This window comes from Pseudomonas sp. Ag1 (assembly GCF_000278565.1).
Lineage (GTDB): Bacteria > Pseudomonadota > Gammaproteobacteria > Pseudomonadales > Pseudomonadaceae > Aquipseudomonas.
Genome location: NZ_AKVH01000092.1, coordinates 57,672 through 109,402, shown reverse-complemented (window position 1 = coordinate 109,402; position 51,731 = coordinate 57,672). Strand labels below are relative to the sequence as shown.

Annotated in this window: 45 protein-coding genes and 2 pseudogenes (1 of these 47 only partly in view); 16 read left to right on the top strand and 31 right to left on the bottom strand. The window is 57.3% G+C overall.

All coding sequences use genetic code 11. The features are described 5' to 3' along the window. Positions 1-113 precede the first annotated feature (113 nt). The 3 genes and pseudogenes from A462_RS35220 to A462_RS20455 form a co-directional block, all read right to left on the bottom strand. Positions 114-977: a methyl-accepting chemotaxis protein gene (locus A462_RS35220; RefSeq protein ID WP_404942412.1), complete on the bottom strand. Its 864-nt coding sequence runs from the start codon at positions 975-977 to the stop codon at positions 114-116. Next, positions 969-1,739 (bottom strand): annotated as a pseudogene (locus A462_RS35215) (MCP four helix bundle domain-containing protein); the annotation flags it as partial. The pseudogene A462_RS35215 and the gene A462_RS35220, both read right to left, overlap by 9 nt. Before the next feature lie 148 nt (positions 1,740-1,887). Then, positions 1,888-2,892: an amidohydrolase family protein gene (locus A462_RS20455; RefSeq protein WP_008434016.1), complete on the bottom strand. Its 1,005-nt coding sequence runs from the start codon at positions 2,890-2,892 to the stop codon at positions 1,888-1,890. 140 nt (positions 2,893-3,032) lie between these two features. On the opposite strand from A462_RS20455, the gene A462_RS20460 reads away from it, so the two are divergent. Both A462_RS20460 and A462_RS20465 read left to right on the top strand, forming a co-directional pair. Next, entirely contained in the window at positions 3,033-3,449 is a 417-nt protein-coding gene (locus A462_RS20460; protein ID WP_003210558.1) for an OsmC family protein, read from the top strand. Between the two features lie 64 nt (positions 3,450-3,513). Then, the gene (locus A462_RS20465) at positions 3,514-4,386 is read left to right on the top strand and encodes a pirin family protein (protein ID WP_008434014.1); all 873 of its coding nucleotides are present in this window, start codon (positions 3,514-3,516) and stop codon (positions 4,384-4,386) included. Positions 4,387-4,521: 135 nt separating this feature from the next. Here A462_RS20465 and A462_RS20470 read toward each other — a convergent pair whose 3' ends face one another. From A462_RS20470 to A462_RS20485, 4 genes are all read right to left on the bottom strand, one after another. Further along, positions 4,522-5,250 carry a dienelactone hydrolase family protein gene (locus A462_RS20470; RefSeq protein WP_008434010.1) on the bottom strand — a complete coding sequence of 243 codons (729 nt, stop codon included), beginning with the start codon at positions 5,248-5,250 and terminating at the stop codon, positions 4,522-4,524. Positions 5,251-5,316: 66 nt separating this feature from the next. Then, positions 5,317-7,221, bottom strand: a complete 1,905-nt coding sequence (gene htpG / locus A462_RS20475) for a molecular chaperone HtpG (RefSeq protein ID WP_003210561.1) — start codon at positions 7,219-7,221, stop codon at positions 5,317-5,319. A gap of 89 nt (positions 7,222-7,310) precedes the next feature. After that, the gene (locus tag A462_RS20480; RefSeq protein WP_008434008.1) at positions 7,311-7,763 is read right to left on the bottom strand and encodes a PaaI family thioesterase; all 453 of its coding nucleotides are present in this window, start codon (positions 7,761-7,763) and stop codon (positions 7,311-7,313) included. Then, a complete protein-coding gene (locus A462_RS20485) occupies positions 7,760-8,236 on the bottom strand; it encodes a PaaI family thioesterase (protein ID WP_003210563.1) in 477 nt (158 codons plus the stop codon). Before A462_RS20485 ends, A462_RS20480 begins: the two co-directional genes overlap by 4 nt. 157 nt (positions 8,237-8,393) lie before the next feature. Here A462_RS20485 and A462_RS20490 point away from each other — a divergent pair, with 157 nt between their 5' ends. Continuing rightward, complete coding sequence (locus tag A462_RS20490) at positions 8,394-8,636, top strand: hypothetical protein (RefSeq protein ID WP_003210564.1); 243 nt, start codon at positions 8,394-8,396, stop codon at positions 8,634-8,636. Between the two features lie 149 nt (positions 8,637-8,785). On the opposite strand, the gene brnQ is transcribed toward A462_RS20490, so the two are convergent. The 10 genes from brnQ to sdhC form a co-directional block, all read right to left on the bottom strand. Continuing rightward, entirely contained in the window at positions 8,786-10,099 is a 1,314-nt protein-coding gene (brnQ, locus tag A462_RS20495; protein WP_003210565.1) for a branched-chain amino acid transport system II carrier protein, read from the bottom strand. A gap of 417 nt (positions 10,100-10,516) precedes the next feature. After that, entirely contained in the window at positions 10,517-11,398 is an 882-nt protein-coding gene (sucD, locus tag A462_RS20500; protein ID WP_003210566.1) for a succinate--CoA ligase subunit alpha, read from the bottom strand. Then, complete coding sequence (sucC, locus tag A462_RS20505; protein ID WP_003210567.1) at positions 11,398-12,564, bottom strand: ADP-forming succinate--CoA ligase subunit beta; 1,167 nt, start codon at positions 12,562-12,564, stop codon at positions 11,398-11,400. The genes sucD and sucC overlap by 1 nt, the downstream gene beginning before the upstream one ends. Before the next feature lie 214 nt (positions 12,565-12,778). Beyond that, positions 12,779-14,215, bottom strand: coding sequence for a dihydrolipoyl dehydrogenase (lpdA, locus tag A462_RS20510; RefSeq protein ID WP_003210568.1), 1,437 nt, complete (start codon positions 14,213-14,215; stop codon positions 12,779-12,781). Between the two features lie 95 nt (positions 14,216-14,310). Next, the gene (gene odhB, locus A462_RS20515) at positions 14,311-15,543 is read right to left on the bottom strand and encodes a 2-oxoglutarate dehydrogenase complex dihydrolipoyllysine-residue succinyltransferase (protein ID WP_008434003.1); all 1,233 of its coding nucleotides are present in this window, start codon (positions 15,541-15,543) and stop codon (positions 14,311-14,313) included. A gap of 44 nt (positions 15,544-15,587) precedes the next feature. Beyond that, entirely contained in the window at positions 15,588-18,419 is a 2,832-nt protein-coding gene (locus A462_RS20520; protein WP_003210570.1) for a 2-oxoglutarate dehydrogenase E1 component, read from the bottom strand. A 262-nt stretch (positions 18,420-18,681) separates the two neighbouring features. After that, the gene (locus A462_RS20525) at positions 18,682-19,386 is read right to left on the bottom strand and encodes a succinate dehydrogenase iron-sulfur subunit (protein ID WP_003210571.1); all 705 of its coding nucleotides are present in this window, start codon (positions 19,384-19,386) and stop codon (positions 18,682-18,684) included. Between the two features lie 11 nt (positions 19,387-19,397). Continuing rightward, positions 19,398-21,173 (bottom strand): succinate dehydrogenase flavoprotein subunit, encoded by a 1,776-nt coding sequence (gene sdhA / locus A462_RS20530; protein WP_008434000.1) that lies wholly within the window; start codon positions 21,171-21,173, stop codon positions 19,398-19,400. A gap of 3 nt (positions 21,174-21,176) precedes the next feature. Continuing rightward, on the bottom strand, positions 21,177-21,545 hold the full coding sequence (gene sdhD, locus A462_RS20535; protein ID WP_003210573.1) for a succinate dehydrogenase, hydrophobic membrane anchor protein: 369 nt from the start codon (positions 21,543-21,545) through the stop codon (positions 21,177-21,179). Then, on the bottom strand, positions 21,539-21,913 hold the full coding sequence (sdhC, locus tag A462_RS0132415; RefSeq protein WP_008433998.1) for a succinate dehydrogenase, cytochrome b556 subunit: 375 nt from the start codon (positions 21,911-21,913) through the stop codon (positions 21,539-21,541). The genes sdhD and sdhC overlap by 7 nt, the downstream gene beginning before the upstream one ends. Positions 21,914-22,276: 363 nt before the next feature. Between sdhC and gltA the strand changes: the two genes are divergently transcribed. Next, entirely contained in the window at positions 22,277-23,566 is a 1,290-nt protein-coding gene (gltA, locus tag A462_RS20540; protein ID WP_003210575.1) for a citrate synthase, read from the top strand. A 161-nt stretch (positions 23,567-23,727) separates the two neighbouring features. Here the strand turns inward: gltA and A462_RS20545 are convergent, their stop codons facing one another. The 3 genes from A462_RS20545 to A462_RS20555 form a co-directional block, all read right to left on the bottom strand. After that, the gene (locus A462_RS20545; RefSeq protein WP_003210576.1) at positions 23,728-25,386 is read right to left on the bottom strand and encodes a cation acetate symporter; all 1,659 of its coding nucleotides are present in this window, start codon (positions 25,384-25,386) and stop codon (positions 23,728-23,730) included. Next, positions 25,383-25,694: a DUF485 domain-containing protein gene (locus A462_RS20550; protein ID WP_003210577.1), complete on the bottom strand. Its 312-nt coding sequence runs from the start codon at positions 25,692-25,694 to the stop codon at positions 25,383-25,385. The genes A462_RS20545 and A462_RS20550 overlap by 4 nt, the downstream gene beginning before the upstream one ends. Before the next feature lie 240 nt (positions 25,695-25,934). Beyond that, on the bottom strand, positions 25,935-26,786 hold the full coding sequence (locus A462_RS20555; protein WP_008433997.1) for a glycine betaine ABC transporter substrate-binding protein: 852 nt from the start codon (positions 26,784-26,786) through the stop codon (positions 25,935-25,937). A 330-nt stretch (positions 26,787-27,116) separates the two neighbouring features. Here A462_RS20555 and A462_RS20560 point away from each other — a divergent pair, with 330 nt between their 5' ends. Next, positions 27,117-28,670, top strand: a complete 1,554-nt coding sequence (locus A462_RS20560; protein ID WP_032899244.1) for a glycoside hydrolase family 17 protein — start codon at positions 27,117-27,119, stop codon at positions 28,668-28,670. Positions 28,671-28,768: 98 nt separating this feature from the next. Here the strand turns inward: A462_RS20560 and A462_RS20565 are convergent, their stop codons facing one another. After that, positions 28,769-29,137 carry a hypothetical protein gene (locus tag A462_RS20565; RefSeq protein ID WP_008433995.1) on the bottom strand — a complete coding sequence of 123 codons (369 nt, stop codon included), beginning with the start codon at positions 29,135-29,137 and terminating at the stop codon, positions 28,769-28,771. Between the two features lie 236 nt (positions 29,138-29,373). Between A462_RS20565 and A462_RS20570 the strand changes: the two genes are divergently transcribed. Further along, positions 29,374-30,672 (top strand): hypothetical protein, encoded by a 1,299-nt coding sequence (locus tag A462_RS20570; RefSeq protein ID WP_003210581.1) that lies wholly within the window; start codon positions 29,374-29,376, stop codon positions 30,670-30,672. Beyond that, positions 30,665-31,453 carry an MlaA family lipoprotein gene (locus A462_RS20575; protein ID WP_003210582.1) on the top strand — a complete coding sequence of 263 codons (789 nt, stop codon included), beginning with the start codon at positions 30,665-30,667 and terminating at the stop codon, positions 31,451-31,453. The genes A462_RS20570 and A462_RS20575 overlap by 8 nt, the downstream gene beginning before the upstream one ends. A gap of 30 nt (positions 31,454-31,483) precedes the next feature. Here A462_RS20575 and A462_RS20580 read toward each other — a convergent pair whose 3' ends face one another. From A462_RS20580 to A462_RS20590, 3 genes and pseudogenes are all read right to left on the bottom strand, one after another. Beyond that, on the bottom strand, positions 31,484-33,475 hold the full coding sequence (locus A462_RS20580) for an FUSC family protein (RefSeq protein WP_008433994.1): 1,992 nt from the start codon (positions 33,473-33,475) through the stop codon (positions 31,484-31,486). A gap of 71 nt (positions 33,476-33,546) precedes the next feature. Then, complete coding sequence (locus A462_RS20585) at positions 33,547-34,530, bottom strand: GlxA family transcriptional regulator (RefSeq protein ID WP_008433993.1); 984 nt, start codon at positions 34,528-34,530, stop codon at positions 33,547-33,549. A gap of 34 nt (positions 34,531-34,564) precedes the next feature. Then, positions 34,565-35,026 (bottom strand): annotated as a pseudogene (locus A462_RS20590) (DUF808 family protein); the annotation flags it as partial. 548 nt (positions 35,027-35,574) lie between these two features. Here A462_RS20590 and A462_RS20595 point away from each other — a divergent pair. Both A462_RS20595 and A462_RS20600 read left to right on the top strand, forming a co-directional pair. Next, positions 35,575-36,036 (top strand): hypothetical protein, encoded by a 462-nt coding sequence (locus tag A462_RS20595; protein WP_008433988.1) that lies wholly within the window; start codon positions 35,575-35,577, stop codon positions 36,034-36,036. Positions 36,037-36,155: 119 nt separating this feature from the next. After that, positions 36,156-36,440: a helix-turn-helix domain-containing protein gene (locus A462_RS20600; RefSeq protein ID WP_008433987.1), complete on the top strand. Its 285-nt coding sequence runs from the start codon at positions 36,156-36,158 to the stop codon at positions 36,438-36,440. Between the two features lie 550 nt (positions 36,441-36,990). On the opposite strand, the gene A462_RS33300 is transcribed toward A462_RS20600, so the two are convergent. Next, positions 36,991-37,314, bottom strand: a complete 324-nt coding sequence (locus A462_RS33300) for a hypothetical protein (protein ID WP_083853200.1) — start codon at positions 37,312-37,314, stop codon at positions 36,991-36,993. Positions 37,315-37,888: 574 nt separating this feature from the next. On the opposite strand from A462_RS33300, the gene A462_RS20605 reads away from it, so the two are divergent. Genes A462_RS20605 through A462_RS20615 form a run of 3 tightly spaced genes read left to right on the top strand, consistent with a single transcriptional unit; the run spans position 37,889 to position 39,932 of the window. Next, a complete protein-coding gene (locus A462_RS20605; RefSeq protein ID WP_008433985.1) occupies positions 37,889-38,737 on the top strand; it encodes a bis-aminopropyl spermidine synthase family protein in 849 nt (282 codons plus the stop codon). Continuing rightward, positions 38,730-39,305, top strand: a complete 576-nt coding sequence (locus tag A462_RS20610; protein ID WP_008433983.1) for a hypothetical protein — start codon at positions 38,730-38,732, stop codon at positions 39,303-39,305. The genes A462_RS20605 and A462_RS20610 overlap by 8 nt, the downstream gene beginning before the upstream one ends. Positions 39,306-39,320: 15 nt before the next feature. Further along, positions 39,321-39,932: an ATP-binding protein gene (locus tag A462_RS20615; protein WP_008433981.1), complete on the top strand. Its 612-nt coding sequence runs from the start codon at positions 39,321-39,323 to the stop codon at positions 39,930-39,932. Here the strand turns inward: A462_RS20615 and A462_RS20620 are convergent. Then, entirely contained in the window at positions 39,915-40,670 is a 756-nt protein-coding gene (locus A462_RS20620) for a hypothetical protein (protein WP_008433979.1), read from the bottom strand. The two genes, A462_RS20615 and A462_RS20620, sit on opposite strands and share 18 nt — an antisense overlap. Before the next feature lie 86 nt (positions 40,671-40,756). Between A462_RS20620 and A462_RS33295 the strand changes: the two genes are divergently transcribed. Genes A462_RS33295 through A462_RS20630 form a run of 3 tightly spaced genes read left to right on the top strand, consistent with a single transcriptional unit; the run spans position 40,757 to position 42,799 of the window. Further along, the gene (locus A462_RS33295; protein WP_202948676.1) at positions 40,757-41,152 is read left to right on the top strand and encodes an AsnC family protein; all 396 of its coding nucleotides are present in this window, start codon (positions 40,757-40,759) and stop codon (positions 41,150-41,152) included. Beyond that, a complete protein-coding gene (locus A462_RS20625) occupies positions 41,133-42,146 on the top strand; it encodes an ImmA/IrrE family metallo-endopeptidase (protein ID WP_008433977.1) in 1,014 nt (337 codons plus the stop codon). The genes A462_RS33295 and A462_RS20625 overlap by 20 nt, the downstream gene beginning before the upstream one ends. An 8-nt stretch (positions 42,147-42,154) precedes the next feature. Then, positions 42,155-42,799 carry a hypothetical protein gene (locus A462_RS20630; RefSeq protein WP_008433975.1) on the top strand — a complete coding sequence of 215 codons (645 nt, stop codon included), beginning with the start codon at positions 42,155-42,157 and terminating at the stop codon, positions 42,797-42,799. A 247-nt stretch (positions 42,800-43,046) separates the two neighbouring features. Here A462_RS20630 and A462_RS34240 read toward each other — a convergent pair whose 3' ends face one another. From A462_RS34240 to A462_RS0132405, 3 genes are all read right to left on the bottom strand, one after another. Continuing rightward, the gene (locus tag A462_RS34240; protein ID WP_157222836.1) at positions 43,047-43,691 is read right to left on the bottom strand and encodes a hypothetical protein; all 645 of its coding nucleotides are present in this window, start codon (positions 43,689-43,691) and stop codon (positions 43,047-43,049) included. 253 nt (positions 43,692-43,944) lie between these two features. Next, on the bottom strand, positions 43,945-45,114 hold the full coding sequence (locus A462_RS0132410; RefSeq protein WP_032899226.1) for a hypothetical protein: 1,170 nt from the start codon (positions 45,112-45,114) through the stop codon (positions 43,945-43,947). Beyond that, entirely contained in the window at positions 45,111-48,881 is a 3,771-nt protein-coding gene (locus tag A462_RS0132405) for an ATP-binding protein (RefSeq protein ID WP_157222835.1), read from the bottom strand. Before A462_RS0132405 ends, A462_RS0132410 begins: the two co-directional genes overlap by 4 nt. A gap of 226 nt (positions 48,882-49,107) precedes the next feature. On the opposite strand from A462_RS0132405, the gene A462_RS20640 reads away from it, so the two are divergent. Next, on the top strand, positions 49,108-49,557 hold the full coding sequence (locus A462_RS20640; protein ID WP_032899223.1) for an antitoxin Xre/MbcA/ParS toxin-binding domain-containing protein: 450 nt from the start codon (positions 49,108-49,110) through the stop codon (positions 49,555-49,557). A gap of 509 nt (positions 49,558-50,066) precedes the next feature. On the opposite strand, the gene A462_RS20645 is transcribed toward A462_RS20640, so the two are convergent. Together A462_RS20645 and A462_RS20650 are read right to left on the bottom strand one after the other, a co-directional pair. Beyond that, positions 50,067-51,485 (bottom strand): efflux transporter outer membrane subunit, encoded by a 1,419-nt coding sequence (locus tag A462_RS20645; protein WP_008433970.1) that lies wholly within the window; start codon positions 51,483-51,485, stop codon positions 50,067-50,069. Continuing rightward, positions 51,485-51,731: the 3' portion of an efflux RND transporter permease subunit gene (locus tag A462_RS20650; RefSeq protein WP_008433968.1), read on the bottom strand. Its footprint extends 2,945 nt past the window's final position; only the last 247 of its 3,192 coding nucleotides appear in the window; the start codon falls outside the window, past its right edge — the gene reads right to left on this strand; it ends in the stop codon at positions 51,485-51,487. The genes A462_RS20645 and A462_RS20650 overlap by 1 nt, the downstream gene beginning before the upstream one ends.

The window sequence follows — 51,731 nt, the reverse complement described above, 5'->3', positions numbered from 1 at the left end:
GCGGGGCAGAGCGCTTTGGTTACTTTGCCGCTTTTTTGCAAAGTGACTCGCTGTAAGAGCGAAACCATAAGCCGCCGTGACCGCAGCAACGGATATGCCCCCCCCCCAACAACCTAAACCGAAAACCGAGCCACCATCGTGTTGAGATCCACCGCCAACCGCGACAACTCCTGGCTCGCCGCACTGGTCTGGTTCGCCCCCGCCGACGTCTGCTGTGCCAAATCGCGAATATTCATCAAATTGCGATCCACCTCCCGCGCCACCGCCGCCTGTTCTTCCGAGGCACTGGCAATCACCAGGTTGCGCTCGTTGATCAGGGTAAACGCCGAAGCAATCTCCTCCAGCGCCGTCCCCGCCGACTTGGCGATATCCAACGTTGACCGCGCCCGAGTATTGCTCTGCTGCATGGAGCTGACAGCCTGATCAGTCCCCTGCTGAATCCCACTGATCATCTGCTCGATTTCCTGGGTCGACTGCTGCGTACGATGGGCCAAGGCACGCACCTCATCCGCCACCACCGCAAACCCACGCCCGGCATCCCCGGCTCGCGCCGCTTCGATGGCGGCATTCAGCGCCAGCAAATTGGTCTGCTCGGCAATCGAACGAATCACATCCAGCACCTTACTGATGCCATACACCTTCTGCGCCAGGTCCTCCACCTGAGTCGCATTGGCCGTCACATCATCCGCCAGGGACTCAATCGACAACACCGTCTGATGCACCTGCTCGCGACCATGCTGGGCAATACGGTCCGACTCACGGGACGCCTGTGAAGTGGCCACCGCATTGCTCGCCACCTCCTCCACCGCCGCCGTCATTTGGTTCACCGCAGTAGCCGCCTGCTCGATTTCCTGACTCTGCTGATGCAACCCACGGGTGGCATCTTCGGTCACGCAACTAAGCTCTTCGGAAGCCGACGCCAACTGGCTGGACGAATCGGAAATACGCCGAATGGTTTCCCGCAGGCTCTCCTGCATGCTTTTCAGCGCCTGCTGCAAACGCGCCGGCTCATCCTGGCCGCTGACAGTAATCACCCCGGTCAGATCGCCACTGGCCACACCCTGGGCGACTTTCAAAGACTGGGATAACGGCAGCACAATACTGCGGGTCAGCAACAATGCCAGGCCGATGGTGATCAGCGCCGTCACGGCAATCATGCCAACCACCCAACTGCGCGATTGCGTGAACACACTTTGCGCCAGGCTCGCCGCCTGATTGGCACTGACCTTGTTCAACGTCACCAGCTCACGCAGGGTGCCGGCCAGTTCGTCGGCCAACTGGTTCATCTCGCCGTTGACCACCTTGATCGCGTCTTCCAACTGATTCGCCCGGGAAAACGCCATCACCTGTTCCTGGCGCTGCAGGTAACGCTCTTCCTCGGTTTTAAAGCGATCGAACAGCACCCGCTCTTCAGGCAGCACGATCAAGCCTTCATAGAGGGACTGAGCCTTGTGCAGGCCGCTTTTCAGCTCGGTGATTTTCTGCTCATTTTGCGTGATCGCCTGCGGGTCGCGGTTAAGCAGCAGCCGCAGCGTCAGGGCCCGCACCCGCAGCAGGTCCTGATTCATCTCGCCGACCGCCATCACGCTGGGCAGCCAGTTGTTTTCCACCTGGTCAGACTGCTGGCGCATATTGCCCATCTGCAACAAGGCGAACCCGCCCAGGGCAAACACCATCAGCGCCAGCAAACCAAACCCCAGGCCGGCGCGAGGGGCGATATTCAGACTTCTGATATTCATGCTCGGAATCCTTCCAAAAGCGCTGCATCCACCTGCAGCGGGCTCTTGAAAGGTATCGGCGAGTTGAGACTTTTGCCTAAGACGAAAACGCGATATCAAAACGCCTTATGATCGCCCCGCCCCGCCTGTAGCGATTCAGCTAAACCCATCACCTGGGCTTGGGCAGAATCGCCAGGAAATTGTCCCGTGCGACCTTTCTGGCCACATCCTCAGGCAACGCATCGAGGAACGGGTCAAAGCTGCGCATTTCCTTACCGAGCTTGTTGAAGCGTCCTACCACGTCTGAGCCAAGCATGAAGCGGTCCGGGAAGCGCTCCACCAGCTTTACCCACTCAGGGCGTGCCTTTCCCGCCTCATCCAGCAAGTAAGGCGTGAGCACGCTCCAGGACAGGTCGACGTAAAGGTTGGGGTAAGCCTCCAGCATGCGCGCCAGGGTCGGCAGCAAAAAATCCATCTGCGTCTGGTGCCGATGGATCTCCATGCTGCTGCCCGCATGGGCCCAGATAAACCGGGTGTGCGGGTGATTACGCAGCGGCTCTTCCATTTCCGCCAGGTACAACGGATTTTTCTCACGCTTGGAGGTGATGTTGGAATGCACCATCACCGGCAGATCATTCTCCGCGGCCAGGTGATAGATGCGGGTCATCGCCTCGTTGTTGGCCCTTGGAGTGTCGCCGGAGGTCAGCGCGGTCAGGTCGTCGTGACGGGTGAAGACTTCGCCGATGCCTTGCCAGAGCCCAGGATTGAGATCGAGCATGCGCTGGATATGGGATGCGGCATTTTTATCGTTGGGATTGAAACCACTGAGGAACGGATGAAAGCGCTGACGTTGCTCCGGGCTCAGTTTATTGACCGCATCGGCGACGAACACGTCGGTGGCGCTGTACCAATAGGCGTCGGCGTCGTCCCCGGCGTAATAGCGCGGCCGCTTGGGTTCGTCCTCATGCCATTTCTTGGCCACCGGTATGCCGGAAATCATCACGTGCTCGATGCGATTATCGGCCATGGCCTTGAGTAATTTATCCATGCCCGCCGACTCCTGGAAGAAATCGACGTAATGCAGGTGTGCATCGCTGTAGGCATAGTCGCGAGCCTGCACCGCAAGGCTTGCGGCGGTCAGCAACAGGGCAATACTCAGGCGGGTCCGGCGCACGGGGGTATCTCAAACAAGGGCTAATGCCGGTAGACCTCGGACCGCGCCTGCGGGTTCAGCGGTAAACAACGGGGAACACCAACGTGCCAGCATGCTCTATAACTGCATGAGCTTCTTCCTGCCACCCTGTGAGGTTTGCCATGCCTGTTACCGTGAACACGCTGAACGCCGAAAACTTCCGCCACAGCGTCAATATCAATAACCACGAGCTGTTTACCGACCTGCCCAAGAGCCTGGGCGGCGACGATTCGGCGCCCTCCCCCCACGATTACTTCGACGCCGCACTGGCGTCCTGCAAGGCCCTGACCGTCAAGCTCTATGCGCAGAAAAAAGACATACCGCTGACCGGCGTGACCGTGGAAGTCACCCATGACAGCACCGAAGAGCAAAAGGGCAAATACAAGCTCAACGTCAAACTGACCCTCAAGGGCGTACTCACTGACGAGCAGCGCGACGAGCTGCACCGCGTGGCGGATCGCTGCCCGGTGCACAAGCTGATGACCACGGCCGAAGTTACCATTGAGACCCGGCTCTCCGAAGGCGCCTTCAGCCAGTAGCGGCAACCTCCCGTCGAGCGGGTTATGCTCAGTACCATCAGACCCGCTCAGACTGGGAAGCACCATGACCACCGTGACCGTGATTCGCCCGCGCGCCGAAGATGTGGAAGGCCAACCGATCCTGCGCCCACTGCCCTCCAGGCAATGCCGCAGCGTCGGGCCTTTCGTGTTTTTCGACCATATGCTGCAAACCCGTTATGCCCCGGGTACCGGCATGAACATTCGCCAACACCCGCACATCGGCCTCTCTACCCTGACCTACCTGTTTGAAGGCGAACTCCTGCACAAGGACAGCCTCGGCTCCGATCAGGTGGTCAAGGCCGGGGACGTCAGCTGGATGACAGCCGGCAGTGCCATTGCCCACGTTGAACGCAGCCCCGAGGCGTTGAAGGCCAGTGGTTTCAGCCTGCACGGGTTGCAAGTGTGGCTGGCCTCCCCCAAGGAACATGAACAAGGGCCTGGGCATTACAGCCATCATCCGGCCGCCAGCTTGCCGGTGAGCGATAACCTCGGCGTGCAGATTCGCCTGATTGCCGGCAATGGCTTTTGCCTCGAATCGCCGGTGCCGGTGTTGTCGCACACCTTGTATGCCGAGGTGCGGATGCAGACGGCTACCACCCTGCTGATCCCGGATGAGCATGAAGAACGGGCGGTGTATGTGCTGGAGGGTGAGGCGCAGTTGGATGGCGAAGCGCTGGAGGTGCATAGCCTGGTGGTGTTGCCGGCAGGCGCAAGCATGGGGCTGTTTGCCGAGACTGATTGCCACCTGGTGGTGTTCGGCGGCGCGGCGCTGGATGGGCCACGGCGGATTAACTGGAATTTTGTCGCGAGTGATCCGGCGTTGATCGAGCAGGCTCGGCAGCGTTGGGCGGCTGGGGATTGGCCGACAGTGCCGGGGGAAAGTGAGCGGATCGAGTTGCCTGGAGGCAAGGCTTAAGCGCTTTATTGCCTGTGAAACAGCCTTCGCGAGCAAGCCCGCTCCCACATTTCGACCGCGTTCCTTCAGGATGTACACGGTTAAAATGTGGGAGCGGGCTTGCTCGCGAAGGGGCCAGCTCAGGCAACCGAACTATCAGCCCTTGAACACTTCATCCAGCAAGTTATGCATCGACTGAAAGGCCCGCGCAGCGGTCTTCGCGTCATACATCATCTTGCCCGGCACATTCGCGTGCGGGTCGGTAAACGAGTGCACCGCACCGCCGTAGCTCAGCAATTGCCAATCCACACCGGCGGCGTTCATTTCGTCTTCAAACGCCGGCAGTTGCTCCTTCGGCACCAACGGGTCGGAAGCACCGTGCAACACCAGCACGGAACCCTTGATGTTTTTTGCATCGGCCGGGTTCGGCGTGTCGAGGCTGCCGTGGAACGAAACGGCAGCTTTCAACGGTGCACCGGTACGTGCCAGCTCCAGGGAGCAGCAACCACCGAAGCAGAAACCAAAGGTCGCCAGCTTCGAGGTATCCACCGCCGCTTCAGTCTGGGTTTTCAGGTGATCAAGCGCGACCTGCATGCGCTTGTTCAACAGCGGCCGGTCATTCTTCAACGGCATCATCGCCGCACCCGCTTCATCGCCGTTCGAAGGGCGGACGGTTTGCCCGTACAGGTCGGCAAGCAGCACCACGTAGCCCTTGCTGGCCACGCTCTTGGCGATCTCTTCAGCGCCGGCACTGACACCCATCCAGTTCGGCGCCATCAACAACCCTGGCAGCGGGCCCTTATGACTGGCATCAAATGCCAGGCGGCTTTCATAAGACTGGCCATCAATCTGATAGACCACGGAACGCACGGTGATTTGGCTCATCATTTACTCCAGGTGAAAGGCTCCAGAACGAAAAAACCCGCCGAAGCGGGTTTTTCTACAACGGTGTTAAACCGACAGTTCAACCAACAGCTTGTTCAGTCGGCGCACATAAGCGGCCGGGTCTTTCAGGCTGTCGCCGGCAGCCAGGGCTGCCTGGTCGAAGAGGATGTGCGACAGGTCGCCAAACCGCTCTTCGCTCTGCTCGCCGTCGAGTTTCTCGATCAGCGGGTGCGCCGGGTTGAATTCGAAGATCGGCTTGGAATCCGGAACCTTCTGACCGCTGGCTTCCAGGATCTGACGCATCTGCATGCCCAGGTCCTGCTCGCCGATGGCCAGGATCGCCGGGGAATCGGTCAGACGGTGGGAAACCCGCACTTCGCTGACGGCATCGCCCAAGGCGGTCTTGATTCGCTCAACCAGACCCTCTTTGGACTTGGCCACTTCTTCAGCGGCTTTCTTGTCTTCTTCGGAATCCAGGTTGCCCAGGTCCAGGTCGCCGCGGGCGACGTCAACAAAGCTCTTGCCGTCGAAGTCGCTGAGGTAGCTCATCAGCCACTCGTCGATGCGGTCGGTCAGCAGCAGCACTTCGATGCCTTTCTTGCGGAAGACTTCCAGGTGCGGGCTGTTCTTGACCTGAGCGTAGGTTTCACCGGTCAGGTAGTAGATCTTGTCCTGACCTTCCTTGGCGCGCGCCAGGTATTCGGCCAGGGAAACGTTCTGCTCGCCGTCGTCACCGTTGGTCGATGCGAAACGCAGCAGGCCGGCGATTTTTTCCTTGTTGGCGAAATCTTCTGCCGGGCCTTCTTTCATGACCTGGCCGAAGTTTTTCCAGAAGCCCTTGTATTGCTCAGGCTCGTTTTTCGCCAGCTTCTCCAGCATGTCGAGGACACGCTTGGTCAGCGCCGACTTCATCGAGTCGATGATCGGGTCTTTCTGCAGGATTTCCCGCGACACGTTCAGCGACAGGTCGTTGGAGTCAACCACACCCTTGATAAAGCGCAGGTACAACGGCAGGAACGATTCCGCCTGGTCCATCACGAATACGCGCTGCACATACAGCTTCAGGCCTTTCGGCGCTTCACGCTGGTACAGGTCGAACGGAGCACGGGCCGGTACGTAGAGCAGCGAGCTGTATTCCAGCTTGCCTTCGACCTTGTTGTGGCTCCAGCTCAGCGGGTTTTCGTAATCGTGGGCAATGTGCTTGTAGAACTCCTGGTATTCCTCGTCCTTGACTTCGGTACGAGGACGGGTCCACAGGGCGCTGGCGCGGTTGACCACTTCCCATTCCTGGGCTGGGGCTTCTTCGCCTTCGGCCGCCGCTTGTTCTTTCGGCAACTCGATCGGCAACGCGATGTGGTCGGAGTACTTCTTGATGATATTGCGCAGACGCCAGCCATCGGCGAACTCGTCTTCACCGGACTTCAGGTGCAGGACGATGCGGGTACCACGATCAGCCTTGTCGACAGTGGCGATTTCAAATTCGCCCTCGCCCTTGGAAGACCAGTGCACGCCTTCGCTGGCGGCAAGGCCGGCACGGCGGCTGAATACTTCAACCTTGTCGGCAACGATGAAGGCCGAGTAGAAGCCCACGCCGAACTGGCCGATCAGGTGCGAATCTTTCTTCTGGTCGCCCGACAGGTTCTTCATGAAATCAGCGGTGCCGGATTTGGCGATGGTCCCCAGGTGGGTGATCGCATCGTCACGGCTCATGCCGATACCGTTGTCTTCGAGGGTGACGGTTTTCGCGTCCTTGTCGAAGCTCACACGGATTTTCAGTTCCGCGCCACCTTCCAGCAACTCAGGCTTGGACAGGGCTTCGAAACGTAATTTGTCGACAGCGTCAGAGGCGTTCGAGATCAATTCGCGAAGGAAAATTTCCTTGTTGGAATACAGCGAATGGATCATGAGGTGCAGCAGTTGCTTCACCTCGGTCTGGAAGCCCAGGGTTTCCTTTTGAGTTTCCACACTCATGGTCATCAAACTCCAATTGGATGGCAGTGGCCGCGCCCTTGAGGGTTGGCGGCGGGTTGTCATCAAAGTTGGGGGCTAAGACCAGGATTTCAAGGGCGGGCCGGTTCCTCAATCTTGAAATGCGCGCGGGCGGTGGCAATCGGTTCGGCCGGGGTGCTTTGCCAGGCGGTAATAGCCACATTGGCCACCCGTCGGCCCTGGCGCCACACCTGGCATTTGGCGTAGGTGTCGCGAAACTGGCCGGCGCGCAGGTAATCCAGGGAGAAATCGATGATCTTGGGAACGCCAGGCGCACCGGTGAATACCAGCAAATGCAAGGCTGCGGACAGCTCCATGAAGCCCGCGATCACCCCGCCGTGGATCGCCGGCAATATCGGGTTACCAATGTTGTCCTTGTTGGCCGGCATGCGAAACAGCAATTCATCCCCCAGCCGCGTGCATTCGATGCCAATCAGCCTGGCGTAGGGAATCAGGTTGAGCAGCGCCTCATAGTTGCCCCGTTCGTGGGCTTGCTGCAGACGGGTCTTGAACTGATGTTTCATGCCTGTTCTCCCTTGATTGCATTGCCCAGGCCCTGGCTGCCCTTGAGGCGCTTGCCCATGCGCATGAACGTGCCCACCACGTGGGCAATCGGTTGCTGCGGATCGTCCTGGTAGGCGAAGCCGCGGGTGAAGATCACGTCGGTGGTCACCCGGTAGCACTGGGCAAAGCCGAATACCGGTTTATGGGGCTCGGCCGGGTGCATGTAGTCGATGCGCAGGTCCAGGGTCGGGCAAACCTCGAACTCCGGCAGTACGCACAAGGTAGCCATGCCACAGGCGGTGTCCATCAAGGATGTGATGGCGCCGCCGTGGATCACGCCGGTCTGCGGGTCACCGACGATATGCGGAGCATAGGGCAGCACCAGCGTCATGCCGTCCTCACTGGCGGCGTGCACCTGGATGCCCAGCACCTGGCAGTGGCGCAAGGCTGAAACAAAGCGCGTGGCACGGGATAAAAGAGGATTTTCGGTCATTCGTTAAAGACTCTTATTAGTGTGGAGCCGGCGGAGTAGACAACCTTGCTGAAAGTTCCCTAGGGAAAAGCCTTATATATCTGTGAGATTTAAGGAACTAAGCGTTGGGCATAGGCTCGAAAGGCCAGTAGATATCTTCAATAAGGAGAAACACCCCATGCGCAAGACTTTAGCTATTTCCATGATGCTGGCTGCTGCCCTCGGCCTCGCTGCCTGCGACAAAAAATCCGAAGACAAAGCCCAAGACGCCGCAGCCCACTCTGAGCAAGCTCAAAAAGACATGGCGAAAGCACAGGATAAAGTGAACGACGCTGCGAAAGAAAACGCCGATGCTGCCAAAGCTCAGGCTGAATCGAACGAAGCTGCAGCGAAAGAAGCAACACCTGCAACCGGTTCTTGAGTCTGACGACTTGAACACTGTGACTTGAAAAGTCATGTTGCAAAAGAAAGCCCGCTTAATAGCGGGCTTTACTTTGTCCGGTGCTTTTAACCCGGCCGGGCAGCTCGAAACTTCGAACTAAACCTCGGCACAAGTTAGTGGCTAAACGTTTAAGCCATCGCTTCACTGCGTTTGCCCAGCAGGCGGTCAATCACCACCGCAACCACCAGCGTCATCACCGAAGGCACCAGCCACGCCAGGCCCTGCTCGCTCAGCGGCAGGTGAGCCAGTTGCGATGGCATCCAGTCAGCCAGGCCCGCGCCCTTCAGCGCGTCAATGCAACCGAAGATGAACGACACCAGCATCACCGGGCCAACGATCCGGCCCTGCTCCTGCCAGAAGTCCTTACAGAAGCTCAGGGCCACCAGCACGATGCACGGCGGGTAGATGGCTGTCAGCACCGGGATCGAGAACGCGATCAGCTTGGTCAGGCCCAAGTTGGACACAAACAGCGAGAATACCGCCAGGATCACCACCAGGGTCTTATAGGACAGCGGCAGTACGCGGCTGAAGTACTCGGCGCAGGCGCAGGTCAGGCCCACCGCGGTTACCAGGCACGCCAGGGAAATCAGCACGGCGAGGAAGCCGCTGCCCAGGGAGCCGAAGGTGTGCTGGACGTAGGCGTGCAGCACGGCGGCGCCGTTGGCGGCACCGGCCGCCACTTCATGGCTGCCCGAACCGAGGCGGAACAGGCTGATGTACACCAGCGCCAGGCCCACACCGGCAATCAGCCCGGCGATGATCGCGTAGCGGGTGATCAGCTTCGGCGACTCGACGCCACGGGAGCGGATCGCGTTGACGATCACAATGCCGAATACCAGCGCGCCGAGGGTATCCATGGTCAGGTAACCATTGATAAAGCCCTGGGAGAACGGTGCCGCCACGTACTCAGGGGTGGCAACACCCACATCGCCGGCCGGCAAGGCAAAGGCAGCAATGCCCAAGACGGCCAGGGCGATGATCTTCAACGGTGCCAGGAAACGACCGACGGTATCCAGCAGGCGGCCCGGGTACAGGGAGATGAAGAACACCAACAGGAAGTACACCGAGCTGTAGAGGAACAGCGCCAGCGGGCTTTCACCGGTCAGCGGCGCCAGGCCCACTTCAAAGGAAACGGTGGCGGTTCGCGGGGTGGCGAACAACGGGCCGACAGCCAGGTAGGCCGCCGCTGCCAGCAAGCCACCGGCGATCTTGCCGATCGGACTGCTCAACGCGTCCATCCCACCACCGACCTTGGCCAGGGCGACAACGGTGATCACCGGCAAACCGACCGCGGTGATCAGGAAGCCCAGCGCTGCCATCCAGACATGAGGCCCGGACTGCAAACCGACGATTGGCGGGAAGATGATGTTGCCGGCGCCCACGAACAGGGCAAAAGTCATAAAGCCCAACGCCAGGATGTCCTGGCTTTTCAACACTTTCATTTGAGGAAATACCACACTACTGAATCGGAATTTAGAGAGGGCTTCCCTATGGATGAGGGAAATACTGCCGGTCCGGATGGGGACCGACCGGTCTGGCGCGAGGCTTCCTTTTGGGAGGCACACGCATAAAGAGGCGGCTAGCCTAACGAATTTGCGGGTCAAACGCACTGTTGCGGGGCGAACTGTCCGATAAGCGACATTTTTATGTCGCGTTTTTATATCTAAATTTTGAAATACGATCGAATGTGGGAGCGGGCTTGCTCGCGAAAGCGGTGTATCAGCCACTCATGAGCTGACTGACACACCGCTTTCGCGAGCAAGCCCGCTCCCACATGTTGATCTCCACCAACCTTCAGAATGCACAAAGGCCACCCGAAGGTGGCCTTTGTGGGGTGAAGCGTCAGTTAAGCGCGAGGCTTACTTGACAGCCCAACCGGTCAGCTCGGACAAAGCCTTGCCGATGTCTGCCAGCGAACGCACGGTTTTAACGCCTGCGTCTTCCAGGGCAGCAAACTTCTCGTCTGCAGTACCCTTGCCGCCAGAGATGATTGCGCCAGCATGGCCCATGCGCTTGCCAGCAGGGGCAGTCACACCAGCGATGTAGGAAACAACCGGCTTGGTCACGTGTGCCTTGATGTAGGCAGCCGCTTCTTCTTCAGCCGAACCGCCGATCTCACCGATCATTACGATCGCTTCGGTCTTCGGGTCTTCCTGGAACAGCTTCAGGATGTCGATGAAGTTCGAGCCTGGGATCGGGTCACCGCCGATGCCGACGCAAGTCGACTGACCGAAACCGGCGTCAGTAGTCTGCTTGACAGCTTCGTAGGTCAGGGTGCCGGAACGGGAAACGATACCGACTTTACCTGGCAAGTGAATGTGACCTGGCATGATGCCGATCTTGCATTCGCCTGGAGTGATCACGCCTGGGCAGTTAGGGCCGATCAGGACTACGCCCAGCTCGTCGCACTTAACTTTAGCGTCCAGCATGTCCAGGGTAGGAATGCCTTCGGTGATGCAAACGATCAGCTTGATGCCGCCGAATGCTGCTTCCAGGATGGAGTCCTTGCAGAAAGGAGCTGGAACGTAGATCACGCTGGCGGTGGCGCCAGTGGCAGCTACAGCATCTTTCACGGTGTTGAACACTGGCAGGCCCAGGTGCTCGGTACCGCCTTTACCAGGAGTAACGCCACCCACCATCTTGGTGCCGTATTCGATGGCTTGCTGGGTGTGGAAACTACCTTGGGAACCGGTAATACCCTGGCAGATAACCTTGGTGTCTTTATTGATCAGGACGCTCATTATTTGCCCTCCGCAGCTTTGACAACTTGTTGAGCAGCGTCGGTCAGGCTGGTAGCAGCGATGATGTTCAAACCGCTTTCTGCCAGTACTTTAGCGCCCAGTTCAGCGTTGTTACCTTCAAGGCGCACAACAACCGGGATTTTAACGCCGACTTCTTTCACTGCACCGATGATGCCTTCGGCAATCATGTCGCAACGAACGATGCCGCCGAAGATGTTGACCAGTACTGCAGCGACGTTGGAGTCGGACAGGATGATCTTGAACGCTTCGGTAACGCGTTCTTTGGTGGCACCGCCGCCTACGTCGAGGAAGTTGGCTGGCTTGCCGCCATGCAGGTTGACGATGTCCATGGTACCCATGGCCAGGCCAGCACCGTTGACCATGCAACCGATGTTACCTTCCAGGGCTACGTAGTTCAGTTCGAACTTGGCAGCGTGCGCTTCGCGCGGATCGTCTTGCGACGGATCGTGGAAAGTCTTCAGCTTAGGCTGACGGTACATGGCGTTGGCGTCGATGTTGATCTTGGCATCGAGGCAATGCAGATCGCCGTCGGCCTTGATCACCAGCGGGTTCACTTCCAGCAGGGCCAGATCGTGATCCTGGAACAGTTTGGCCAGACCTACGAAGATCTTGGCGAACTGGGCAACTTGCTTGCCTTCCAGACCCAACTGGAATGCCAGCTCGCGACCCTGGAATGGCTGAGCGCCAACCAGTGGATCGATAGTGGCTTTCAGAATTTTTTCTGGGGTTTCTTCAGCGATCTTCTCAATGTCCACGCCACCTTCGGTGGAGGCCATGAACACGATGCGACGGCTCGAACGGTCAACGACAGCGCCCAGGTACAGCTCTTTAGCGATATCAGTGCACGATTCAACCAGGATCTTGGTGACTGGCTGGCCATTGGCATCAGTCTGGTAAGTCACCAGACGCTTGCCCAGCCACTGCTGAGCGAAGGCTTTGGCGTCTTCTTTGCTGCGAACCAGCTTGACGCCGCCCGCTTTACCGCGACCACCAGCGTGGACCTGGGCTTTGACAACCCACTCGGTGCCGCCGATTTTGTCGCAAGCTTCTGCTGCTGCTTCCGGGGTGTCTACTGCGTAACCCTTGGATACTGGCAGGCCGTATTCAGCGAACAGCTGCTTACCCTGATACTCGTGAAGATTCATGCTTATTACCGTCTTCGTTAGGTACTGCGCATTCGGCGCTGCGCTCTTTATTGAGTGCCGCGCCACCTGTGACTGCTGCTTGCACAGTCAAACCACCAAAGGCCTGAACCCTGGGTGGTGAAACTGCGCAAGACTGCGTCCAGCGGATATTCCGCGGTGAGTCTTGCGCACAAGGCTCACGACGGGCAACCGCCGTGGTTTCTTATTATCTCGCTTAGCGCTTCTTCTTGTTGGCGATGTGGATGGCATGGCCATTCACTGCCAACGCGGCTTCGTGCAGCGCTTCGGACAGGGTCGGATGGGAGAAAACCATCATGCCGATGTCTTCGGCGCTGGTGCCGAATTCCATACCGATTGCGCCTTGCTGAACCAGTTCTGCTGCGCCTGGGCCAATCACGTGGACGCCCAATACGCGGTCAGTCTTGGCATCAGCGATGACTTTGACAAAACCACCGGTGTCGTTGGCTGCCATGGCACGGCCAGAAGCGGCAAACGGGAAGGTGCCGACGTTAACTTCAACGCCTTCAGCTTTCAACTGCTGTTCGTTCTTGCCGACCCATGCAATTTCCGGGTGGGTGTAGATAACAGACGGGATCAGGTCGTAGTTCATCTGGGTCTTGTGACCCTTGATGCGCTCGACAACCATGATGCCTTCTTCGGAAGCCTTGTGCGCCAGCATCATGCCGCGAACCACGTCGCCAATGGCGTAGACGCCCGGCACGGTGGTAGCGCAGTGATCGTCAACGTGGATGAAACCACGCTCGTCGATGTTCACGCCGCTGTCGGAAGCCAGCAGGTCAGTGGTCACCGGACGGCGACCAACGGCTACGATCAGCTTGTCGAAAGTGATGGTCTGTTCGCCATCCTTGTCGGTGTAGGTCACGACAACTTCTTCGCCGTTAACCTTGGAACCGGTAACACGAGCGCCCAGCTTGATGTCCAGACCTTGTTTGGTCAGGGTTTTCAGCGCTTCTTTGGACACTGCGGTGTCGGCAGCCAGCAGGAACGTGTCCAGGGCTTCCAGCACGGTCACTTCGGAACCCAGGCGGGACCAGACCGAACCCAGTTCCAGGCCGATCACGCCAGCGCCGATCACGCCCAGACGTTTTGGAACCGCCTGGAATTCCAGGGCGCCGGTCGAATCAACGATCACGTTCTGGTCGACCGGAGCCGGTGGAATGTCGATTGGACGCGAACCTGGAGCCAGGATCACGTTCTCGGCTTCGATGATTTCGGTCGAACCGTCAGGCTTGGTGATTTCAACTTTCTTGCCGGCCAGCAGTTTGCCGTGGCCTTGCAGGGAAGTAACGCCGTTGGCCTTGAACAGGGTAGCAACGCCGGAAGTCAGGCCTTTAACGATGTTGGCCTTGCGGCCGACCATCGCTGGCACGTCCATGGTCACGCCAGCGTGGTTGATGCCGTGGATGGCAAAACCGTCTTGCGCTTCGTGGAATTTCCAGGAGCTGTCCAGCAGCGCCTTGGAAGGAATGCAGCCAACGTTCAGGCAAGTACCGCCCAGCGCCAGTTTGCCTTCCTTGTCGGTGTATTTTTCGATGCAAGCAGTCGAGAGGCCCAGTTGTGCGGCCTTGATGGCGGCAACGTAGCCGCCAGGGCCTGCGCCAATCACTACAACGTCAAATTTCTGCGACATGAAAAAAAATCCTCTTTAGCTAAAAGCTTCAAGCCGTGAGCCGCACTCCGGCCTGCCTCGCGGCAGACCGGGTGGTACGGCGCACCGCCGCTTTATCAGATATCCAGCAGCAGACGAGCCGGGTCTTCCAGCAGGTTCTTGATGGTCACCAGGAAAGTCACGGCTTCTTTACCATCGATCAGGCGGTGATCGTACGACAGCGCCAGGTACATCATCGGGCGGATAACCACTTGGCCGTTGATCGCCATAGGACGCTGCAGAATGTTGTGCATGCCCAGGATCGCAGCTTGTGGCGGGTTGACGATCGGAGTCGACATCATCGAACCGAAAGTACCACCGTTGGTGATGGTGAAGGTACCACCGGTCATCTCGTCGATGGTCAGTTTGCCGTCACGGGCCTTCTTGCCGAAGTTGGCGATGCCGCCTTCGATTTCAGCCAGGCTCATCAGCTCGGCGTTACGCAGAACCGGTACCACCAGGCCACGGTCGCTGGAGACGGCAACGCCGACGTCAGCATAACCGTGGTAAACGATGTCGCCGCCGTCGATGGAAGCGTTGACTGCCGGGAAGCGTTTCAGCGCTTCGGTGGCCGCTTTCACGAAGAACGACATGAAGCCCAGGCGTACGCCGTTGTGGGACTTCTCGAACAGGTCCTTGTACTTCGAACGCAGGGCCATGACTTCGGTCATGTCGACTTCGTTGAAAGTAGTCAGCATCGCCATGTTCGACTGTGCTTCAACCAGGCGCTTGGCCACGGTGGCACGCACGCGGGTCATCGGTACGCGCTTCTCGGTGCGGTCGCCAGCGGCGAACACAGGAGCAGCGGCAGCCGGGGCGGCAGCCTTGGCAGGCGCAGCAGCTGGAGCGTTTTTCTTGGCTTCAACGGCGGCAACCACGTCTTCCTTGGTCACACGGCCATCTTTGCCGGTGCCCTTGATGGACGCCAGGTTGATGCCGTTTTCGTCAGCCAGCTGACGCGCAGCCGGTGCAGCGATTGGATCTTCGCCACCCGCAGCCGGTGCAGCAGCTGGAGCTGCGGCAGCAGCCGGTGCCGCAGCGGCGGCAGGAGCAGGAGCAGCGGCAGCAGCACCGCCCTCTTCGATCGAGCCCAGTACCTGGTTCGACAGGACGGTAGCGCCTTCTTCGGCAACGATTGCGCCCAGCACGCCGTCAGCTTCAGCCAACACTTCGAGCACGACCTTGTCGGTTTCGATGTCGACGATCAGGTCGTCACGCTTGACGGCCTCGCCTGGTTTCTTGTGCCAGGTGGCAACGGTGCCATCGGCAACCGATTCCGGGAATGACGGGGCTTTGATTTCGATAGCCATTATCTGTGGGTCCTTAAAATTCGGTTTCAGTCAGCGCGAAGGCGTTAAACAGTGAAAGCATCTTGCAGCAGTTTTTCCTGCTGCTCGGCGTGCATCGACGCATAACCACACGCAGGTGCAGCAGAAGCATCACGACCGGCGTACTCCAGGCCCAGTGCCTGTTTGTGATTGCCGATGCTGCGACGCAGATGATGCTGGCTGCTGTACCACGCGCCCTGGTTCATCGGTTCTTCCTGACACCACACCACATTGGTGAGGTTGGTGTAAGGCGCGATGGCCTCCATCAGGTCGTCTTCCGGGAACGGGTAAAGCTGCTCGATCCGCACGATGGCGATGTCTTCGCGGCCTTCGGCACGGCGTTTTTCCAGCAAATCGTAGTAAACCTTGCCGCTGCACAGGATCAGGCGAGTGACCTTGGCCGCGTCCAGGGTGTCGATTTCTGAAATAACGGTCTGGAACGAACCATCCGCCAGATCTTCCAGGGTCGAGATGGCCAATTTATGACGCAACAGCGATTTCGGGGTGAGCACTACCAGCGGCTTGCGCAGCGGGCGGATCACCTGGCGACGCAGCAAGTGGTAGATCTGGGCCGGGGTAGTCGGCACGCACACCTGGATGTTGTGCTCGGCGCACAATTGCAGGTAACGCTCCAGACGGGCCGAGGAGTGCTCCGGACCCTGACCTTCATAACCGTGTGGCAGCAGCATGGTCAGACCGCACAGACGGCCCCACTTGTGCTCGCCGCTGGTGATGAACTGGTCGATAACCACCTGGGCACCGTTGGCGAAGTCGCCGAACTGGGCTTCCCAGATTACCAGCGCCTGAGGCGTGGTGGTCGAGTAACCGTATTCGAACGCCAGTACGGCTTCTTCGGACAGGAACGAATCGTACAGGTCGAAACGTGGCTGGCCTTCGTACAGGTTCTGCAACGGGATGTAGGTGCCCGCGTCTTTCTGGTTGTGCAACACAGCGTGACGGTGCGAGAACGTACCGCGGCCGATGTCCTGGCCGGTCATGCGGATCGGGTGACCTTCGAACGCCAGGGTCGCGTACGCCATGGTTTCAGCGTAACCCCAGTTGATCGGCAGGCCGCCGGCTTGCATCTTCTGACGGTCTTCGTAGATCTTCGCAACCTGACGCTGTACGACGAAACCGTCTGGGATTTCCAGCAGCTTGGCCGACAGTTCCTGCAGGGTTTTCAGATCGAACGAGGTGTCGTGACGCGCCGTCCAGGCGTGGCCCAGGTACGGACGCCAGTCAACGAACAGCTCTTTGTTCGGCTCTTTAACCAGGCTTTTTACGACATGCAGGCCGTTGTCCAGCGCGTTGCGGTATTCATCGATCTTCGCCTGAACACGTGCATCGTCCACCACGCCGGCCTTGATCAGGCTATCGGCATACAGCTCACGGGTGGTGCGCTGCTTGGTGATTTGCTGGTACATCAACGGTTGGGTGCCGCTAGGCTCATCCGCTTCGTTGTGACCGCGACGACGGTAGCAGACCAGGTCGATGACCACGTCACGCTTGAACTGCATGCGGTAATCGATGGCCAACTGGGTCACGAACAACACGGCTTCCGGATCATCACCATTCACATGGAGGATCGGCGCCTGGATCATCTTGGCAACGTCGGTCGCGTACTCGGTAGAGCGCGCGTCCAGCGGGTTGCTGATGGTGAAGCCCACCTGGTTGTTGATGACGATGTGAACCGTACCGCCAGTCTTGAAGCCGCGAGTCTGCGACATCTGGAAGGTTTCCAGGACCACGCCCTGACCGGCGAATGCCGCGTCACCGTGGATGGAAATCGGCAGGACCTTCTCACCGGTGGAATCGTTGCGACGATCCTGGCGCGCACGTACCGACCCCTCGACCACTGGAGAAACGATCTCCAGGTGGGATGGGTTGAACGCCATGGCCAGGTGAACTTCACCGCCGGTGGTCATTACGTTGGACGAGAAGCCCTGGTGATATTTAACGTCACCGGAACCCAGCTCGACCTTCTTCTTGCCTTCGAACTCGTCGAACAGCTCGCGCGGGTTCTTGCCGAAGGTGTTGACCAGCACGTTCAAGCGGCCACGGTGGGCCATGCCGATCACGATTTCCTTGGTGCCGTAGGAACCGGAACGCTGGATCAGCTCGTCGAGCATCGGGATCAGGCTTTCGCCGCCTTCCAGGCCGAAACGCTTGGTGCCCGGGTATTTGGTGCCCAGGTATTTTTCCAGGCCTTCCGCTGCAGTGACGCGCTCGAGCAAGTGGCTCTTGACGTCCGCAGACAGCACCGGGCGACCACGCACGCCTTCAAGGCGGTGCTGGAACCAGTGGCGCTGCTCGGAATCAGTGATGTGCGTAAATTCGGCACCGATGGTGCGGCAATATGTCTGCTGCAACGCTTCGTGAATTTCGCGTAGGCTCGCTTCCTCTTTGCCGATGAACAGGTCGCCGGCACGGAAGGTCGTATCAAGATCGGCATTGGTCAAGCCGTAATGATTGATCGACAGGTCTGCAGGTGCAGGACGCTGCCACAGCCCCAGCGGGTCAAGCTGGGCTGCCTGGTGGCCACGCATACGGTAGGCCTGGATCAGTCGCAGTACTTCAACTTGCTTCTTCTCGTGCTCACTGCTCACGCTTGCGGCAGAAACCGGCTGGGCGCGGCGCTGGTTCTTTGCCAGCAGCACGAACTGATCGCGAATTGTTGCGTGCGATACATCGGTGGCAGCGTTGCCGTCTGAAGACAACGTCTGAAATTTGGTGCGCCATTCTTCTGGCACAGCGTTAGGGTCGTGCAGGTAGAGCTCATAAAGCTCTTCCACATAGGCAGCGTTACCACCTGAAAGATAGCCGCTGTTCCACATGCGCTGCATCACGCTTTCTTGCATGCTTGGTCACCCTCGATTTGGGGACACCACCGGCGAAAACACCGAGTTTGCTTGCAAAAGGCCAAGTGCAGCGACCAAAACAAGCCACTTAGGATCACGCTGATAGTTCGGGTACCAACCCGAATGCCCCTGCTTGTCTCATTTCTTCAAAATAAGAGCCGCGTCTTTGTAAGTCGCTGCTCAAGTTAAAACTACGGCGCCGGTTGAAGCCTGCGCCGTAGCATCTACGGGCACAACGGTCCTGCTTTTACTACAACGTCGGTTACACGCCGCTTTGCAGCAGCATGCTACGTACGTGACCAATGGCCTTAGTCGGGTTCAGGCCTTTAGGACATACGTTGACGCAGTTCATGATCCCGCGGCAGCGGAATACGCTGAACGGGTCATCCAGCGAAGCCAGACGCTCGGCAGTCTTGGTGTCACGGCTGTCTGCCAGGAAGCGGTACGCTTGCAGCAGGGCAGCGGGGCCCAGGAACTTGTCGGGGTTCCACCAGAAGGACGGGCAGGAAGTCGAGCAGCAAGCGCACAGGATGCACTCGTACAGACCGTCCAGCTTCTCGCGCTCTTCCGGAGTCTGCAGACGCTCGATGGCCGGAGCCGGCGTGTCGTTCTGCAGGAATGGCTTAACCTTCTCGTATTGCTTGTAGAAGATGCTCATATCGACGACCAGGTCACGGATAACCGGCAAACCTGGCAGCGGACGAACAACCAACTTGTTGCCTTTCACCACGGAAGACAGCGGCGTGATGCACGCCAGGCCGTTCTTGCCGTTGATGTTCATGCCGTCGGAGCCGCAGACACCCTCACGGCAAGAGCGACGATAGGAGAAACCCTCGTCCTGCTCTTTAACCAGGGCCAGCACGTCCAGCACCATCAGGTCCTTACCACCGGTATCGACCTGGAATTCCTGCATGAACGGCGCAGCGTCCTGATCAGGGTTGTAGCGATAAACACTGACTTTCAACATGGCAGCCACCCTTAGTAAGTCCGAATCTTCGGTTCAAACGTCGGAACCGTCTTCGGCGAGAAGTTCACGGCACGCTTGGTTACGCGCTTGTCACCCGGGAAGTACAGGGTGTGGCACAACCAGTTTTCGTCGTCGCGGTCTTCATAGTCTTCACGAGCGTGAGCACCACGGGATTCTTTACGAACCTCGGCGGCGATCGCAGTCGCTTCAGCCACTTCCAGCAGGTTTTGCAGCTCAAGGGCTTCGATTCGAGCGGTGTTGAACGCCTGGCTCTTGTCGTTGATCTTGACGTTGGCAATGCGCGTACGCAGGTCAGCCAGCTGGGCGATACCTTTCTGCATGTATTCGCCGGTACGGAACACACCGAAGTAGTTCTGCATGCAGCTTTGCAGCTCTTTGCGCAGGGAGGCGACGTCTTCGCCATCGGTACGCGAGTTCAGGCCATCCAGACGTGCCAGGGCAGCGTCGATGTCGGACTGGCGTGGACGAACGTAATCAACGCCTTCCTTCAGGGTCTGTTCCAGGAACAGACCGGCGGCGCGACCGAATACCACCAGGTCGAGCAGCGAGTTGCCACCCAGGCGGTTGGCACCGTGAACCGATACGCACGCCACTTCACCTACCGCGAACAGACCAGGGATGATCTGGTCGACACCGTCGGCGTCCTGGGTGATCGCCTGGCCATGAATGTTGGTGGCAACGCCGCCCATCATATAGTGGCAAGTTGGAACAACCGGGATCGGCGCAACAGCCGGGTCAACGTGGGCAAAGGTCTTGGACAGCTCCATGATGCCTGGCAGACGGCTGTGCAGCACTTCTTCACCGAGGTGATCGAGCTTCAGCATCACGTGGTCGCCATCGGGACCACAGCCGTTACCGGCGATGATCTCTTTAACCATGGAACGGGCTACAACGTCACGACCGGCAAGGTCTTTGGCGTTCGGAGCATAACGCTCCATGAAGCGCTCGCCGTTCTTGTTGATCAGGTAACCACCTTCACCACGGCAACCTTCTGTAACCAGTACACCGGCGCCGGCGATGCCGGTCGGGTGGAACTGCCACATTTCGATGTCTTGTACCGGGACGCCTGCACGCAGGGCCATGCCGATACCGTCACCGGTGTTGATCAGGGCATTGGTAGTCGAAGAGTAGATACGGCCTGCACCGCCGGTCGCCAATACGGTGGCGTTAGCCCGCACGTAAGAGGTTTCGCCGGTTTCGATGCAGATAACGATCATGCCTACAAAGGCACCGTCTTCGTTCTTCACCAGGTCGACGCCGTAGTATTCGTTGAGGAATACGGTGCCGGCCTTCAGGTTGGCCTGGTACAGGGTGTGCAACAGCGCGTGACCGGTACGGTCGGCTGCGGCACAGGTACGAGCGGCCTGGCCACCCTTACCGAAGTCTTTCGACTGACCGCCGAACGGACGCTGGTAGATGCGACCCTGTTCGGTACGGGAGAACGGCAGACCCATGTGTTCCAGCTCGAAGACCGCTTCCGGGCCTACGGAGCACATGTATTCGATAGCGTCCTGGTCACCGATATAGTCGGAACCCTTGACGGTATCGTACATGTGCCAGCGCCAGTCATCGTTTGGATCGGCGGAGGCGATGGCGCACGTGATGCCACCCTGGGCCGAAACGGTGTGGGAACGGGTCGGGAACACCTTGGTGATCACGGCAGTCTTGTGACCGCCCTGGGCCAGTTGCAGCGCAGCGCGCATGCCGGCACCGCCGCCGCCAATGATGATGGCGTCGAATGAAAGCGTATTAACTGTGTTAGCCATGAATCAGATACCCCAAAGAATCTGCACACCCCAGACGAAGTAAGCGAACATCGCGACGCCGCATACTGCCTGGAAGAGAAACCGTACTGCTGTCGCGGACTTGCCCAGCGCCATCGGCGTCAGGTAGTCGGTCGCGATGGTCCACATGCCAACCCAGGCGTGAGCGCCCAGGGCTACAAGGGCCAGCAGACTGAAGATGCGCATCCCGTTGTGAGCGAACAGGCCGTGCCATTGGGCGTAGCCAATGCCAGGGTTCGCCGCGAGGTACCCGATCAGGAAGATGAAATAAGCCGCGAGAACAACCGCAGACACACGTTGCGCCATCCAGTCATAGAGGCCCGAACGCGACAGGTTCGTAACGCTGGTTACCATATCCAAACTCCCGCCAGAACGATCAGCACCACGGAAATGGCGATGACGATTTTCGAGCCCAGCTTGCCGCCTTCCAGCGTCTCACCGATACCCATGTCCATGATCAAGTGGCGAATACCGGCCACAAGGTGATAAAGCAGAGCGGACAGGAGGCCCCAGGCGACGAATTTGGCCAGCGGACTGGTCAAGCATGCCTTCACCTCGGCGTACCCTTCTTCCGAACCCAGGGATTTGCTCAATGCATAAAGCATGATGCCCAGGCCAAGAAACAGGATGATGCCGGATACACGGTGCAGGAACGACGTTACGCCGGTGATGGGGAGTTTGATGGTCCTTAGGTCTAGGTTTACAGGTCGTTGGCTATTCACGGCTTTTTTTCACACTGAAGAGCCCCTAACAATCAGGGCAAAGTTGTTGGGGAGTGCACTGGTCAGGTAACCACCACCCAGGGAGTGCGACCCCCATCAAAACGGGCCCAAAAGCCCCTGGCGGTCGGAGGCCGAGTATAGACAGTTAGGCAACTAATGACAACGCGCACTCCTCACCCTAATAGCGCATTGCGCTGGCGGCATAAAAGGCGTAAATGGCAGGTAATTTCGAGGAAAAAGTACGGTTAAAGCCTTCTGGAGCAAGACTTTAGGCAAATTGACATCTGAATTTATCTCACTATAGTGGTGCGGGCCCTGCGTGGGGGGTCTGTCTGATGATTTGAAGCATAAATAGGAGGCCACATGGCTGACAAAAAAGCGCAGTTGATCATCGAGGGCGCAGCCCCCGTCGAGCTGCCCATTTTAACCGGCACCGTTGGTCCCGATGTTATCGACGTACGGGGCCTGACGGCCACGGGCCGTTTTACATTCGACCCAGGCTTCATGTCGACCGCCTCATGCGAGTCGAAGATCACCTATATCGACGGTGATAACGGTATCCTGCTGCACCGCGGCTACCCGATCGAACAGCTTGCTGAACAGTCGGACTACCTGGAAACCTGCTACCTGCTGCTTAATGGCGAATTGCCAACAGCTGAGCAAAAGGCCCAGTTTGTCAGCACCGTGAAGAACCACACCATGGTTCACGAGCAGTTGAAGACCTTCTTCAACGGCTTCCGTCGCGACGCCCACCCGATGGCCGTCATGTGCGGCGTAGTCGGCGCCCTGTCGGCCTTCTATCACGACTCCCTGGACATCAATAACCCGCAGCATCGCGAAATCTCCGCGATCCGCCTGGTTGCCAAGATGCCGACCCTGGCCGCAATGGTTTACAAGTACTCCATGGGTCAACCCATGATGTACCCGCGCAACGACCTGACGTACGCGGAAAACTTCCTGCACATGATGTTCAACACCCCGTGCGAGATCAAACCGATCAGCCCGGTGCTGGCCGCCGCGATGGACAAGATCTTCATCCTCCACGCCGACCACGAACAGAACGCCTCGACCTCTACCGTGCGCCTGGCGGGCTCCTCGGGCGCCAACCCGTTCGCCTGTATCGCCGCCGGTATCGCCGCACTGTGGGGCCCTGCCCACGGCGGTGCGAACGAAGCCGTATTGACCATGCTCGATGAAATCGGCGATGTCTCGAACATCGACAAGTTCATCGCCAAGGCCAAGGACAAGAACGATCCGTTCAAGTTGATGGGCTTCGGTCACCGGGTCTACAAGAACCGCGACCCGCGCGCCACCGTAATGAAGAAGACCTGCGACGAAGTGTTGAAGGAACTGGGCATCAAGAACGATCCACAACTCGAACTGGCCATGCGCCTGGAAGAGATCGCCCTGACCGACCCGTACTTCATCGAGCGCTCGCTGTACCCGAACGTCGACTTCTACTCGGGGATCATCCTCAAGGCGATCGGCATTCCAACCAGCATGTTCACCGTGATCTTCGCCCTGGCGCGGACCGTGGGCTGGATCTCCCACTGGAAAGAAATGCTCTCCAGCCCGTACAAGATTGGCCGTCCGCGCCAGCTGTACACCGGCTACGAGTCGCGTGACATCACCAAGCTGGAAGACCGCAAGTAAGCTGATCGCTACTTGGCCACACCGAAAACGGCCTCCTTTGATAGGGAGGCCGTTTTTATTTGTGCCGGATTTGAGAAACAGTTTTGTCGTATCTGTTACCAATAAAGGCAAAAAAAAGCCCCGATCTCACGACCGGGGCATTTTTTGGAACTGTTACAGGCTTAGTGGCTAACCGCCCCACTCGCCCCCAGGCCAGTCTGCGAACGCACAAACTGCGGGAAGTACAGCGCACGTTCCTTCTCTGCCGCCGCCGACTTGTCGGTGATGGAGAAGAACCAGATGCCGATGAACGCAATGATCATCGAGAACAGCGCCGGGTACTCGTAAGGGAAGATCGCCTTCTCATGGTGCAGGATCGAGACCCAGATGGTCGGGCCGAGGATCATCAGGCCGACGGCACTGATCAAGCCCAGCCAGCCACCAATCATCGCACCGCGGGTGGTGAGGTTTTTCCAGTACATGGAAAGCAGCAGCACCGGGAAGTTACAGCTGGCCGCAATGGAGAACGCCAGGCCCACCATGAACGCGATGTTCTGGCTTTCAAACAGGATGCCCAAGCCAATCGCCAGTACTGCCAGGGCGATGGTGGTGATCTTCGATACGCGAATCTCATCCTTCTCGTTGGCCTTGCCTTTCTTGATCACGCTGGCGTACAGGTCATGGGACACCGCCGAAGCACCCGCGAGGGTCAAACCGGCAACCACTGCCAGGATGGTGGCAAACGCCACGGCCGAGATGAAGCCCAGGAAGATACTGCCGCCCACCGCGTTGGCCAGGTGCACCGCCGCCATGTTGTTACCGCCGAGCAAGGCACCTGCAGCATCCTTGAACGCCGGGTTGGTGCTGACCAGCAGGATCGCGCCGAAGCCGATGATGAAGGTCAGGATATAGAAGTAGCCGATGAAGCCAGTGGCATACAGCACGCTCTTGCGCGCTTCCTTTGCGTCACTCACGGTGAAGAAGCGCATCAGGATGTGCGGCAGGCCGGCGGTACCGAACATCAGTGCCAGGCCGAGGGAGAACGCCGAAATCGGGTCTTTCACCAGGCCGCCCGGGCTCATGATCGCTTCACCTTTAGGGTGAACCTTGATCGCCTCGGCAAACAACATGTTGAAGTCGAAGTTGACGTGTTTCATCACCATCAGCGCCATGAACGAGGCACCGGACAGCAACAGCACTGCCTTGATGATCTGCACCCAGGTGGTCGCCAGCATGCCGCCGAACAACACATAGAGGCACATCAGGATGCCTACCAGGATCACCGCGACGTGATAATCCAGGCCGAACAGCAGCTGGATCAGCTTGCCCGCGCCAACCATCTGCGCGATCAGGTAGAACGCCACCACCACCAAAGAGCCGCACGCCGACAGGCTGCGGATCTGGGTTTGCCCCAGGCGATAGGACGCCACGTCGGCAAAGGTGTATTTGCCCAGGTTACGCAGGCGCTCGGCGATCAGGAACAGAATGATCGGCCAGCCCACCAGGAAGCCGATCGAGTAGATCAGGCCATCGTAGCCGGAGGTGAACACCAGCGCGGAAATCCCCAGGAAGGAGGCTGCCGACATGTAGTCACCGGCAATCGCCAGACCGTTCTGGAACCCGGTGATCTTGCCGCCGGCCGCATAGTAGTCGGCCGCCGACTTGTTGCGCTTGGACGCCCAGTAGGTGATGCACAAGGTCGCGCCGACGAAGGCCACGAACATCAGGATCGCTGCGATATTCAGCGGTTGTTTATGCACTTCGCCGGTCAGTGCATCGGCCGCCCAAACGGCAGGTGCAAAGGCCGAAGCGCCGAGTACAGCCAATAGACGACGGATCATTGCGCAGCCTCCTTGAGAATCGCATTGTTCAAGTCGTCGAATTCGCCGTTGGCGCGTCGTACATAGATGCCGGTGAGGACGAAGGCCGACACAATCAGCCCGACCCCGATCGGGATCCCCCACGTAATGGACGAACCGGGGCTGATCTTGGCCCCCAGTATTTGCGGCCCATAGGCAATCAGAAGAATGAAAGCGGAGTAAAGCCCAAGCATGATTGCCGAGAGAATCCAGGCGAATCTTTCCCTTTTACTAACCAGCTCCTTGAAACGCGGGCTGTTTTGAATCGAGAGGTAAATGCTGTCGTTCATTGTTTTTATCCTCGCAGCACAGCTTTTTATTATTGGAACATATCCACTGTATGCGGCTGAGGAACAGGTTCCAGACGACCTTAGTAGTAGAAGGAGTGTAGCGAGGGTTTACGGGTGTGCAGAAACAATTGTAGGAGCGAGCTTGCTCGCGAAAAACGTCAACGGTAACGCGTTCATTCTGGATGATCGCGGTGCCCTTGCGTTCTTCGCGAGCAAGCTCGCTCCTACAGTTTTAACGCCTTATTTAGCGGTCCACTCGGCGACACGTTCAGGGTGCTTGGCCACCCAGTCCTTGGCCGCCGCTTCAGGCTTGGCGCCCTCTTGGATCGCCAGCATGACTTCGCCGATTTCATCCTTGGAGGCCCACTGGAATTTCTTCAGGAACGCCACGACCTCCGGGGCTTTCTTTTCCAGGCCTTTGCTGCCGATGCTGTTGACGGTCTCAGCAGCACCATAAATTCCTTTTGGGTCGTCCAGGAAACGCAGTTTCCACTTGGCGAACATCCAGTGTGGCACCCAGCCGGTGACCGCAATGGATTCCTGTTTGTCTTCGGCACGGGTCAACTCGGCGATCATCGCCGCGCCCGAGCTGGCTTGCAGCTTGTAGTCCAGGCCATAGGCCTTGATTGCTTCGTCGGTCTTGAGCATCACACCTGAACCGGCGTCGATACCCACGATCTTGTTCTTGAAGGTGGTGTCGGTCTTGAGGTCTTCGATGGATTTGGCTTTCACGTACTCAGGCACGATCAGGCCGATCTTGGCGTCCTTGAAGTTGGGGCCGTAGTCGACCACCTTGTCCTTGTTCTTGGCCCAGTATTCACCGTGGGTCACCGGCAACCAGGCGGAGAGCATGGCGTCGAGTTTGCCGGTGGCCACGCCTTGCCACATGATCCCGGTGGCGACCGCTTGCAGTTTCACGTCATAACCGAGCTTTTGCTTGATCACTTCTGCCGCCACGTGGGTGGTGGCGACACTGTCCGACCAGCCATCCACATAGCCGATGCTCAGGGTTTTGCTGTCGGCGCTGGCCAGTGTGGAGCTCATCGCAACTACCAGAGTGGCAGCTGCGCCCAAGAGTCGTCGCATCTTCATAGTGCTTCCCCGAAAGTGCTGCGCCCGGCGGATGCCGAGCGACGTCAACCTGTTGTTATGTGGTGCACCGCGCCCCCTTCACGCGCATCGATCACGTGGGTGCCTCATCAGTGGAGGGCTGACACTTCGATCATCAACCTGCTGCCACAAGCGACCTGCTCTGACTGCGACCTCAGGTAAGCAAGAAACGACATCACATCGCCAGCAGGATGATTTGTAGGACATTCACCGACGATCCCGCCCGAACTTTGCATGTCAAAATTATGCGGCCCCACTGGGACGGCTCAAATCCGGGTAAGATGCGCGCCTTTGCCCCCAGACGGCCTGATCATGCCCGCGACTGCACGTTTCCCGCTCCTGCCCTATTTATTTGCCCTGATCCTCGGTGTGCTGGCCCTCGGCGGCTATTGGTACGGCCTTGGCCAACCGGTGGTGCTGCCGGACGTGGCCAGCGCCAGCCACAAGCTGCAATGTGCGTCCTACACGCCCTTCGACAAAGACCAGTCGCCGTTCGACCAGCCGTTCAAACTGCGCCCCGAGCGCATGGACGCCGACCTGGCGTTGCTGGCCACCCGTTTCGAATGCATTCGCACCTACTCCCAGACCGGCCTTGAAGACTTGCCGGCACTGGCGCGCAAACACGGCCTGAAGCTGATGAGCGGCGTATGGGTCAGCAGTGATCCGGTGGCCACCGCCAAGGAAGTCGAGGCACTGATCGCTTCGGCCAATGCCAACCCCGACGTCGTCACCTCGGTGATCGTCGGCAACGAAACCCTGCTGCGCAAGGAAGTCACCGCCGGGCAGTTGGTCAAGTTGATCCATCACGTCAAGGACCATATCAAGCAACCGGTCACCTATGCCGATGTGTGGGAGTTCTGGCTGCAACACCCGGAAATCGCCCCGGCCGTGGACTTCCTGACCATCCACCTGCTGCCGTACTGGGAAGATGACCCCTCGGGCATCGACCAGGCGCTCAAGCACGTGGGCGATGTGCGCCAGACCTTCGGCAACAAGTTCGCCCCCAAGGACGTGATGATCGGCGAGACCGGCTGGCCGAGCGAAGGCCGCCAGCGGGAAACGGCGGTGCCGAGCCGGGTCAACGAAGCGAAATTCATGCGCGGGTTCGTGGCCATGGCCGAAGCCAATGGCTGGCACTACAACCTGATCGAAGCCTTTGACCAGCCGTGGAAACGTGCCAGTGAAGGGGCGGTGGGTGGTTACTGGGGCCTGTTTGATGCGGATCGCCAGGACAAGGGCGTGCTCGCCGGCCCGGTGACCAATGTGCCGTACTGGCCGCTGTGGCTGGGGGTTGGCGGGATCATCCTGCTGGGCACGCTGCTGCTGGGTGGCCGCGTGCGCACGGCCCGGGCTGCGTTGTTGTTGCCATTGCTGGGCGCCGTGGCGGCCTGCTCGATCGGCACCTGGGCCGAGTTGAACCGGGTCACCGCGCGCTTCACGGATGAGTGGGTGTGGGCTGGATTGCTGGTGGCCTTGAACCTTGCGGTACTGGCTCACGCCGCCCTGGCGTTGAGTACGCGAGAAGGTTGGCGCGAACGCGCCTTCAACTGGCTGGAGCAGCGCGCTGGCTGGCTGGTGGCAATCGCCGGGTTTGCCGGTGCGGTCATGATGCTGGCGCTGGTATTTGACCCGCGTTACCGCAGCTTCCCGAGTGCCGCGCTGGTGCTGCCGGCGCTGGTGTACCTGGTGCGTCCGGTGAGCGGGCTGCGGCGGGAGATTGCGTTGCTGGCGTTCATCATCGGTGCCGGTATTGCGCCGCAGTTGTTCCGTGAAGGGGTGATGAACCAGCAGGCGTGGGGTTGGGCGGTGGTGAGCCTGCTCATGGTCGTAGCCTTGTGGCGTTGCTTGCGGGTGCGCAAGGCTTAAGACCGCTTTCGCGAGCAAGCCCGCTCCCACACTCGACCGCATTCCAAGGGATGTACTCGGTCAAATGTGGGAGCGGGCTTCCTCGCGAAGAGGCCCTGTCAGGCAACGCGAGGCTTACGGACCAACCGCAACCCCGCAATCACCACCGCAAACACCGCAAACGTCGTGTTGTACAACGCCAACGCCGGAAACCCGAACACCAGCGCCAACACCGCCAAACCCCACCCGGCCCGGCCCGGCACGAAAAACGCCAGCACCGCCGTGACCAGCGCCGCCCAGCCCAGCATCTTGAAGTGAATCATCGACCCCAGGTTGGAACGCACCTGGCATTCCCAGCGGCTGGCTTCGTCAGCGCAAATGCCCACCCAACGGCCATCCTCCATGAATCCGTAACGCGCGCCATAACTGGCGGCCAGCCAAAGCGGCAGGGCAATAAGCAACAGGATCAGCGGAAAACGGCGGGACATGGGGCACTCCGATAGGCGAAAACGGCGCCCAGCTTAATCCCCCGGTGGCCGTTGGCAAGTTTTGCAAACAGATAAGTGTTCATTAAGGCGTGCCAAAGTGTATCGTCTCGCTACTATTACCCCGATTCCGACGTTTTTTCCGACTTTTAGTGCCGAAGGCTGGCACTTCGGCAGCAACGCGGTGGTCATAGCCTGCGAACTCCACTTCAGCACGTTTTCCTCTTAGGGATTTAGTCATGCTCCGTTCCTTGCGCTGTGCGGCCCTGTTGGGCAGCCTTTTTCTGAGTGCGTCAGCACTGGCGGTCGATATCGACCAGGCCAGCTATGGCTACCCTTTGACCAACCCGTTTGAAGCGACCATCGCCACCACCCCGCCGAACCTGCGGCCGGAACTGCCATCGGACGATCAAATCAATCAGTCCGACTACACCCTGACGATGCGCCCCGAGCGCGAGTTCAGCCTGCCTGACAACTTCTGGGCGGTGAAGAAACTCACCTACCGCATCGCCAAGCAGGACCGTGCCGCACCGCTGATCTTCCTGATCGCCGGCACCGGCGCACGCTTTGACAGCACCATCAACGAATACCTGAAAAAGCTGTACTACAAGGCCGGTTACCACGTCGTCCAGCTGTCGTCCCCCACCAGCTTCGACTTCATCGCCGCCGCCTCGCGCTTCGCCACTCCCGGCATCAGCCAGGAAGACGCCGAAGACATGTACCGCGTGATGCAGGCCGTACGCGCGCAAAACCCGACGCTGCCCGTGACCGACTTCTACCTCACCGGCTACAGCCTCGGCGCCCTCGACGCAGCCTTTGTCAGCAAGCTGGATGAAACCCGTCGCAGCTTCAATTTCAAGAAAGTCCTGCTGCTGAACCCGCCGGTCAACCTCTATACCTCGATCACCAACCTCGACAAGCTGGTGCAGACCGAGGTCAAGGGCATCAACAACAGCACCACCTTCTATGAGCTGGTGTTGAACAAGCTGACCCGCTACTTCCAGCAAAAGGGCTACATCGACCTCAACGATGCCCTGCTCTACGACTTCCAGAACTCCAAGGAACACCTGACCAACGAACAAATGGCGATGCTGATCGGCACTTCGTTCCGCTTCTCGGCGGCCGACATTGCCTTCACCTCGGACCTGATCAACCGTCGCGGCCTGATCATCCCGCCCAAGTACCCGATCAGCGAAGGCACCAGCCTCACGCCGTTCCTCAAGCGTGCGCTGCAGTGCGACTTCGACTGCTACCTCACCGAACAGGTGATCCCGATGTGGCGCGCCCGTTCCGACGGCGGCAGCCTGCTGCAACTGGTTGACCAGGTCAGCCTGTATGCCCTCAAGGACTACCTGCACGACAGCCCGAAAATCGCCGTCATGCACAACGCCGACGACGTGATCCTGGGCCCTGGCGACCTTGGCTTCCTGCGTAAAACCTTCGGCGATCGCTTGACCGTCTACCCCCTGGGCGGCCATTGCGGCAACCTCAACTACCGCGTCAACGCCGACGCCATGCTGGAGTTCTTCCGTGGCTAAATATCTTCTGCTGCTCGCCGCCCTGATGTGCGCGGGCGTGGCCAATGCCGACAACAGCAAGGCCCACACGCCAACCGTAGTGGACTCCGACGGCTTCAAGGAGCCCCTGAGCCACCTCAAGTTCAACCCTGGCCTGGACCAGCGTGAGTTCGAGCGCTCGTCGGTCAACGCGCTGAATGTCTACGACCCGCTGGAGTCGTGGAACCGCCGGGTCTACCACTTCAACTACCGCTTCGACCAGTGGGTGTTCCTGCCCGTGGTGGACGGTTACCGCTATGTCACCCCTAGCTTCCTGCGTACCGGCGTCAGCAACTTCTTCAACAACCTCGGGGATGTACCCAACCTGCTGAACAGCCTGCTGCAGCTCAAGGGCCATCGTTCCCTGGAAACCACCGGCCGCCTGCTGCTCAACACCACCATCGGCATCGCCGGCCTGTGGGACCCGGCCACCGCCATGGGCCTGCCGCGCCAGAGCGAAGACTTCGGCCAGACCCTGGGCTTCTACGGTGTACCGGGCGGCGCCTACCTGGTGCTGCCGCTGTTTGGTCCGTCGAACCTGCGGGATACCACCGGCCTGCTGGTGGACTACGGCGCCGAGACCGAGATCAACTTCCTGAACGTGTCCAAGGTCAGCGAAAACCACCCGGAAATCTGGGCCCTGCGCGCCGTCGACAAGCGCTACCAGACCAGCTTCCGCTACGGCCAGATGAACTCGCCGTTCGAGTATGAAAAGGTGCGCTACGTGTACACCGAGGCGCGCAAGTTGCAGATCGCCGAGTAATGCCCCGTGTAGGCGCTGGCTTGCCAGCGCCTACATCCCCCGCCGACACCACTTACGCCACGTAAACCGCAGTTGCAGCACGGCCGCCCTGGCCATTTCCCGATCCTGCTCCGCCAATCCCGAAGGCTGTTCAAGCGCTTCAAGCATCGCAACGCTGGCCGCATCCATCAGCAACTCATTCGCCACGCTCGGTCCACCCTCCTCCAACACCGACTCCAATGCCCGCAAATAGCGATCGCGCTCAATCGCCAACGCACCCCGGCTGTCCGCCAGGCAGGCGCGCAACTCCAGCAACTCATCCCCCAGGTCCAGCCCCAGCAATCCGTTATCCCAGTGGACACGGCGATCGGCAGGCAAGGTTTCGCTGTAGCGCGACAAGCGAATCAGCCGGTCCGCCATGCGCCCGCCAAACCAGCTTTCAGCCTGCTCCAGGGGACGGGAAGTCAATTGCGCCAGGTCGAACAATGAAGCCTTGAACATCCGCCGATAGTGATGCTCGCCGGGATTGAGCTGGATCAGCCGAAACACCACCACGGCAATCCCGACACCCACCAACGTCGCGATGGCCTTGTTGAGGAACGCGGCGAAGTCATAGGTCATCACATTGCTGGGCCCGACGTTGTTGACGAAAAAGATGCAGAACGCCGAGGCCGTGGCCGCTAGCTTGAGGCGGCTCATGCACAACGAGGCGAAAAACAGCGGCACTCCCAACGCCAGGCATAACAGGGGAAAGCCATCGAAGCCGGGCAACAGCACGAAGCACACAAAACCGGCCACCGGGATCGACAGCGCTATGCCCTTGAGGAAATTCAGGCTGGAGGCCGACGGGTTTTCCCGCGCTGCAAACAGGCTCAACACCACGCCACAAATCGATACCGCGCCCAAACCCGAAGGCCATGCCGTAAAGATCCAGAACGCCGCGACCGCCAGAAACGCCAACGCACTGCGCAGCCCGCCAAGCACCCCCTGCTCGATATCCCGGTGCCAGGACATCGCCCCCGGTGCGCCGGGCGGCACCCTGCCCTGCTCGACCGCCGACAGCGTCAATGCACCCCGCTCAATCAAGCGCAACACCTGCGCCAGTTGCACCAGGCAAAAGTGCGCCTCCTGGCCAAGCTGCGGATCCTGCAACGCCAGGCCAAGCCGTTGTGACAACTCGGGCAGTTCATCAAGACGCTCCTGCTGCAACGCCGAAGCCACCGCTTCAATCAGTGGCCCGACCGCCGCCGTTTCATCGAGCATCATCCGCTGTCGCGCCACGCCCCGCGCCGCCCGCAGCAGGCTAAGCAGATCACGGCTGAGCACCCGCAAGGCCTGGGAGCGGCGCCGGCCCTTGGGCCCTTCAAACCAGACATGGTCGCGCTGGCTGTCCACCGCCACCAGGCGGCTCAATGCTTCGAGCAAGCCTTTACGCTGGTCGGTACCCAACAGCTCCGAAGCGGCAGCCCGCACCCCGGCCTGCCAGGCGGCGCGCGCCTGAACCGCCAGCACCTGCTCGACCCGGCGCGGCCACAGAATCGTACTGGCGATGGAGGCACAAAGAATCCCCAGGCTGATCTCCTGGCAGCGTGCCACCGCCTCATCGAACACTCCCAGCGGTGCCGCCGTAGCGGGCAGCGCAATAATCGCCGTGGTGTAACCCGCCAGCACAAACCCATAGGACGCATGATTGCGCAGCAAGGATGCCCCCGTGGTGCAGAACGCCAGCCACAGCGCCATGCACAGCAGGAACAGCAGCGGCGCCTGGCCAAATACACCGATCATCGCGATGGAAACCATGGCCCCGACAAACGTACCCACCAGCCGATAGGCGCCTTTGGCCAGGACCATGCCGCTGGTGGACTGGCCCACGATAAATACGGTGGTCAGGGCCCATTGCGGTTGCTGCAAGTCAAAACAGAAGGCCAGGTACAACGCGACCCCGCCGGCGATCATGTTGCGCAAGGCAAACAGCAGATCGCTACGGGACGGGGTCAACGTCGCCTGCCAGAAATCAGGGAGCTGGAAGGTGGAGGATTTCATTAAACCCACATATAGATAGCAAGCTAATGATTAGCATCGTATCTATATTTGTGGCGAATGCCAATCTCAGGCTATTTGACCAGGCGCTTTTCCTTGGATGGCCTGTAGCCAAAGTAGGCGCTGTAGCACTTGCTGAAATGGCTCGGCGAGACAAACCCGCAAGCCACCAGCACATCCACCTGGGACAGCTCGGTGTGTTGCAGCAGCCGACGGGCCTCGGTGATGCGCAGTTCCAGGTAATAACGCTGGGGCGTGGTGCCAAGCTGCTCCTTGAACAAACGCTCCAACTGGCGTCGGGAACGGCCCGCATAAACGGCCAGTTGCTCAAGCTCCAGAGGCTCTTCGAGGTTGGCGTCCATCAGGTTGACCACCTCGCGCAGGGGTGCGCTCAAGCACACGTTTTCCGTGGGTTTCACCCGCCGGTAGCGCGACTCCTCAAACGCCAGGATGTCCTCGATCCCCTCCACCAGCGCTTTGCCGTACAGCCCCTTGATCCAGTCCAGCGCCATATGAAACGCCCCGGACGGGCTCGACGCCGTCAGCCGGTCGCGATCAATCACATAGGGTTCGCTGCTGACCTGCGTCGCCTTGCAGAAATCAGCGAGGGCCGGGCGATGTTCCGGGTGCACGGCGCAGCGGTAGCCGCCCAGCAATCCCGCACGCCCCAGGAACCACGCACCATTCCACAAACCGGCCAGGCTCACACCCTGCTCCGAGGCGCTTTTCAGCAGGTGGATAAACTCCTCCGCAGCCTTCAGTTCAGTGCGATAGCCACCGCATATCACCAACAGGTCCAACGCTTTAAGCACCGAAGACTCAAGCCGCGCATCGGGCCGGATCACCAGCCCCAGGTCACTGATCACCTCGCCTTCCCGCAAGCCGAAGGTCGAGGTAGAAAAAGAAGCGGGCCGCAGCAGGTTGGCGGTGATCAGTGTATCCAGCGCCTGGGTAAACGCCGGCAGCGAAAAATGTTCGAGCAACACAAATCCCGCACGCACCGTCTGACGGGCCTCGCCGGGATTTTCATTCAGGTAGCGGAGGTTTTTGCCTTTCATGCCCCCGCTGAATTGCCGTCGCTCGATCAAATGCCTATGCCCTCACACGCTTCCAGAGGTTACCCACCACGCTGACCACCGCCAACACCACGGCCCCGGCAATGATCCCCGCCACGGCATTGAGCAACGTCGGCATCAACCACGCCAGGCCGCCAGTACTCTGGCTCACGGTCTCGATCCAGTGATGCACCACCGGCACACCATGGGTCAGGATGCCACCGCCGACCATGAACATCGCCGCCGTACCGATCACCGACAGGCTTTTCATCATGTACGGCGCCGCCCGCAGGATCGCCCCGCCAATGCTGCGCGCCGCCTGGCCGGGCTTCTGGGTGAGCCACAGGCCCAGGTCATCGAGCTTGACGATACCGGCCACCAAGCCGTAGACGCCGATGGTCATGACGATGGCGATACCCGACAACACGATCACTTGCTGCATCAGCGGTGCATCGGCCACGGTACCGAGGGTGATGGCGATGATTTCGGCGGAGAAAACGTTTAAGCCACCGAAAATATGCCCAATTCAAGGTACTTCGGGGGCTTCAGCTTAATATGTCCCTGTGCAGATAGCGAAACTGCACAAAGCCTTTGCAGCCTCCTCGAACTAACTCGGTAGGTCGCTGCGCTCAGAGACGCAGAACCATTACAAGATGCAATCACTTGACATCCGTACGTCTCAACTCAAGCACACAGAAAATCGTAAGTATTAAACGGGAGGCAGGTGATACGCACCTCGAGAGCAACGAGCCCCATTGCAAGACTTAAAATTAAGAGCAGAATTTTTTCAAGACCCGGAAATTCGAGTATCACCCAAGGGCAAAACCTCGGAATGGGATGTCCCCCCCTTATTTTTCAACCAGGTCTGGACTAATCGCACCAAAAATCGCAACGATTTACACGCTATATGCTGAACCTGTCGCCGCGACATTGAAATCCAAGAATGATGTAAGACTAGTCAATTTACTAAATATATCGCTATAGCATATACAATAAGATAAACTCCCAATCCACCTTTATCAAAGCTAGCTTACGGAGCTTTAAGCAATGCTCGTTTATGACCCACTAGATAAAACAGTGCGGGCCTGGTTTCATGCAGAAATCGAAGGTCCGTGCTTCGTCGCGACCATCACTTCCTTGGAAACCGGAGAGTCGAACCGAGCAGCGCTGCTGGAGTGTGCCTATACCCTTTATCGATACTTACTCTTCGCAAAGGGTGTAGAAATTAAGCATATACAAATGATGTGCCCGCCCTCGGTCAGCGGGAGGAGTCATTGGGTTTTAGAAGATTTGGTCAGTGTAACGATTGTTGAGGGGCTTGAATCACCAGGTAGCGCAGTCATGTATCGCACCAGTGAGTCGATGTACAAAATCGGAGAACTGGACCTGAGGAAAAAAAAGCGATCTCGGATTATCTATAGGGCCCAGCATCTTCAAGATCACGATTCAAAACCGAATCCTCAACGCCTAGCCTCGGGACTACTGCAGCTTTACGGCCCAATGCAGTAACACAGAGTGAACATCCCAACGGAACAAGCAATAACTACCCAGCCCCCTGCAAAAATCTCTATAGCGTATAGAGATTTTCGCTCAAGCAAGGCCTTATCGTTCCTTTTGCGGGAAAGCAAATGGAACTCAAAGAATCATTTGGAGAAACGGTCAAATCCATCCGTCGAGACAAGGGCCTTCCTCAGGGCGCGATAGGCACTAACCAAGGCTATATCAGTGAGGTTGAGGGCGGACTGAAGGCTCCAACACTGCCAAAAATAGTGGAGATTGCCAAAAACTTGGAGATCCATCCGCTCACACTACTGACTGCTGCTTACGAAAAAATGGGACCAGACAGTGCGGAGCAACTTCTAGCCAAGGTTGCATCTGAACTCAAAGGACTAAAAAAAATGCACCGCGGTTGATATTCATGTTCCAGGCAGTAGTACAGCAGTGCGCTACCGACCTACCAGGCTTTCGCTGAAAAACACTTTCACGCGCTCGGTGCACCGTATCAATGTTTCCCCGCGAGTACTCCCAAAGGCTCGAAGTCTGGACCATGGGCCAATGCTGCGTCCAGAAACCTATGAGCGGACTTCAAAGACCTCTTCGATAGCAAGCAGTGAGCGTTGACCTCATGTGAATTCTTAAAACGCCACTTGATGGCTTTATCCTTCCGCTTTCCTTTCATGGGGTCCTCGAGCGATTATTTTATAGGCAGGTATATTGTTGCCATGCACGTACCTGCTATGTAAAGCAAAATTAGCGCAATGACAACATAGAGTATGTCGCCAGTTTAAAGAATGGATAAATTAAAGCAAGCAGCGACACCTATATATCTTCGTCGATTTCCATTACCTGACAATAGAGGTGGCGATACAACATACTCAATCAGGTTGCAGCATACAGCAAAACATTTAAATTCCGAATACCAAACAATTAAAAAGCACTATAAAAAGCTGCCTCAAGCGTGCCTTAAACAGCCTTAACCGAAATCAACTCGAAATATTTGAACTTCAATTTTTTTGCTTCTTTTTTAGCCTCTAGCTCGGCAACCAACGAACTTAGAGTATTAACATCATAAACAAATAATTCCGCACTGCCTTCGAATTCCTTTGTAACGCTGAGCGTAACTCGTAACTTTTGAGACAAAAGCTTGGCTGGTTTTCGTGGCGCAGAGTGAGGCTTGGATGTTACCTCCTCGGTTGATTGTGGCTCAGGTGACGACGTAGGAACTGATTGATTAGGCGAGCCGAATAGGGCTCGACGCATTTCCTCTTCACTCAGCTTTATACTCATATTGTGTATCTCATCGTATTTAGAAATCGGTTTGAAAAACACTATAAGCCAGCGACAGCGGTGCGTTGCACAAGGTAAGTACGACAACCACTCTTGTTGAAATATTAAATATTCGCATGTGCTCGCTGTATTCGCAGATGATCTCAAGTCATATGGACAAACGTTATCTTACTAGAAGTATCATCCCGGCATAGTAAATAGGTTCCTGGGAGCCCCATCAAAAAAATGCACGCCAGTCGTCTGTCGACAACTTCGAGGTCAACGCGCACGCTTAGGAGTTTTACGCACGTCCTGAATGCCAATATCTGCATACCTTACAGGCATACACTCTCAATGCTCAAGGTGCTCAAGGTGCTCACGCGACTGACTCACCCACCAATAGCCGCCTCTCGACCGCAAATGCGCGCTCACTCAAGAGTCGCATCGTACTTATTTGAATTATTTTGGGCTGCAGACGGGAGAAAGCAACAATAAAGGTGCAACGATCTTCCGTTTACCAGTCTCCTTGATTATGCTGGCCCTTAGCTACAACACCTGAAAACCTAAGCGTCACTCACAATAAAACTGCACAGGGATGTTTATAGTGAAGTTCGATCTTAGACTCGCAATCAATAGTATTTCCGATGTAGTCATGAATCGACCCGCTCCGCTGCGAGAGTTCGACCAAATTTACATGAAGGTCGCCGACATGGTTGTCCAAGCGGAATACGTTGCGCGGGTGTTCGACGGCAAGAAAGTCATTTTCGTGGGAGACGGAGACGGAATCGCGCTTTCTGCAGCCCACCTGAAGGCACAAAAGGTTGTCGACTATGGCCCGTCCTCTATCACACTACTCGACTTTGACGAGCGTATCGTCAACTCGGTCCTGCGTTTTGGCGAAAAGCTGGCTCCTGACGTCCACATAACGGCTCAGCTTTACAATGTGGCTGATCCCCTACCTGAAGAGCACTTCGGTGCCTACGATGGTTTCCATATCAATCCGCCCTGGGGCGCGAGTAACGCTGGCCAAAGCGTGACCGCATTCTTGGAACGTGGCAGTCAGGCAACCCATCAAAAAGGTTTGGGCATCGTGGTAATCGCAGATGATCCCGATCTTCCGTGGACACAAGAAGTTCTCCGAGACACCCAAAAAAGAGCCATTGACTTGGGGTACGTCGTATCGGAAATGCTTCCCCAACTTCATCTTTACCACTTGGATGATGCCCCCGACTTACGTTCCTGCTCTTGCCTGTTTCGGCGGGTGCGGCCAGATTTGATGGAGACGGTTTCAAAACGACTGTCGACTGACCGGTTACGCAATTTTTATGGAAACAACAATCCTCTCACGTATAAATACGTGAGAGAAAAACCAAGTCTTAATGTCAATCGTGAAGCCGAACAGCGCTATTCACTTGAACACTACAAGGAGGTTCCAGATGCCTAATCCCCTGATTGATGGACAAGGTGTGATCTTCATGAAGGTAGGCCTCCATGCATCGGAGACTCTGGAAGATATCGTAAAAAGAAAGCAGCAGGAGTTTGAAGCTTCGGGTTCAATTTTCTGGGGATATGGCGGCAGCTCTTGCCATCCGCGCACCATGGTTCAACCGTTTGGACGAACGATGCAAGACGCTGGCAAGCATCTGCTTATCATAATGAATGAGATGAATTCAAAACACACGGCTCCGCCTGTAGCAGCTTCTGAATATTCAGAGGATGGTGTCGATTGGACTGCTGTACCTAAAGGAATTGAAGTACGCGGCTCGCGCTTTGCCTTGGTCCTAGACGAACTCAAAGTCGAAGAATTCGAAGTTGACCTCAATGCATTTGAGGTAGGTCTCGGGCAGTCCCGAGGAAAAATTGCCGCTGAGTACCTGAAGGGCCAAAACGATAAAGGCTGCCTGATTTATCACGAACCTCATATTCCGCCTCCCCCTGAGCAGCGGATAATTAAACAGATTGGTCTAATTGCAAGGGTAAAACCCCCGTACGCAGTCTTTTTAAGGGATTGAACGGAGAAATCACGGATGGGAAAAATCATCTATTTGACGGGCGCACCAGCCACCGGAAAATCCACATTGACCCGAAACTTGGCCGAAAAAGCGGACCAGGTAATGGTTTTTACCTACAGCAAGGAGCTTGCGAGGATCGTTTCGTCACGTGTGGGGGCCATTGACCAGAAGGACTTGCGCGAACAATCGGCCAAGTTGATCACTCGTGATGATGTGGAGGCGGTAGATGCCGAACTTGTACAACTGGCACAGCGATTCAAAAACCAAAACGGCTTCCTGATCATTGATTCGCACCCCGTGACGATAGAGAGTTTCGGCTTTCGGGTGACCCCTTTCACGAAGGAGATGCTGAGACAGCTGGCACCTGACGTAATCACCTGCTTATACGCCGATGCGCACACCCTGGCCAATCGTATCCAAGCAGATGCTGCAGGTCGTCCATTGCCGACCAAAACAGAGCTGGAGCGACATGTCGATCTTCAATGCAATCTGGCATCTGTGTATGCGTTTGAGACCGGCGCGTCGCTCTATTATCTTGACGCAGCCAGGGCGGAGGGAGAGCTGTTGGAAAACTTCATGCAGGTTTCCCGAATACCCCGCTCAATCTACTCAGACAGCGGCAGCTAAGGCGCAATCGGTACCGAACAGATCGAGGGTGTATGGAGCAATTAAGCCTGGCTTGCGCTTTCCACGCAGCAGCGAAACGAGGCGCCCCCAATCCTCAAGATTGCCATTCAATGATACTTCGCCAATGGACAAGACATCCCGAGGCGACAACAGCGTAGGGTCAGCCAACTGCACCGAGTAAGGCGCCTCCATATGGGCAACAAAACTCACGTCATATTTTTTAGCAACATTACCGCTGAGAGCAAACTCGGCATTTCGTACAACGGCAGTCACCTGAGACGCGCCTAGTGGCTTGTCGCTGGAGAAGTTTCTCAAACAAGCCGCAGTCACTTGCAGGTCCGTCCCCCTCCCCAGGCTATCAGTAGATTTACATACCAACGCATAGTGACTTGACTTGCGTCTACCCGAAGGCAAATCGGCGCGACTCGTAATCAAGACGTGGTCTGGAAGTGGCAGTGAATTGCCTTTGTTGTCAATCCAACTGTTCCAAACGAAAACATCTCCCGGGGTAACATCGATGCGCTTGGCCTTGCTGGACATCGGCGAAAACAACACCTTCATCTGCTCATCCATCGACATCGCCGCATCTCGGGCATTCTCACCCATGGATTGACCTATACCCCAGAAAAACAAGCCACTACCCAGCTGACGCTCCCAGTCCTTGCGACGGATAATCAAATCAAGGCTTTCGCCTGATTCAACTCCCATTTTGGTCCAACAAAAAGTGGCAGGAATCATCAGTGGGGTACCAGGAGTATTTTAACGGCGCTAAGGGTACCAAACTCTAATTCACTTTGAAAATGAATTCACCTATAGTGAATATCATGAATAACATTGAAATCCAAGCGTCATACTCCAAGCTTGTCGAAGCGCTGAAACAAGATAGTCGTAGTGATGCCGAAATTGCTAGGAAAAGCGGGGTTTCACAACCGACGGTATGGCGTTTGCGCAGCGGCCAGCACTCCCGACTCCGATTCAGTGGCCAATTCAATAAGCTATATAAATTCTATGGCCTAAGTGAATTGAGAAGCCCCCCTGAAGAAGCTTCTATGGAGGAGCAACTCAAGAGTGCCATAATGACATTATGGGATGGTTCGGATGCACATGCCCGGGCGTTGATCAAGGTTATCCGGAGTCTGAAAGGGCTGAGTACGCGACAGCCTGATCATTCTGCCAAGCTAACCGCTGAAGGAGGTCGAAATGCCGGCCACACAAATTGACCGTATTTTTGGCGCACTGGAGTCCGCAGGTTACCCGCGGGACTTCCAGCAATCACTGTTGCCTGAATGGGTCACCAGCGAGATGCTACAGGACCAAGGTGCGACGCTTGAAGTGGCGTCTATCTTAGCGAAGCGATTGGGGTTGAGGGTTGCTCCTTTATTCTCCGATAACCCTGGCCTTGAGACGCTGCATCGACGAGATACGAAGTACAAACGATCCATTCCGAACAAATCCAAAAATCTCAGTGCTGCTACATCCTTGGCAATGTTTGTTGCCGAATCAGTTGCCTACTCAACCCCTTTCAGCTACACCCCCTTCCCTACAGATCCGCTGGAGCTTCGCGCAGAGATCCTGGGCACTGAGGGCGGCAATTGGCTAGGGCTGCGCAACCTGCTTCAAGCATGCTGGCGACATGGAGTACCTGTGATCTACTTGGATCATGTCGGGGACGGCCTGCCCAAAATGGATGGCATGGTGACCTTAATAGACGGTCGGCCGATCATTATCCTTTCAAAGAAAAGCACGTCCTGGGCTTGGCAACTGTTCATCATCGCCCACGAAATCGGACATTGCGCTCTGGGCCATATCGAACCAGACGAAATCCTGATTGATGAAGCGTTAGGGGAACAGTCGTATGCACTCGACGACCCTGATGAAGAAGAACAAGCCGCCGATCGATTTGCAATTACCCTGCTGAACGGAAGGGAAAATGCGACCTACGGCTCCGGCACCGCCAACATGTCGGCACGGGGGTTGGTAGAGGCTTCGGTCAACTATGGAAAAGCGAATCACGTGGATCCTGGTCATGTCGTGCTCAATTTCGCCAAGCACAACAATGCATGGCCGTTGGGCATGGCGGCGATAAAGATGCTCCAGGCAGGAGCTGCGCCTGCAGGAGCGGTAGTAAACGACCTGCTTTGGCGATGCATACGTGCAGATGTCCTTCCCGATGACACTACTGCACTGCTGCGCCGTGTGGCGCCAGCCGAATAGGATTTCGTATGGCGCTCAAACTCTTCGTAGACAATGACGTGATTTTGAAGCTGGCGCAGTATGGGCTGCTACATCGATTACTAGAACTATTCAGCGCACCAACCGGAACTACAGAGATCTTCGTACTAGACTCCGCCCGGTACAAACTTCTGCCCAAGCGTGGCCCACTTGAGTTGTGCAAAACAGAAAGTGCAGCGGCACAAATAACAGCCTTTCTGGACAGTGCAACAAAACTAACACCTGAGGCGATCGACCTTGAACTCGTTGAAGTGTTGAACGCAGCACCAGGCATCGACCCAGGTGAAGCCCTGCTGTTCGCCGGCGCAGCAAACAGTGAAGAAGGTAGAGTTTTAACCGGAGACAAGCGGGCTTTGTTAGGACTAGCAGAACAGGACCTTGAGCAGATCAGTCCACTGCTGAGCAACAAGGTCATAACGCTGGAGGCGTTGATTCAGGGGTTCGTTCGGCTCGACCACCACACCACTCAACATTGCATCAGAACCAACCCGCGCGTGGATAAAGCGCTGACAAACGTGTTTGGCGTATCTATAGCCGCTGCTGAAGAAAGCATTCATGCCGGCCTCGCCTCCTACGTCGGCCACGTACGAAAAGCTTTAGGACCTATCCTAAGCAGTGGCCCTCCTTTCGATTGACGCCGCCTTTATCTTTTTCCGATGGGAGTTTGCCTGTGGTACCCACTTACTAGCGTTGTGAGCGGTAATATGGCCAAAATCAAAACTTCTCGCTGGCGTTACAAACACCTTCGGCGCGGTTCGCCATCTGCAAGAAATACAACCTTCAGCTGTAGCCCAGTTCGTCGGCGGTGCAACTCACGACGGCACACTTCCATTGCACGCGCAGCCTAAGCTGCTTGGGCTACACCTAATCACTGTGGCTCGATCAACACAAAAGTTTGATCAGGCACCACTTCATAGGCGCTGGCAGCCAACCTTGCTGAATTCGGGATTTACGCCAAAGCTTTTTTTCAACTTTGATAGCTGTTGCCATTTGCTTTTGAGCGATGCGGCGCGTCTTCGCCCCAGGGATTCTCCCGACTGATGCCACATAAGTGTTAGTACTACGATCGCGGCGGGCGGCTCGGGCGATTGCTACCAAGAATCCATGATCGATGACAAGAGGCAGCGCAAAATGCCCGCCTGACCCGCTTGCTGATGGAATATTGGTCACATCCGCGAACTGCACTTTTGATTTAGCATAATTTAGGCGTTTCGCAGTAAACTTGAAACAGGCAGAGTCAGTGAGCACGAACAAGCTGTAGATAGCATGTTCTGGTAATGGACCACTTTCAATAAATTTAATTAGATCATGCATCGTCCGAGACTGCTCTAGCACAAAGGCAAGCCAAGGTTTTACATAAAAATCCCCACCGGCCGCTGCTGCGGCGATAAGCGGTGATTTTCCAAACTGGACAGACGCATTAACTGGTTGAACTATCTTCTTGGCCTTTTCCCTAGTCACCGCACCGCCAAAGGTCAAACGACTATCGGCAGAGAGAGAGTGGGTATCCCATACGATCGTTGTCATACTAAACGTGAACATCCATAAATTTTAGTGGTTCGTAAACTATTTGTGCGGCCGTGACCAGCCTCACTAATTCGCCAGTATTTCAGTCCATTATCTCCTTCACCAACCGGCCGAGAGCGATACCCAAATGCCAACTTCTACGCCGATACCAGACGATATGTCTATAGAAAAACCTTTAGTTTATTGGCTAGTCAATACCCTACGATCGCGAAACGCGTGTTGTTACGCATCAACGCCTCATTTATGGCTGTGGTTAGCGCAGCAAGTCAGGAAGGTCATATAGAAGTTTCATCGCGTCTGTCCACCCGACCTCAGAAAAAACCTTCAAAATTTCAACCAACCGGTGACGTCGGCCTTCGTCATCGAATATCAGACGATAATCGGCAATGTATCGTTGCAGAATTTCCACGACAGCGGTATTTCCCAAGCTCTCGTACTGATAGCCCTCCTCTTCACCACGTCCAAGTAATATCGCGTGAATTGCCTCGAATACCGCAACGGGATTACCTGGAATCAGGAACCCGTACAATCCAATCAGATAATACAGTGTCGACGGTTGGCGCGAGCGGGCAATTAAGCGCAGTTCCCCTTCATAATCAATTAGGAATTTCGCCATCGCCGCAGCATCGGGTAAACCCGGACTGTCATGTTGATCGCTGGCATGGGCGCCGGAGCCGAAATACAGTTGATTCATTGCATGATGGATGCTTAGTTCCGCTGCATCGTACCGCAGTCCAGCCGACTTCTTTTCTGCCTCGACAGCGTCGGATTGAAGTGCACCGTACGCCTCGGCGGCGACGAGCGTTGATGAGTTGAGGACAAGTGCGAGACAGTCCTGTGCACGGTCGCACGCTGAATACTCCTCCGCATTGGCCTTGGCGGCATAACGCCGAAATAGTGCACCGCGCAAACAGGAGGAGAAATGATTGAGCAATGCGCCCACACGCTCGGGTTCACCCGCCCAGTCTTCAAGCCACACACGCGCAAGCGCACGCCCTTGGCGAACATACAACTCCATTGCCAGGCTACCTACGGCTTCGAGCAAGTCATTACGCCCTGCAGTGTCCTGATCAAACTCGCAATGGATACGCACCTGGAGAATTTGTAGCACCTTCTCGCAGCGGTCTATTTCCGAATGAATGAAGGGCCGCAAAGCATGGTTGAGGTAGGAAGCGATTATCTCGGAATGAGTCTCCTGCTGAGCGATGCGCTCCCCCATTTCCCACATGCGATCTGGACTCACGGCAGCGAGAAGTTGAAGATCCTGCGCCACCTGGAGCCGAACTGCAGGCTCTGGATCGGAGAGAAATACCTCAAGCCGATCAAAGAGGACCGAGTGTTGCTCGGCGAAACGCGCCGCAAACGATATCGACGCGTTAGCGGCAAATACACGCACGTCCCCATGCCCCCACCTAATACTCATGATATCGCCTCCTTCGCCGCTGGGTACCGACTGGACGCAAGCCGCTCCAGAAGCTCGAGCATGACGACAACGTCCGGCAGGCCATGCGTGCCAGGTGAATAATTAGGGCTGGAAGCGACCCGTCCGACAGCCTGTGTGAAATACCCCCAAGCCGCTCGATCCACCTGATCCTGCAGGCCTGGATGGGCATCAATTAACGCTAAAAGCGCGGAGGCTTCACGCCATAAAACCGTGAGTTCGGTTGACTCGCAATCAACAGGTGTCTGCTCGACAAGGGCATGAAGCGCGTTAGATGCGTCAAACACCTCCCGGTTGGGCCCCGCTTCGACGTCAGCACCGGCGTTGCGCACTTGGTTGAGGATAAAATCGTCAATATTGAAATCGGCCTGATAGCCGGTGCGCCTTTGGAACGCCTGCTTTGTGTTCAGAAGGTCCTCGCTCTCCAGTTCAGCGCGCAAGGTTTTCGTCGCGTACAGCTCGAGCAAGTCGTCTGGCACCGACCCCAAGATGCCGCCAAGAATACGATGCCAGTGAAGCCTGTCCTTTTCAGATTTGAAGCGATTTTCATCAGTGGCCATCACTTCAAAATTCAGGCGCGCCTCGCAAGTTTGTGTCGGCCAAGCTGCCGCAACAAAGCGAGCCGCTTCGCGATAAACGCACCGATTCTCAAAAAAATCCGGCCGTTCAATAAGGGGCCACAGTAAATGACCCACCTCCTGAGGACGCTCACTGCCGATGCCAAATATGCGTGTCCATATTGACGCGGTGGCATAAGCACATGAGGCCGCCGCAACGCTGGCTTCAAAAGCCGCGGTGTCACAGCCACGCAAGAAACATACATAGTGGTGCAGCAGGTCGTCTTCTTTGTTGTGACCAGGTGCTTTTTCCTGATCCCAGGGAGTGGGCTCATATTTATAGCCGCGTAATTCGATCGTCGTCGCACCGAGATTGATCTGCTCGGCATCTCCCCTCCCAAAGCCACGGACGTCGCATTTGCCCAACAAGCCAGCAATCAAAGCTCGCGTGCCATGGTAGGAAGAAATTGCAAGCACCTTGCCCATTGCCGTTCCAAGATGCCACTGGCAATGCGCAAAATCCTGCTGCCGATTAGATGTGAGCGGCATAATTCGACTACGTTGCCCTCCGAACCACGACGCAGTGTTGTCGTTGATTTCCTGACCGTAAAGCGCGGCAAAGATTTCGATTGTGAAATCGGGGTCAACCCGCGTGATCGGCACAATCTGTTCTGCGAGCCATGTGGCCTCTTGATCGGCATGTTGGGAGAAATGGGGCTCTCGCAGAATTCGATCGAGCAACACACGCGATGCGGTCGGATCCGACGCAAAACTCTTACCGACGAAGCGGATAGCACTGACGCTGTTTCCGGCTAGGGATAACGAAGGTGTCCACGCCAATTGCAATAATAGGCGCGCCGCCTGGCCGAATATCTGTTGAAACGCGGCGTCCTCAAAATCACCTCTATCGAACAACGTATGAAGCAAAACGCGAGCGGGATGAACCAACGCGCGCTCACCGCTTGTAAGCAACGCGAGCGCAAGCCGGCCCCACGCGATCGCTACTTGGGATGTAAGGCAACGGCTCGGTTCAGACACAATTTTGGAAAAAAAGGCAAGACGCGTGGCCAATGGTGCGAGCCAAGGCTCGGCAGGAGATCCGACAACGAGTGCCACCAGCCCGGCAATATCTTGTTCGGCTTCAATATTTTCGACCACGATTCGCAGTGCGACGTTTCCGAGAACGGGGTCAATGCTGTTCGCCTGGAAAATGCCAGTGATCAGTTTCCAGCTGAGGGATCGCCCGGCATTGTCGGCGCGCCAAAGTTGTTCGACGGCGAAACGCAGTGCAGGGGCCAGTAACAGTGCAATCGTAGTGTCGCCCGCCAGCTGCGCAAGCAAAGCATCGGGATCATCCCATTCAAGATAGAAGCGTCCAGCAATATGATCGAACAGCACATGATGCACGAAGCTGACCAAGTCACCTGACTCAGTAAGCACGCCGCTCTGGATAACCGCATCCAGAGCACTATGCCCAATAGTGACCTTACGCACCGACAGACGCCGGCGAGTGGCCATGACGGTCACTGTCGCAACAGCGGCCTGCTGCAGCGGAGTACTGGTAAGCCGCGCGTCTGCGTAGAGGTTGATCAACTCCAACTGGGTACGAATTGCACGGAATGCCGCTACATCGGTTCCGTCGGCGAGCAACTGTGCCGCGAGGGATAAGTTGAAGATGTTTCGCAGTAGCGCTGACAACTTCGGCGGGGCCGATCTGAGCAGAGTACCCAGTTCCAGCGACGCTGCTCCCACACTGGCGAGATCTGTTTCACTCAGGCGCGGTACCAGGAAGTGACGCACAGCCGACAGCCCGCTGTCGGCATGATTAGAGTCGGCGGCCACCCCGAAAAATGCTTGTTTGAAGCGTCTGCCGTTCCTGAGGTCGAAAGTGCGAATTGACGCGACAACAATCCAGTCTTCCGAAAGTTGTTGACGCACATTTTCAATCAAAGTGGCGAACACTCCCTCGGATGGCGCGCCTCGGGCAGCATCGAGTGCATCTATGAAGAGAATCTTGTGGCCCCCGCCGGGCATGGCTGCCAGCGTTTCAACTAATGGGTGCGTGAGTCCGATTTCGGATGCAAGATCCGCAGCGATAGCGACGCCGGGAAAACGGTCGAGCGAGAGAAAAATCACTGTATCGCCAGCGTCGGCGATCGTTGCGGCAGCATGAATCAGCGAACCGGTTTTTCCTGCGCCCGGCTCGCCGATGACAAGTAGCGATCCGGCTAAAATGGCGGCTATCAGGGGAGCATCGCTCTCTCGCGCAATGGATGCGCCCCTACCCAGCGGCAACTGCCCATGTATGGCTAATCGCGCGAGTTCATTTTTGGTCACTGCACGTAACCTGGCGACGTCCGCTTCGAAGCCAGGGGCACCAATGTCATTATGTCCGCGACGGCGCAGCGCTCGCAGCAACCCATCGCGGTCGGCGGGTGCGCCACTGCTAATCAGGTCACGCATGACGCCCTCAAGATCACGAAGCGGCGCATCACCCGCCACCTCACTTCCGTACAGAGCACGACCAAGCAGTTGAGAAACCTCCCGCCAATCGCTGTCACCTTGGTCCATAGTGAAACGTGAGATACGGAAGATACGGGCCAGATCCGTTAGATCGCCATCGTCAGGTGGACCACCACGGTGTGCAGTCCAGGCTGGCGAAGCAATGCCCTCGAATACGCCAAGGGCGTCGCGCTCAGCCTGGTTGCGCTGGAGGCGGGTCACTGCCCAACTCCCGCCGAGGTCGAACGCTCGACAACCTGATTCAAGGTCATCCAGCGATCGTGGCGCGTCAGCGCGCACCGCAAGCAGCGCGACATTACGGTTCAGGTCGGGAAGGCCGTCCCCCGCCTTTGCGTCGGCCACCCAACGAGCTAATTGTCCAACGGTTTTGTAAAGCGGCGCACCGGAACCTGAACTTAGGCTTGCGCGAGTTTTACACTGAAGATGAAGCGAACCACCATCCGACTGCGACACCTCGATGTCATCAAGGCTTTCCCCGGTCTCAAGACGGACAGCAACCGGCAACGCCTGATGGTTGATGCCAAACCGGCTGCCGACTGGCGCGCGAACGAGAATGTGCACGGCGAACCAAGTGGCGACCGCAGCCTGAAAAGCCAGACCGGCCTCTGCGGCACGTCCACCAGCGCGCATCGGGGCTGGTGACGCCGAGGGTGCCTGTTCAATAGTCATTGAAACGCCTCAAGCAAAAAAATATGGGATTGAACCCTCTACGTCATTCAAAGCACGGACCAATGTGCATTGCTTTAACGGCGTTCAGGACGGTCACGCTAGGCAATACTTGTCGACTAATTCAGGGTGACCGGCTTACCGAGCGGGTAAGATCATAGGTAAGGTCGTTGCTGAAGACCACTTGCCGGATACTGTAGGACAAAGGCCGGTCATGATGGAGGTGTCCATGGTTGTTGAAATCATGCGCGGGCATATTTATGTAGCTTACAGGCAGCATCTGGAAGCCATGCTGCATATTCCCGTGGATGCGTCGCCTCAGACTATCCACGAATTGATCGAAGCGGGTTTTGCCGCCGCGACTGTTAAGGCGCTTTATGATGTTGGCGCATTAGCTAAGCAGGCACGGGACCAGATCATGTCACCCAGAGCGCTGAAAATGAGATTGACCCGCGCGCAACGCTTAACCGTGGCCGAGAGTGATCGCCTGTTTCGTGTTGTCCATATCTTGGCCATGTCTGAGGCATTTTTTGGAGATAGGGAAAAGTCGAAACGCTGGCTAACCAAGCCCAAAGGTCGATTATCAGGCAACAGCCCAGTCAGTCTGCTGTCAACCATGCCGGGAACTCGCCTGGTAGAGGAAATGCTGATTCAGGGGGTAGAAGGATTGGCGCTTTGATTTGACTGAAGATTCCTAATTTTCCAGCCAACCCGATTTTACCTTTGACTGCTTCAAACTCGAATGGGGCGTTGAATGAGAAAGTCGACGACGGAACAGCAGGGAACTCTTTTCGACTGTAATGCTTAAATGGATAACATATGACCACCAAATTGCATTGCCGCTGACAGGCATTTGCATTCGTGGCGACCACCGTCTGCCTCCGGTTGACCATGCACACACAAGAGACGACCGGCAGGACGGGGCCAGAAGTGGACAGTCGCCGCCACAGTATCGGCGACTGCGCACACTCGACAACGACCAGGTGCTAGAAAGTTTTGGTATGAGAGCGGCGTTCTCGTAGCATAGCGTCCGCTTAAAAAGGCTACAAAATGGTGTCGACTTTAGTTGGACTAAAGTCGCCCCAAGTGAACGGGTTCAACAAGATGCGTTGCCCGTTCGGATTGCTCTAACTACGCTGCATTGCGCAAGATTTATACTAAAAATCTCAAGGCTTTTTTAGGATCTATTCAGTAAATCGCCGCAACGTCTCCACCGCCACTATTCCACCCTCCTCCCAACGCTTTATAGATCGCGACGATGCCGCGGTACTGATCGGTTTCACCCAAAGCTTGGGCATCTTCGGCGTTGAGTCGCTCGCGCTGCGCATCCAGCAACACCAGATAATCCACCGTCCCTTCCTTGTACTGAATCGCGGCAAGGTCGGCGGCGGCACGGCTCGACTCACTCTGCTTGATCAACGACAACAAACGCTGTTGGCGTTTGCCATAGTCGCTGAAAGCGTTTTCAGATTCTTCCAGCGCCAGCAGCACTTGCTGCTCATAGGTGGCCAGGGCGCCTTCGGCATTGGCGTCGGCACCACGGATGCGGGCCCGCACGCTGCCCAGGTCAAATGCCGCCCAGGTAATGCTCGGACCCAAGCTCCAAACCCGGGCGGCGCTGGAGCCAATCTGTGAACCACGGCCGGCGGTGAAGCCGAGGAAGCCGCTCAGGCTCACCCGCGGGAACAAGTCGGCGGTGGCCACCCCAATCTCCGCAGTGGCCGACGCCAACCTGCGCTCGGCGGCGAGCACATCAGGACGCCGGCGCAGCAGCTCAGCGGGATCACCGATCGGCAGCGCTTTGGCGATGGCCGGCAACTCGGCGGGACTCAACGAAACACTCAATGCATTCGGGCGTTCGCCCAACAGCGTGGCGATGCGGTTTTTCTGCCGCACCTGCTCCGCTTGCAGTTGCGGGACCGTGGCTTCTACCGCCGCCAGACGGGCGTCGGCACGCACCACGTCAAGCTCATTGCCCACGCCGGCATCACGCAGGCTGACCGTCACATTGCGCGAATCCTGCTGATTCTTCAGGTTCGCCAAGGCGATTTTCTCCCTCAGTTGCGCACCTCGCAGCTGCCCATAGGCATCCACCAATTCGGCGATCATAGTCACGCGAAGCTGATACAAGTCCGCTGCGGCGGCGTCTTCCTGGGCGTCGCTGGATTCCAGTTGGCGCTGGATCCGGCCAAACAGGTCGACTTCCCAGGCCATGTCCAGCCCCAGGTCGTAGCGTTCCTGATGGACCCGGTTTTCGGTCTGGCCGGGCACTTGGCCCTTTCCTTGTTGGCTGCTGACGCGGCTGGTAACCACCGGCAAATTGTCGTTGCTGACGTCATCCCGAATCGCCCGGGCCGCTTTCCAGCGGGCGAAGGCCACGCGCAGATCACGGTTGCCTTCCAGGGATTTGCTCACCAACTGGTTGAGCGTGGGGTCATCGAACTGCTGCCACCACACCGTTTCAAACCGCGATTGATCGTAGTGCCCGCCCTGGATCGACACGATAGTGGCCGGCGCGGTGTCAGGCGTCTTGTAGTCGGGACCGACCGTGCACGCGGCGAGCGCAACGACCAAAAGGCTGGGTAAAAAAAGCTTCAAGGTGTTCATCAGTGTGCCTCCGGATTCAATGCGGTTGTTGGGTGAACCTTGGCGACCTTGCGCGCGTTTTTGCGCTCAATGGAGCGACGAATCAAAACGAAGAACACCGGCGTCAGCAGCAAGCCGAAGAAAGTTACGCCGAGCATCCCGGAGAACACCGCAACCCCCATCGCCCGGCGCATTTCAGAGCCGGCACCGCTGGACGTCACCAGCGGAATCACACCCATGATGAAGGCGAACGAGGTCATCAGGATC

Coding starts and splice junctions, on each gene's coding strand:
- A462_RS35220 (WP_404942412.1), bottom strand. CDS start 977: ATGCAGGAGAGCCTGCGGGAAACCATTCGGCGTATTTCCGATTCGTCC.
- A462_RS20460 (WP_003210558.1), top strand. CDS start 3,033: ATGCCTGTTACCGTGAACACGCTGAACGCCGAAAACTTCCGCCACAGC.
- A462_RS20465 (WP_008434014.1), top strand. CDS start 3,514: ATGACCACCGTGACCGTGATTCGCCCGCGCGCCGAAGATGTGGAAGGC.
- A462_RS20470 (WP_008434010.1), bottom strand. CDS start 5,250: ATGAGCCAAATCACCGTGCGTTCCGTGGTCTATCAGATTGATGGCCAG.
- htpG (WP_003210561.1), bottom strand. CDS start 7,221: ATGAGTGTGGAAACTCAAAAGGAAACCCTGGGCTTCCAGACCGAGGTG.
- A462_RS20480 (WP_008434008.1), bottom strand. CDS start 7,763: ATGAAACATCAGTTCAAGACCCGTCTGCAGCAAGCCCACGAACGGGGC.
- A462_RS20485 (WP_003210563.1), bottom strand. CDS start 8,236: ATGACCGAAAATCCTCTTTTATCCCGTGCCACGCGCTTTGTTTCAGCC.
- A462_RS20490 (WP_003210564.1), top strand. CDS start 8,394: ATGCGCAAGACTTTAGCTATTTCCATGATGCTGGCTGCTGCCCTCGGC.
- brnQ (WP_003210565.1), bottom strand. CDS start 10,099: ATGAAAGTGTTGAAAAGCCAGGACATCCTGGCGTTGGGCTTTATGACT.
- sucD (WP_003210566.1), bottom strand. CDS start 11,398: ATGAGCGTCCTGATCAATAAAGACACCAAGGTTATCTGCCAGGGTATT.
- sucC (WP_003210567.1), bottom strand. CDS start 12,564: ATGAATCTTCACGAGTATCAGGGTAAGCAGCTGTTCGCTGAATACGGC.
- lpdA (WP_003210568.1), bottom strand. CDS start 14,215: ATGTCGCAGAAATTTGACGTTGTAGTGATTGGCGCAGGCCCTGGCGGC.
- odhB (WP_008434003.1), bottom strand. CDS start 15,543: ATGGCTATCGAAATCAAAGCCCCGTCATTCCCGGAATCGGTTGCCGAT.
- A462_RS20520 (WP_003210570.1), bottom strand. CDS start 18,419: ATGCAAGAAAGCGTGATGCAGCGCATGTGGAACAGCGGCTATCTTTCA.
- A462_RS20525 (WP_003210571.1), bottom strand. CDS start 19,386: ATGTTGAAAGTCAGTGTTTATCGCTACAACCCTGATCAGGACGCTGCG.
- sdhA (WP_008434000.1), bottom strand. CDS start 21,173: ATGGCTAACACAGTTAATACGCTTTCATTCGACGCCATCATCATTGGC.
- sdhD (WP_003210573.1), bottom strand. CDS start 21,545: ATGGTAACCAGCGTTACGAACCTGTCGCGTTCGGGCCTCTATGACTGG.
- gltA (WP_003210575.1), top strand. CDS start 22,277: ATGGCTGACAAAAAAGCGCAGTTGATCATCGAGGGCGCAGCCCCCGTC.
- A462_RS20545 (WP_003210576.1), bottom strand. CDS start 25,386: ATGATCCGTCGTCTATTGGCTGTACTCGGCGCTTCGGCCTTTGCACCT.
- A462_RS20550 (WP_003210577.1), bottom strand. CDS start 25,694: ATGAACGACAGCATTTACCTCTCGATTCAAAACAGCCCGCGTTTCAAG.
- A462_RS20555 (WP_008433997.1), bottom strand. CDS start 26,786: ATGAAGATGCGACGACTCTTGGGCGCAGCTGCCACTCTGGTAGTTGCG.
- A462_RS20560 (WP_032899244.1), top strand. CDS start 27,117: ATGCCCGCGACTGCACGTTTCCCGCTCCTGCCCTATTTATTTGCCCTG.
- A462_RS20565 (WP_008433995.1), bottom strand. CDS start 29,137: ATGTCCCGCCGTTTTCCGCTGATCCTGTTGCTTATTGCCCTGCCGCTT.
- A462_RS20570 (WP_003210581.1), top strand. CDS start 29,374: ATGCTCCGTTCCTTGCGCTGTGCGGCCCTGTTGGGCAGCCTTTTTCTG.
- A462_RS20580 (WP_008433994.1), bottom strand. CDS start 33,475: ATGAAATCCTCCACCTTCCAGCTCCCTGATTTCTGGCAGGCGACGTTG.
- A462_RS20585 (WP_008433993.1), bottom strand. CDS start 34,530: ATGAAAGGCAAAAACCTCCGCTACCTGAATGAAAATCCCGGCGAGGCC.
- A462_RS20595 (WP_008433988.1), top strand. CDS start 35,575: ATGCTCGTTTATGACCCACTAGATAAAACAGTGCGGGCCTGGTTTCAT.
- A462_RS20600 (WP_008433987.1), top strand. CDS start 36,156: ATGGAACTCAAAGAATCATTTGGAGAAACGGTCAAATCCATCCGTCGA.
- A462_RS33300 (WP_083853200.1), bottom strand. CDS start 37,314: ATGAGTATAAAGCTGAGTGAAGAGGAAATGCGTCGAGCCCTATTCGGC.
- A462_RS20605 (WP_008433985.1), top strand. CDS start 37,889: ATGTTTATAGTGAAGTTCGATCTTAGACTCGCAATCAATAGTATTTCC.
- A462_RS20610 (WP_008433983.1), top strand. CDS start 38,730: ATGCCTAATCCCCTGATTGATGGACAAGGTGTGATCTTCATGAAGGTA.
- A462_RS20615 (WP_008433981.1), top strand. CDS start 39,321: ATGGGAAAAATCATCTATTTGACGGGCGCACCAGCCACCGGAAAATCC.
- A462_RS20620 (WP_008433979.1), bottom strand. CDS start 40,670: ATGATTCCTGCCACTTTTTGTTGGACCAAAATGGGAGTTGAATCAGGC.
- A462_RS33295 (WP_202948676.1), top strand. CDS start 40,757: ATGAATAACATTGAAATCCAAGCGTCATACTCCAAGCTTGTCGAAGCG.
- A462_RS20625 (WP_008433977.1), top strand. CDS start 41,133: ATGCCGGCCACACAAATTGACCGTATTTTTGGCGCACTGGAGTCCGCA.
- A462_RS20630 (WP_008433975.1), top strand. CDS start 42,155: ATGGCGCTCAAACTCTTCGTAGACAATGACGTGATTTTGAAGCTGGCG.
- A462_RS34240 (WP_157222836.1), bottom strand. CDS start 43,691: ATGACAACGATCGTATGGGATACCCACTCTCTCTCTGCCGATAGTCGT.
- A462_RS0132410 (WP_032899226.1), bottom strand. CDS start 45,114: ATGAGTATTAGGTGGGGGCATGGGGACGTGCGTGTATTTGCCGCTAAC.
- A462_RS0132405 (WP_157222835.1), bottom strand. CDS start 48,881: ATGACTATTGAACAGGCACCCTCGGCGTCACCAGCCCCGATGCGCGCT.
- A462_RS20640 (WP_032899223.1), top strand. CDS start 49,108: ATGGTTGTTGAAATCATGCGCGGGCATATTTATGTAGCTTACAGGCAG.
- A462_RS20645 (WP_008433970.1), bottom strand. CDS start 51,485: ATGAACACCTTGAAGCTTTTTTTACCCAGCCTTTTGGTCGTTGCGCTC.